This is a genomic window from Aquabacterium sp., assembly GCF_044226965.1.
GTDB lineage: Bacteria > Pseudomonadota > Gammaproteobacteria > Burkholderiales > Burkholderiaceae_C > Pseudaquabacterium.
The window spans coordinates 1-47,124 of the sequence record NZ_JBGAGA010000044.1 but is presented as its reverse complement, the minus strand read 5'-3'; the positions used below and the strand labels follow the sequence as shown (position 1 = coordinate 47,124).

The 47,124-nt window shown below is 73.0% G+C and carries 41 protein-coding genes; 25 read left to right on the top strand and 16 right to left on the bottom strand.

All coding sequences use genetic code 11. The features are described 5' to 3' along the window. Nucleotides 1-135: 135 nt before the first annotated feature. Together ACILR4_RS18855 and ACILR4_RS18850 are read right to left on the bottom strand one after the other, a co-directional pair. On the bottom strand, nt 136-1,341 hold the full coding sequence (locus tag ACILR4_RS18855; protein WP_395702411.1) for an acyl-CoA dehydrogenase family protein: 1,206 nt from the start codon (nt 1,339-1,341) through the stop codon (nt 136-138). A 29-nt stretch (nt 1,342-1,370) separates the two neighbouring features. Further along, nucleotides 1,371-3,011 carry a 3-(methylthio)propionyl-CoA ligase gene (locus ACILR4_RS18850; protein WP_395702410.1) on the bottom strand — a complete coding sequence of 547 codons (1,641 nt, stop codon included), beginning with the start codon at nt 3,009-3,011 and terminating at the stop codon, nt 1,371-1,373. Nucleotides 3,012-3,173: 162 nt separating this feature from the next. Here ACILR4_RS18850 and ACILR4_RS18845 point away from each other — a divergent pair, with 162 nt between their 5' ends. Beyond that, nucleotides 3,174-5,201 (top strand): response regulator, encoded by a 2,028-nt coding sequence (locus ACILR4_RS18845; protein WP_395702409.1) that lies wholly within the window; start codon nt 3,174-3,176, stop codon nt 5,199-5,201. A 25-nt stretch (nt 5,202-5,226) separates the two neighbouring features. Here ACILR4_RS18845 and ACILR4_RS18840 read toward each other — a convergent pair whose 3' ends face one another. The 3 genes from ACILR4_RS18840 to ACILR4_RS18830 are packed head-to-tail and all read right to left on the bottom strand — an operon-like array spanning nt 5,227 to nt 8,053. Next, nucleotides 5,227-6,027 carry an enoyl-CoA hydratase-related protein gene (locus ACILR4_RS18840; protein ID WP_395702408.1) on the bottom strand — a complete coding sequence of 267 codons (801 nt, stop codon included), beginning with the start codon at nt 6,025-6,027 and terminating at the stop codon, nt 5,227-5,229. Nucleotides 6,028-6,031: 4 nt separating this feature from the next. Next, a complete protein-coding gene (locus ACILR4_RS18835) occupies nt 6,032-7,234 on the bottom strand; it encodes an acetyl-CoA C-acetyltransferase (RefSeq protein WP_395702407.1) in 1,203 nt (400 codons plus the stop codon). A 36-nt stretch (nt 7,235-7,270) separates the two neighbouring features. Then, complete coding sequence (locus tag ACILR4_RS18830) at nt 7,271-8,053, bottom strand: SDR family NAD(P)-dependent oxidoreductase (protein WP_395702406.1); 783 nt, start codon at nt 8,051-8,053, stop codon at nt 7,271-7,273. A gap of 144 nt (nt 8,054-8,197) precedes the next feature. Between ACILR4_RS18830 and ACILR4_RS18825 the strand changes: the two genes are divergently transcribed. The 3 genes from ACILR4_RS18825 to ACILR4_RS18815 all read left to right on the top strand — a co-directional run bounded on the left by ACILR4_RS18825 (nt 8,198) and on the right by ACILR4_RS18815 (nt 12,498). Beyond that, the gene (locus ACILR4_RS18825; protein ID WP_395702405.1) at nt 8,198-10,939 is read left to right on the top strand and encodes a LuxR C-terminal-related transcriptional regulator; all 2,742 of its coding nucleotides are present in this window, start codon (nt 8,198-8,200) and stop codon (nt 10,937-10,939) included. A 222-nt stretch (nt 10,940-11,161) separates the two neighbouring features. Then, complete coding sequence (locus ACILR4_RS18820; protein WP_395702404.1) at nt 11,162-11,917, top strand: PEP-CTERM sorting domain-containing protein; 756 nt, start codon at nt 11,162-11,164, stop codon at nt 11,915-11,917. Between the two features lie 86 nt (nt 11,918-12,003). Then, nucleotides 12,004-12,498, top strand: coding sequence for a hypothetical protein (locus ACILR4_RS18815; RefSeq protein WP_395702403.1), 495 nt, complete (start codon nt 12,004-12,006; stop codon nt 12,496-12,498). Between the two features lies 1 nt (nt 12,499). Here ACILR4_RS18815 and ACILR4_RS18810 read toward each other — a convergent pair whose 3' ends face one another. Together ACILR4_RS18810 and ACILR4_RS18805 are read right to left on the bottom strand one after the other, a co-directional pair. After that, complete coding sequence (locus ACILR4_RS18810) at nt 12,500-13,369, bottom strand: GyrI-like domain-containing protein (RefSeq protein ID WP_395702402.1); 870 nt, start codon at nt 13,367-13,369, stop codon at nt 12,500-12,502. Next, entirely contained in the window at nt 13,366-13,842 is a 477-nt protein-coding gene (locus tag ACILR4_RS18805; protein WP_395702401.1) for a GyrI-like domain-containing protein, read from the bottom strand. Before ACILR4_RS18805 ends, ACILR4_RS18810 begins: the two co-directional genes overlap by 4 nt. Nucleotides 13,843-13,968: 126 nt before the next feature. Between ACILR4_RS18805 and ACILR4_RS18800 the strand changes: the two genes are divergently transcribed. The 3 genes from ACILR4_RS18800 to ACILR4_RS18790 are packed head-to-tail and all read left to right on the top strand — an operon-like array spanning nt 13,969 to nt 17,284. Beyond that, nucleotides 13,969-15,471, top strand: a complete 1,503-nt coding sequence (locus tag ACILR4_RS18800; RefSeq protein ID WP_395702400.1) for a flavin-containing monooxygenase — start codon at nt 13,969-13,971, stop codon at nt 15,469-15,471. Next, entirely contained in the window at nt 15,468-16,298 is an 831-nt protein-coding gene (locus tag ACILR4_RS18795) for an SDR family NAD(P)-dependent oxidoreductase (RefSeq protein ID WP_395702399.1), read from the top strand. The genes ACILR4_RS18800 and ACILR4_RS18795 overlap by 4 nt, the downstream gene beginning before the upstream one ends. A gap of 32 nt (nt 16,299-16,330) precedes the next feature. Then, a complete protein-coding gene (locus ACILR4_RS18790) occupies nt 16,331-17,284 on the top strand; it encodes a succinylglutamate desuccinylase/aspartoacylase family protein (RefSeq protein ID WP_395702398.1) in 954 nt (317 codons plus the stop codon). A 36-nt stretch (nt 17,285-17,320) separates the two neighbouring features. On the opposite strand, the gene ACILR4_RS18785 is transcribed toward ACILR4_RS18790, so the two are convergent. Both ACILR4_RS18785 and ACILR4_RS18780 read right to left on the bottom strand, forming a co-directional pair. Then, entirely contained in the window at nt 17,321-19,099 is a 1,779-nt protein-coding gene (locus tag ACILR4_RS18785) for an amidohydrolase family protein (RefSeq protein WP_395702397.1), read from the bottom strand. Further along, the gene (locus ACILR4_RS18780; RefSeq protein ID WP_395702396.1) at nt 19,080-19,955 is read right to left on the bottom strand and encodes a bile acid:sodium symporter family protein; all 876 of its coding nucleotides are present in this window, start codon (nt 19,953-19,955) and stop codon (nt 19,080-19,082) included. Before ACILR4_RS18780 ends, ACILR4_RS18785 begins: the two co-directional genes overlap by 20 nt. Nucleotides 19,956-20,167: 212 nt before the next feature. Between ACILR4_RS18780 and ACILR4_RS18775 the strand changes: the two genes are divergently transcribed. The 14 genes from ACILR4_RS18775 to ACILR4_RS18710 all read left to right on the top strand — a co-directional run bounded on the left by ACILR4_RS18775 (nt 20,168) and on the right by ACILR4_RS18710 (nt 32,746). Then, nucleotides 20,168-21,439: an efflux RND transporter periplasmic adaptor subunit gene (locus ACILR4_RS18775; RefSeq protein WP_395702395.1), complete on the top strand. Its 1,272-nt coding sequence runs from the start codon at nt 20,168-20,170 to the stop codon at nt 21,437-21,439. A gap of 17 nt (nt 21,440-21,456) precedes the next feature. Beyond that, nucleotides 21,457-22,176, top strand: a complete 720-nt coding sequence (locus ACILR4_RS18770) for an ABC transporter ATP-binding protein (protein WP_395702394.1) — start codon at nt 21,457-21,459, stop codon at nt 22,174-22,176. Between the two features lie 420 nt (nt 22,177-22,596). Further along, complete coding sequence (locus ACILR4_RS18765; protein ID WP_395702393.1) at nt 22,597-23,907, top strand: TolC family outer membrane protein; 1,311 nt, start codon at nt 22,597-22,599, stop codon at nt 23,905-23,907. 46 nt (nt 23,908-23,953) lie between these two features. Continuing rightward, nucleotides 23,954-25,258, top strand: a complete 1,305-nt coding sequence (locus ACILR4_RS18760; protein WP_395702392.1) for an ABC transporter permease — start codon at nt 23,954-23,956, stop codon at nt 25,256-25,258. A gap of 32 nt (nt 25,259-25,290) precedes the next feature. After that, the gene (locus ACILR4_RS18755) at nt 25,291-26,508 is read left to right on the top strand and encodes an ABC transporter permease (RefSeq protein ID WP_395702391.1); all 1,218 of its coding nucleotides are present in this window, start codon (nt 25,291-25,293) and stop codon (nt 26,506-26,508) included. 25 nt (nt 26,509-26,533) lie between these two features. Further along, the gene (locus ACILR4_RS18750; protein ID WP_395702390.1) at nt 26,534-27,919 is read left to right on the top strand and encodes a sigma-54-dependent transcriptional regulator; all 1,386 of its coding nucleotides are present in this window, start codon (nt 26,534-26,536) and stop codon (nt 27,917-27,919) included. Nucleotides 27,920-27,949: 30 nt separating this feature from the next. After that, nucleotides 27,950-29,320 (top strand): sensor histidine kinase, encoded by a 1,371-nt coding sequence (locus ACILR4_RS18745; protein WP_395702389.1) that lies wholly within the window; start codon nt 27,950-27,952, stop codon nt 29,318-29,320. Between the two features lie 71 nt (nt 29,321-29,391). Next, complete coding sequence (locus ACILR4_RS18740; protein ID WP_395702388.1) at nt 29,392-29,781, top strand: hypothetical protein; 390 nt, start codon at nt 29,392-29,394, stop codon at nt 29,779-29,781. 78 nt (nt 29,782-29,859) lie between these two features. Next, complete coding sequence (locus ACILR4_RS18735) at nt 29,860-30,447, top strand: hypothetical protein (protein WP_395702387.1); 588 nt, start codon at nt 29,860-29,862, stop codon at nt 30,445-30,447. 23 nt (nt 30,448-30,470) lie between these two features. After that, on the top strand, nt 30,471-31,118 hold the full coding sequence (locus ACILR4_RS18730) for a CPBP family intramembrane glutamic endopeptidase (RefSeq protein WP_395702386.1): 648 nt from the start codon (nt 30,471-30,473) through the stop codon (nt 31,116-31,118). 61 nt (nt 31,119-31,179) lie between these two features. Next, nucleotides 31,180-31,782 (top strand): DJ-1/PfpI family protein, encoded by a 603-nt coding sequence (locus ACILR4_RS18725; protein ID WP_395702385.1) that lies wholly within the window; start codon nt 31,180-31,182, stop codon nt 31,780-31,782. After that, the gene (locus tag ACILR4_RS18720) at nt 31,779-31,937 is read left to right on the top strand and encodes a hypothetical protein (protein ID WP_395702384.1); all 159 of its coding nucleotides are present in this window, start codon (nt 31,779-31,781) and stop codon (nt 31,935-31,937) included. The genes ACILR4_RS18725 and ACILR4_RS18720 overlap by 4 nt, the downstream gene beginning before the upstream one ends. Nucleotides 31,938-31,994: 57 nt before the next feature. After that, nucleotides 31,995-32,210, top strand: coding sequence for a dodecin (locus ACILR4_RS18715; RefSeq protein ID WP_395702383.1), 216 nt, complete (start codon nt 31,995-31,997; stop codon nt 32,208-32,210). Nucleotides 32,211-32,290: 80 nt separating this feature from the next. Beyond that, the gene (locus tag ACILR4_RS18710) at nt 32,291-32,746 is read left to right on the top strand and encodes a universal stress protein (protein ID WP_395702382.1); all 456 of its coding nucleotides are present in this window, start codon (nt 32,291-32,293) and stop codon (nt 32,744-32,746) included. A 28-nt stretch (nt 32,747-32,774) separates the two neighbouring features. Here ACILR4_RS18710 and ACILR4_RS18705 read toward each other — a convergent pair whose 3' ends face one another. Next, on the bottom strand, nt 32,775-34,127 hold the full coding sequence (locus ACILR4_RS18705; RefSeq protein WP_395702381.1) for a Kelch repeat-containing protein: 1,353 nt from the start codon (nt 34,125-34,127) through the stop codon (nt 32,775-32,777). Nucleotides 34,128-34,306: 179 nt separating this feature from the next. Between ACILR4_RS18705 and ACILR4_RS18700 the strand changes: the two genes are divergently transcribed. Together ACILR4_RS18700 and ACILR4_RS18695 are read left to right on the top strand one after the other, a co-directional pair. Then, nucleotides 34,307-37,675, top strand: coding sequence for an ATP-binding protein (locus tag ACILR4_RS18700; RefSeq protein ID WP_395702380.1), 3,369 nt, complete (start codon nt 34,307-34,309; stop codon nt 37,673-37,675). 16 nt (nt 37,676-37,691) lie between these two features. Beyond that, nucleotides 37,692-38,342, top strand: coding sequence for a hypothetical protein (locus ACILR4_RS18695; protein ID WP_395702379.1), 651 nt, complete (start codon nt 37,692-37,694; stop codon nt 38,340-38,342). Nucleotides 38,343-38,364: 22 nt separating this feature from the next. On the opposite strand, the gene ACILR4_RS18690 is transcribed toward ACILR4_RS18695, so the two are convergent. The 4 genes from ACILR4_RS18690 to ACILR4_RS18675 all read right to left on the bottom strand — a co-directional run bounded on the left by ACILR4_RS18690 (nt 38,365) and on the right by ACILR4_RS18675 (nt 42,176). After that, nucleotides 38,365-38,955, bottom strand: a complete 591-nt coding sequence (locus tag ACILR4_RS18690; RefSeq protein ID WP_395702378.1) for a DUF3237 domain-containing protein — start codon at nt 38,953-38,955, stop codon at nt 38,365-38,367. 39 nt (nt 38,956-38,994) lie between these two features. Beyond that, the gene (locus tag ACILR4_RS18685; protein WP_395702377.1) at nt 38,995-40,734 is read right to left on the bottom strand and encodes a tannase/feruloyl esterase family alpha/beta hydrolase; all 1,740 of its coding nucleotides are present in this window, start codon (nt 40,732-40,734) and stop codon (nt 38,995-38,997) included. A 114-nt stretch (nt 40,735-40,848) separates the two neighbouring features. Beyond that, a complete protein-coding gene (locus tag ACILR4_RS18680; protein ID WP_395702376.1) occupies nt 40,849-41,655 on the bottom strand; it encodes an MBL fold metallo-hydrolase in 807 nt (268 codons plus the stop codon). 20 nt (nt 41,656-41,675) lie between these two features. Next, nucleotides 41,676-42,176 (bottom strand): cupin domain-containing protein, encoded by a 501-nt coding sequence (locus ACILR4_RS18675; RefSeq protein ID WP_395702375.1) that lies wholly within the window; start codon nt 42,174-42,176, stop codon nt 41,676-41,678. Nucleotides 42,177-42,264: 88 nt separating this feature from the next. On the opposite strand from ACILR4_RS18675, the gene ACILR4_RS18670 reads away from it, so the two are divergent. Continuing rightward, the gene (locus tag ACILR4_RS18670) at nt 42,265-43,743 is read left to right on the top strand and encodes a PLP-dependent aminotransferase family protein (RefSeq protein ID WP_395702374.1); all 1,479 of its coding nucleotides are present in this window, start codon (nt 42,265-42,267) and stop codon (nt 43,741-43,743) included. Between the two features lie 24 nt (nt 43,744-43,767). Beyond that, on the top strand, nt 43,768-44,691 hold the full coding sequence (locus tag ACILR4_RS18665; protein WP_395702373.1) for a crotonase/enoyl-CoA hydratase family protein: 924 nt from the start codon (nt 43,768-43,770) through the stop codon (nt 44,689-44,691). 9 nt (nt 44,692-44,700) lie between these two features. Here ACILR4_RS18665 and ACILR4_RS18660 read toward each other — a convergent pair whose 3' ends face one another. Next, nucleotides 44,701-45,894, bottom strand: coding sequence for a diguanylate cyclase domain-containing protein (locus tag ACILR4_RS18660; protein ID WP_395702372.1), 1,194 nt, complete (start codon nt 45,892-45,894; stop codon nt 44,701-44,703). A 41-nt stretch (nt 45,895-45,935) separates the two neighbouring features. Further along, nucleotides 45,936-47,124: nitrogen regulation protein NR(II) (locus tag ACILR4_RS18655; RefSeq protein WP_395702371.1), on the bottom strand; the 1,189-nt coding region annotated here is incomplete at its 5' end.

Genomic DNA, 47,124 nt, shown 5'->3' with positions numbered 1-47,124 from the left:
GCAAGGCGGCGCCGAGCAGGCCGAGCTCGCGCGCCAGGCCGCGCCACAGGCGCGCCGGGTCGGCGGCACGGCCTTCGGCCAGGAAGCGCGCGAGGCTGTCGCGCAGCTGCGCGTCGGTGTCGGCGTCCCACATGGCTATCTCAGCAGGTGAGCGGCCACGAGGTTGCGCTGGACCTCGTTGGTGCCGGCGTAGATCGACGCGGCGCGGTCGTTGAAGTAGGCCGAGAGCGCGAACACCGCGTCCTCGTCGACCGGCAGCGCGTGCGCTTCGGCCTGGTCCAGCGGCGTGCGCGCCAGCGCGTCGGTGCCGGCCACCTGCAGGTGCAGTTCGGTCAGCGCCTGCTTGAGCTCCGTGGCCAGCAGCTTGCCGATGGAAGGCGACACGCCCACCGGCGCGCCGGCCGCCTGCGCGCGCAGCGTGCGCAGCTCCAGCGCCTGCAGCGCTTCGATGCGCACCCGCAGCGCCGCCAGCTGCAGCCGCAGGTCGGCCCGCTCGGCCTGCGCCGCCAGCGGGCCGGCGAAGGCCTGGTCCAGCGCTTCGCGCACGCGGCGCCAGCGCGCGTGCAGCAGCGGCGCCCAGGCGCCGCCGCGCTCGTGCTGCAGCAGGTACTTGGCAATGGCCCAGCCCTGGTTCTCTTCGCCGATCAGCGCGTCGGCCGGCACGCGCACGTCGTCGAAGAACACCTGGTTCAGCTCGTGGTCGCCGGAGATGCTGGGAATCGGCCGCACGGTGATGCCGGGCAGCTTGAAATCGAAGCACAGGAAGCTGATGCCCTGCTGCGCCTTGCCCTCGCGGCTGGTGCGCACCAGGCAGAACATGCGGTTGGCATGGTGGGCATGGGTGGTCCAGATCTTGGTGCCGTTGAGGATGAAGTGATCGCCCTGATCGTCCGACCCCCGGACGGCCTTGCATTGCAACGAGGCCAGGTCCGAGCCCGCGCCGGGTTCGGAGTAGCCCTGGCACCAGTAGTCGTCGCCCGCACGGATGCCCGGCAGCCAGCGCTGCTGCTGCGCCGGCGTGCCGAAGGCGATGAGCACCGGCGCCACCATCTGCGGGCCCATCGGCGCGCGCGGCGGCGCGTCGGCGGCAGCCAGCTCGCTGGCGAACAGGTAGTGCTGCAGCGGGGTCCAGCCGGTGCCGCCATGTTCGACCGGCCAATGCGGCACGCTCCAGCCGCGCCGCGCCAGGATGCGGTGCCAGTCGTTGCCGGCCGGGTACTCGGTGAAGATGCCGGAACAGCGGCGGCCGGCGGCGCGCAATTCGGGCGTCAGCGCCTCGTCGAGGAAGCGGCGCACCTCGTCGCGGAAGGCCTCTTCCTCGGGTGTCAGCGCAATCAGCATGCGGCGACGATACGCCCAAAGTGAGCGGGTCAGACCTCTGGCAAACGATAGTCCCGGAACTGCTCGCGCAGCTTGGTCTTCAGCAGCTTGCCGGTGGCGGTGTGCGGCAGCTCGGGCACGAACACCACGTCGTCGGGCAGCCACCACTTGGCGACGCGGGCGCCCAGGTAGTCGAGCATCGCGTCGCGGCTCAAGCCCTGGCCAGGCCGCAGCACCACCAGCAGCAGCGGCCGTTCCTGCCACTTCGGATGCGCCACGCCGATGATCGCGGCCTCGGCCACCGCCGGATGGCCCATCGCGGCGTTCTCCAGGTCGATCGACGAGATCCATTCGCCGCCGGACTTGATCACGTCCTTCGCGCGGTCCACCAGCTGCAGGTAGCCGTCGCCGTCGATCGTGGCCACGTCGCCGGTGGGGAAATAGCCCTCGGCATCGAGCACCGAGCCGCCCTCGCCCTTGAAGTAGCCGCTGGCGATCCAGGGCCCGCGCACCAGCAGGTGGCCGAAGGCCTGGCCGTCCCAGGGCAGGGCCTTGCCGGCCTCGTCGACGATCTTCAGGTCCACGCCCCAGACGCCGCGGCCCTGCTTGAGCTTGACCTTCACCAGTTCGTCCGGCGCCAGCTGGTCGTGCTTGGGCAGCAGCTTGCTGATGACGCCGATCGGGCTGGTCTCGGTCATGCCCCAGCCCTGCGTGACCTCGACGCCGAACTGGTTCTCGAAGCGCTCGAGCATCGCGCGCGAGACCGCCGCGCCGCCGATGCCCACGCACTTCATGCCCAGCTCGCGCGGGTTCAGCTGCGGGTTCGCGTCCAGGTACTGGAACAGCATCATCCACACCGTCGGCACGCCCTGCGAGAAGGTGACGCGCTCGTCGCGCATCAGCGCGTAGACGCTGGCGCCGTCCAGGTGCGGGCCGGGCAGCACCAGCTTGGCGCCGATCATCGCGGCCGCATACGGCGTGCCCCAGGCATTGGCGTGGAACATCGGCACCACCAGCAGCACGGTCTCGCGCGAGCTCAGGCCGAAGGTGTCCGGCGCCAGCTCCATCAGCGTGTGCAGCATCGTCGAGCGGTGCGAGTACAGCACGCCCTTGGGGTTGCCGGTGGTGCCCGAGGTGTAGCACAGCGACGAGGCGGTGCGCTCGTCGAACTCGGGCCAGCTGTAGTCGTCGCCCTGCGCGGTGAGCAGCTCGTCCATGCACAGCAGCGGCGCGGGCAGCGTGATCGCCGGCATGTGCGCGCGGTCGGTCATCGCGACGAAGGCCTTCACGCTCTTGAGCTTGGGCGCGAGCTTCTCGACCAGCGGCGCGAAGGTGGTGTCGAAGAACAGCAGCTGGTCTTCGGCATGGTTGACGATGTAGTCGATCTGCTCCGGGAACAGCCGCGGGTTCACCGTGTGCAGCACCGCGCCCGAGCCCGACACGCCGTAGTACAGCGCCAGGTGGCGGTAGCCGTTCCAGGCCAGCGTGCCGACACGCTCGCCCTGGCCGATGCCCAGCGACTTCAGCGCGTTGGCCACGCGCTTGGCGTCGCTGCGCAGGCTGCCCCAGGTGCCGCGATGCACCGTGCCCTCGGGCAGGCGCGAGACGATCTCGGTGTGCGGGTGGAAGGTGGCGGCATGCTCGATCAGCGACGAGATCAGCAGCGGCCGGTCCTGCATCAGTCCGAACATGGCGGGGTGTCTCCGGGTGGGGTGTGGGCGCGGTCCATCGTAGGCGGCCGGACCCGGGCGCTGCATCGTCGCTTCCGACGAATCCGGAGGGCGCGACGGGATACTGCCTGGGGTGGTAGAGTGGTTTGCACTCCCCGGCAAGCCTCACTCCCGCGGCCCGTCATGACCACCGCTGACCCCAGCCACCGGCTGCAGCAGCTGGAACGCGCACTGGCCGGCTCGCGCGACGGCCACTGGGAACGCGACCTGCTGAGCGGTGGCATCTGGTACTCGGAGAGCTTCTTCGAGCTGCTGGGCCTGAAACCCGACGACCTGCCGAACGTGCGCGGCGCCGCCACGGCCCGGGTGCACCTGGATGACCGCCGCCGCTTCCGCGAGGCCTACGACGATGCCATCCGCACGCTGGGCCGATTCGACTACGAGGTGCGCTACCTGCATGGCGATGGCAGCTGGCGCTGGATACGCGGCCGCGGCCGGGTCTGGCCGGGCCCGGATGGGCAGGCCCGCTTCATCACCGGCACGGTGTCCGACGTGCATGCCGAGAAGACCGCGCTGCTGGCGCTGGAGCAGCAGCGCCAGCAGCTCGAGGCCCTGGTGGCCGAGCGCACCGCCGGCCTGCAGGCCGCGCTGGCGCTGGCCGAGCAGCGGCAGCGCGAAGCCGAGATGGCCAATGCCGCGAAGTCGATCTTCCTGGCGCAGATGAGCCACGAGATCCGCACGCCACTGAACGGCGTGCTCGGGCTCACCGAGCTGGCGCTGCGCCAGGCCGAAGCGCCCTCGCAGCGGCGCTACCTGGAAACCTCGCAGCAATCGGGCCAGGCCCTGCTGCGGGTGATCAACGACGTGCTCGATTTCTCCCGCATCGAGGCCGGCGGCGTCGAGCTGCAGCCGCGCCCCTTCGACATGCCGCAGCTGCTGGCCGATGCGCTGCGCGGCGTGATGCCGCTGGTCACCGGCCGGCCGCTGGCGCTGCTGTACGACTGGCGCGGCGCGCACGAGCGCATGGTCGGCGACGGCCGCCTGGTGCAGCAGATCCTCAACAACCTGCTGGGCAACGCGATCAAGTTCACCGAGCAGGGCCACATCAGCGTCTGCGGCGAATCGCGCCTGGCGCCCGATGGCCGGCTGCAGGTGAGCGTGCGCATCGAGGACACCGGCCCCGGCATTGCGCCGGCGCAGCGCGAGCGGGTGTTCGAGGCCTTCGTGCAGGGCGACGAGCGCCTGTCGCGCGCGCACGGCGGCACCGGCCTGGGCCTGGCCATCGCGCGCCGGCTGGCGCGCGCGATGGGCGGCGAGCTGGCGCTGGACCCGCAGTACGAGAACGGCACCGCGATGCTGCTGACGCTCACTTTGCGCGCCAGCCTCGATCCCCCCGCACCGGCCGGCCTGCCCGGCGCGGGCTGCCACGTCTGGCTGGTCTACCCCAACGCCCTGGCCGCAGCCTGGACCGAGGCCCGCTTCGAGCGCCTGGGCGGCAGTGCCGAGACCGTGACGACGCTGGCCGCCGCGATCGAGGCCGCGCAGGCGCTGGCACGCGGCGAGCCCACGCCGCGGCGGGCGCCGCAGCTGGTGCTGGTGGCCGAGCAGGCACTGGGCCCCGAGTCCCGCCTGCAGCCGCTGCACGACGCGCTGCCGCAGGCCGCGCTGCACCTGGTGATCCGGCCCGACTGGTACCAGCCGGCGATCGAGGCCGAGTCACGCCTGCTGGGCATCGGCCACGAGCTGGTGCCGTTCACGCCGGCCACGCTGCGCGCGCTGGTGGCCGGGGCCGGCCAGCCCGTGCACCCGCAGGCACCGGCCCCGCTGCTGCGCCGCGACGCCGACGTGCTGCTGGTCGAAGACAACCCGGTGAACCAGCTGGTCGGCTCCGAGTTCCTGCGCGCGCTGGGCCTGCGCGTACGCATCGCCAACGAAGGCACCGAGGCGCTGCAGGCCTGCCAGGCCCAGCCGCCCGACCTGGTGCTGATGGACCTGCAGATGCCCGGCATGGACGGCCTGGAAGCCACGCGCCGCCTGCGCGCGATGCAGCAGCAGGCGCTGTGGCCCGGCGCCCCGATCGTCGCGCTGACCGCCCATGCGGGTGACGCCGACCGGCGGGCCTGTGCCGCGGTCGGCATGGACGCGGTGCTGACCAAGCCGCTGACGCTGGACACCCTCCAGCGCGAACTGGCGCGCTGGCTGGCCGCTTGAGCCTCTTCCCCCCGGCGCGCGGCGATCAGTCGAAGCGCGGCTCGCGCTTGGCCAGGAAGGCCTGCACGCCTTCGATGAAGCTGGGCTTGTCCAGCAGCTCGCGCTGGCGTTCGGCCTCGTAGGCCAGCTGCTGCGGCAAGGTGTTGATCGCCGCGGCGTCGTACGCGCGCCGCGCCTCCACCGCCGCGTGCGAGGGCAGCTTCGCCAGGCGATGGGCCAGCGCCAGCGCCTCGCTGCGCAGCGCCACGTCGTCGACCGCGGCCCAGGCCACGCCCCACTGCACCGCCTGCTCGGCCGCCAAGCGATCGCCCAGCAGCGACAGGCCCAGCGCGCGGCCGCGCCCGGCCAGGCGCTCGATGAACCAGGTCGTGCCCAGGTCCGGCACGATGCCCAGCTTGGGCAGGAAAGGCAGGTAGAAGTAGGCCGACTTCGCCGCCAGCACCACGTCCGCCGCCAGGGCGATGCCGACGCCCGCGCCGGCGCAGGCGCCGTTGACCGCGCTGAGCACCGGTACCGGCAGCTCGCGCAGGTCCAGGATCACGCGGTTGGACAGCGCATGCATCTGCTCGGCCACGCGCGGGCCCAGGCTGCGCGTGTCGCCGGGCGCGGGCTGGCCCAGCGACGACAGGTCCGCGCCGACGCAGAACGCGCGCCCCTCGCCGGTGAGCAGCAGCGCGCGCACGCTGCGGTCCTCGCGCACCTGCGCGCACACGCCGCGCAGTGCCTGCTGGAACTCGACGCTCAGCGGGTTGAGCCGCTCGGCACGGTCGAAGATCGCCAGCGCCACCGCGCCGTCGCGTTCATAACGGATGACTGGCGCGGCCATCGGGTCAGAGCCTCTCGACGATCGTCACGTTGGCCATGCCGCCGCCTTCGCACATGGTCTGCAGGCCGTAGCGGCCGCCGCGCTGCTGCAGCGCGTTCAGCAGCGTGGTCATCAGCTTGGTGCCCGAGGCGCCGAGCGGGTGGCCCAGCGAGATGGCGCCGCCGTTCACGTTCAGCCGGTCGATGCTGCCGCCGGTCACCTGGGCCCACGCCAGCGGCACCGGCGCGAAGGCCTCGTTCACCTCGTACAGGTCGATGTCCTCGATCTTCATGCCGGCCTTCTTCAGCGCGCGCTGCGTGGCCTCGATCGGCGCGTCGAGCATGATCACCGGGTCGCCGCCGATCACGCTGAGGTGGTGGATGCGCGCCAGCGGCTTGAGGCCCAGCGCCTTCAGCCCGCGCTCGTTGACCACCATCACGCCCGAGGCGCCGTCGCAGATCTGGCTGGCGTTGGCCGCGGTGATCGCGCCGCCTTCCTGCAGCAGCTTCACGCCGGCGATCGATTCGTAGGTGGCCTCGAAGCGGATGCCTTCGTCGGCGGTGTGCTGCTCGGCCGGGCCGTCCACGTCGACCCAGCCGTTGGCGCTGGCCTCGGCGCGGCGCACCGCCACCGGCACGATCTCGGCGGCGAAGCGACCCTCGCGCGTGGCGGCGATCGCGCGCTGGTGGCTCTGCAGCGAATAGCGGTCGAGCTGCTCGCGGTTCAGGCCGTACTTCCTGACCATCATCTCCGCGCCCATGAACTGGCTGAACTCGACGCCGGGGAAGCGCGCGCGCGTCTCCGGGCTCATGTAGAAGCCCAGGCCCGCCTTGCGCGCCAGGATCGCCGGCGTGCCCATCGGCACGCGTGTCATGCTCTCGACCCCGCCGGCGATCACGCAGTCCTGCGTGCCCGACATCACCGCCTGCGCCGCGAACTGCAGCGCCTGCTGCGACGAGCCGCACTGCCGGTCCAGCGAGGTGCCGGGCACCGACTGCGGCAGCTTCGAGGCCAGCACCGCATTGCGCGCGATGTTGTTCGACTGCTCGCCGGCCTGCATCACGCAGCCGAGGATCACGTCGTCGACCGCGGCCGGGTCGACCCCGCTGCGCTCGACCAGCGCGTTCAGCACCTGCGCGGCCAGGTCCACCGGATGCCAGCCCGAGAGCCGGCCGCCGCGGCGGCCCCCGGCGGTGCGTGCGGCGGCGACGATGAAGGCTTCAGCCATGGTCTTGCTCCTTGTTCGAAAGTCGAGGGCCCGTGCTCAGCGTGGGGCCATGCGGATGGCGCCGTCGAGACGGACCGATTCGCCGTTGAAGTAGCCGTTGGTGATCATCGTCTCGGCCAGGTGCGCGTATTCGTCGGGGTCGCCCAGGCGCTTGGGGAACGGCACCGAGGCGGCCAGCGCGGCCTTGACGTTCTCGGGCGCGCCACGCAGCAGCGGCGTGTCGAAGATGCCCGGCAGGATGGTATTGACGCGGATGCCCTCGCCCATCAGGTCGCGCGCGATCGGCAGCGTCATGCCGACGATGCCGGCCTTCGAGGCCGAGTACGAGGCCTGGCCGATCTGGCCGTCCTCGGCCGCCACCGACGCGGTGTTGACGATGGCGCCGCGCTCGCCGCCCTCCAGCGGCGGCAGGCTCAGCATGCCGGCGGCCGATTTCGCGATGCAGCGGAAGGTGCCGACCAGGTTGATCTGGATGATGCGGTCGAAGTTGGCGGTGGGAAAGGCCTTGATCTCGCCGCTGGTCTTGTCGCGGCTGGCGGTCTTCACCGCATTGCCGGTGCCGGCGCAGTTGACCAGGATGCGCTCCTGCCCGTGGGCCGCGCGCGCCTTCGCGAAGGCCGCGTCCACCTGCTCTTCGGAGGTGACGTCGACCTTGCAGAACACGCCGCCGAGCTCCTTGGCCAGCCCTTCGCCGGCCTCGGCGTTCAGGTCGAACAAGGCCACTTTCACGCCGCGGCTGGCCAGGCGGCGCGCGGTGGCGGCGCCCAGTCCGGAGGCGCCGCCGGTGATCACGGCGGAAATGGAGGCATCGAGCTTCATCGGCAGCAGTCCTGTCGGGGGAGGCCACGTGGGTCCGGAGCGCACACTCTAGACCTGCGGCCCGCGCGCGAAAATCGTCGAAAGCGACGGTTCACCGTGGGCCGCCGGCCGGCATGCTGCGCCGGCGCTGCCCGCAGCTTCTCCATGTCCGCCCTGCCCCCACCCGCCACCGCCCTGCCCTCGTCCAAGCTGCAGCCGCCGGCCCACCGCCCGGCGCAGGTGCCGCGCAGCGCGGTGGCCGAGCGCCTGCTGGCCGCCGCCAGCGTGAAGCTGGTGCTGGTGCGCGCACCGGCCGGCTTCGGCAAGACCACCGCGATGCTGCAGGCGCGCGAGCAGCTCGAAGCCGCCGGCACCACCACCGCCTGGCTGACGCTGGACCGCGCCGACAACGACGTGCCGCGCTTCCTGGCCGGCCTGGCCGCCGCCGCGCGCCAGCTCGGACTGGAGCCGCGCGCCACCGCGCGGGCACCGCTGGACGTGGTGGACGCGCTGGCACGCGACGAGGCGCCGTTCGCGCTGTTCCTCGACGACGCCGAGGCGCTGCAGTCCCCCGCCGTGCTGGGCCTGCTGCGCGAGCTGATCGAGCACCTGCCGCGGCGCGGACAGCTGGTGATCGGCTCGCGCAGCCTGCCCGACCTGGGCCTGGGCCGGCTGCGCGCGCGCGGCCAGCTGCTGGAGATCGACGCCGAGCTGCTGCGCTTCTCGCTGGCCGAGACCACCGAGTTCTTCCGGCTGCGCGGCGGCCCGGCACTGCCGGCGCAGGCGCTGCGCCAGCTGCACCGCAAGACCGAGGGCTGGATCACGGCCCTCTGGCTGGTGGGCATGGCCTTGGACCGGCGCGGCGCCGTGGCCGACTTTGTGCAGCGCTTCTCCGGCACCGAGCGCGCCGTGGCCGACTACCTGGCCGAGGACGTGCTGGCACAGCAGCCGCCGGACATCCGCGACTTCCTGCTGCGCACCGGCATCCTGCGCCAGCTCGATGCCGGCGTGTGCCAGGCGCTGCTGCCACGGCTGGACTGCGCCGCCATCCTGCAGCGGCTGGAAGCCGCGAACCTGTTTGTCACGCCGGTGGGTGGCGAGTCGGCCGATGGCGGGCCCAGCTACCGTTACCACAGCCTCTTTGCCGAGTTCCTGCGCGGGCAGCTGGCGCGCGAGCATCCGCATGACGTGGCGCGGCTGCACCTGGCGGCCTCGGGCTGGTACGAAGCCCAGGGCCGGCCGGTGCCGGCGATCGACCATGCCATCGAAGGCGGCGACCATCCGCATGCGCTGCACCTGCTGGGCCAGCATGCCGAGACCTTCCTCGAACAGGGCCGCATGCGCCTGCTCGACCGCTGGTTCGCCGCGCTGCCGGCCGAACCGCTGCGCGCCTGGCCGCGGCTGCAGGTGGTGGCGGTGTGGGCGCGCTGCCTGACGCACGGCCCCTGGGAGGCGATGCAGCTGCTCGAAGCCTCCGGCTGCCTGGCCAGCGAGGACCCGGCGGTGCAGGCCCATGTCAACGCGCAGCGGCCGATGCTGCTGGCGATGATGGACCGCCACGAAGAGGCCTGCGCCGCCGGCCGCGACAGCCTGGCGCGCCTGCCCACCTGCCGACCCTTCGCCGACGGCGCGCTGTGCAACGCGATGGCGCATGCGTTCTCGGTGATGGGCGAGCAGCACGAGGCGCAGCGCCTGCTCGACGCGGCGCGCCGCGCCCAGGCGGCGGGTCCCCCCGGCAGCAGCTTCAACCGCATGTACACCGAGTCGCTCGAAGGCGTGCTCGACCTGAAGGAAGGCCGGTTGCGCCAGGCCACCGCGCGCCTGCGCATCGCGGTGAGCGCCACGCCGCATGCGGCCTCGCCCTATGCCTACACCTACAGCAACGGCAATGCCTGGGCCGGCGTGCTGTACGCCGGCGTGGTGTACGAGGCCAACGAGCTGGCCGCGGCCGAGCACCTGCTGAACGTCTACCTGCCGCTGGCGCGCGACGTGGGCCTGCCCGACCACATGATCGCCAGCCACCGCATGCGCACGCGCATCGCGTTCGAGCGCGGCGATGTCGACGCCGGCTTCGAGCTGCTGACCGAGCTGGAATACCTGGGCCACCAGCGCCAGCTGCCGCGCGTGGTGGCCAGCGCCAAGCTCGAGCGCGCGCGCCTGCTGCTGCTGCAGGGCCACGCCGCCGCGGCACGCCAGGAACTCGACCGCGCCGACGACCCGGCCGTGTGGCAGCGCCCGCGCGTCGAGTACCTGCAGGCCCATGGCGTGGACGACCTGCTGATCGGGCGGCTGCGCTGGGACATCCATTTCGGCGATGCCCGCGCGGCGGCCGCGCGCGCCGAACAGGCCCTGGCCGATGCGCTGGCCGACCACCGCCACCACCGCGCGCTGAAGCTGCGGGCGCTGCTCGCGCTGGCCCAGCACCGCAGCGGCAACCCGGCGGCCGCCGCCGCGGTGATGCAGGCCTTGCTGCAGCACGCCAGCCGCGAAGGCTTCGTGCGGCTGATCCTGGACGAAGGTCCGGCGCTGGCGCCGCTGCTGCAGCGCGCACGCGCCGCAGCCCAGGACCCGCGCCGGCCCGACGACCCGATCCAGGCCGAGTTCGTGCAACGCCTGCTCGAGCTGTACGGCAGCGCCGCGCTCGGCGCCGAACCGGAGGCCGCCGAAGCCGCGGCCGCGGCCGCACCAACGCCCGCCGCCGGCCCGGCCGCCGAGCCGCTCACGCACAAGGAGCTGCGGGTGCTGCAGCTGCTGGCCGAGGGCTATTCCAACAGCGCGATGGCCGAGAAGCTCTTCGTCTCGGACAGCACCGTGCGCACGCACTTGCGCAACATCAACCTGAAGCTCGGCGCGCACAGCCGCACGCAGGCGGTGGCGCTGGCGAGGAAGCTGCGCGTGATTGCCTGATGCCGCGCACGCTGCGCGTCGTCGCCTGCCCCTTACGGGCCGACCCCGTGTCGGGCCGCTTGACGCCGCAGCCCCGCCGCGTCGGGGCAGCGTGAGCCAAGTGCTTGATTCCGTGGACGATTTGACGGCTTTTTGACAGACGGCCCGGACATTGCTTTGCCTGCCGGTCGCGTGCACGGCCCTCGGCCGCGCGACGCCAACCCACCCCACGGAGGAAGACACATGCACGGTATCCCACGACATATCCGATCGTTCGCGGCAGCGCTGGGGCTGTGCGTCACGCTGGGCGCGGCCCATGGCGCACTGCTGGTCGACCGGGGCCTACCGATCGACAACTTGAACAACGCCGCCGGCGCCGACCGGTCGAACGTGGCCTGGGCCTTCTCGGCCTACACGTCCAACGACTACTGGATGGTCGGCGATACCTTCACGAACACCAGCGCGCAGGACTGGGTGATCACCTCGATCCGCCTGTGGACCGTGGGCACCACCGATTCGGCCGTGCTGCGCGGCGGCCTGGCGGGCGACGCCATCGGCGTCATTTCCGACACGACCTACGGCGACCCGTTCAACAGCATCTACCAGGGCAGTTCGGGCTCGATGATCGCGATGCACCAGGTCGACTTCGCGGTCAACATCGTGCTGAACGCGGGCCAGACCTTCGAGTTCTTCCTGGACGGCAGCGGCTCGGCCGGATCGGGCCAGGGCACCTCGATCCCGTTCGTGCACGCCTCGAACGCGGCGCGCAGCGGCTCGCCGCAGCAGGGGGCAGACGACAAGATGCTATACGCCAATGTCCTCGGCGGCGTGGTCGACACCGGCAGCGTCGGCGAATGGACCTCGCTGGGCGATGGCTGGGACAAGGCGTCCGACGTCAACGTGCAGGTGTTCGGCAACGCCGTGCCGGAGCCCGCGAGCCTGGCCCTGGTCGGCATCGCCCTGATGGGCGCGGGCTGGAGCCGTCGCCGCCGCAGCTGAGGCCGCACCCGGGGATGGCGGCTTGCGTTGACCGGCCGGCGATCGGCGCCCTCAAGCTCCGGCGCCGATCGCCGAAACAACAGGGCATGTCCTCGCCACTTCCCGTCACCATCAGCTTCCTGGACGACCATCGCGGTACGCGGCAGCACCGCTTCATGGAGTCGGCCGATCTCAACGCCGCTTTCCGTGAATTGTTCAAGGCCTTGCGCCAGAGCATCCGCCGCGGCATCACCGATGAAGGCCAGGTCTACGCGATCGAGGTCGACACCTGCATCCCTGGCGCGCTGCTGGCCATCGAGTGGGTGTCGCTGGCTTCGCGCGGCATCGTCGAGCCGGCGCTGCTGGCGCACCCGCGGCGCCGCCGCACATTGTTCGACGAGCTGCTGGCCGAGCAGCGGCCGGAGGCGATGTTCGCCTACGTCTGCGAGAACCTGCAGCACGGCCAGCCTGTGCTGAGCCTGGAGATCGTCTCCGCCGACGGCTGGTATGCCGCCGACTACCCGATCCGCGCCAGCGAGCGCTACCGGCGCGAGCTGGTGCGCGTGCCGCACCACCGCGTGAACCCGATCACGACGGCCTGACTCAAGATGCCGGCGCCGCAGCCAGCGGCAGGAAGATGTCGGTCAGCAGGTCCGCCGGCGCCGTGTGGCGCGGGTGGTTGAGGTATTCCTCGAACACCGGCAGGTCCGCGGCCTCGCAGCCGGACGCCACCAGCCAGTGGCCGTACAGCCACTGGTAGGCCGCTCGCATCGTGGCATAGGGGCCGCGGTGGCGCAGCACCGCGCAGCGCTGGCCGCCGAGCGTGAAGCACTGCAGCGGCGGGGCCGGCGCGGCATGGCCCGGCGCCAGCGACAGGCCGGCGCGCGAGGCCAGCTGCGCTTCCGGCACCGCGAACGGATCGTCCAGGTACACCGCCAGCCAGCGCGCATCGGGCCGCAGCAGGCCTTGCGCGGCCAGCGCGCCCTGCGCGGCTTCGAAGGCCTTGCCGATCAGCATGTACGAACCGCGGTGGTTCACGCCGGCCATGGCAATGGCCGGCACCTCGCGCACCGTCACCTCGTAGCCGGCCGCGGCGACGGCGGCTGCACCGGCCTGGAACGCCACATGGCTGCCGCGCGCGCGGTAGTCCAGCGGCGTCATGCCGTAGGCCTGGCGAAACGCGCGCGCGAAGGACTGCGGGCTCGGGTAGCCGCAGCGCCGGGCGATCTGCGCCACCGGCAGCGGGGTGGTGGCCAGGTAGCCCGAGCCGCGGTGCAGCCGCAGCCGGCGCAAGGTGGCCGCGATCGTCTCGCCCTGCAGCGCGTGGTACACGCGGTGCCAGTGGAAGGCCGACAGGTGCGCCACCTCCGCCAAGCGCGCCAGGTTCAGGTCCTCGGCCAGGTGGTCGTGCAGGTAGGCGGTGACCCGCGCCATGCGCTGGTGGTAGTCCACCCAGCCGTGCGCGCGGTTCATGCTGCCGGCGTCACCGGCCGCGCTTCAGGCGCCAGGCCGATGCTGATCTCGATGCGGCCGTCCGGCCCGTAGCGCTCGTACTCGGCGATGAAGGTCTTGGCCAGGTCGCCACGCTGCCAGATGCGCTGCCAGGCTTCGCCGACCCGGTCGAAGCGTCCGCGCTCGACCTCGAACACCGCGCGCCGCGAGGCCGGCACCACCGCACGCGCCAGCCCGGCCGGCAGCGCCGTGTCGGGTGCCACCGCGGCGCCGATGACCAGCGAGTACACGCCCTGGTTGTCGACGCCGGCATGCGCGAAGTGCGTGTAGACCGCGTAGACCTCGTCGCTCAGGCGGCCGGCCACCTGCGCCGGCCCGCCCTGCTGGCTGAAGCGCTGCCAGAACGCGGGAATGGTGCGAAAGGCCTCTTCGTTCGAGGTGCGCAGTTCGATGCCGATCACATGCAGGGCCTGGGGTTGGTGCTCGATTCTCATCGTGTCGCTCGCGCGGGGGTGGGACAGGCCTGCGATGGTGGCGAAACCGGCTGCACATGGCTTGCGGACTTGCGTCCCGCGGCGGCGGCCTATAGTCGGCCGCACCTTGTTGTCCGGCCGCCCGCCATGAACGACGCTCCCGCTGTTGTTGCATCGCCCCCCGAAGCCCCGCTGGACGTGCTGATCGTCGGCGCCGGCCTGTCCGGCATCGGCGCGGCCTGGCAGCTGCAGCGTCGCTGCCCGGGCAAGCGCTACGCCATCGTCGAGGCACGGCAGGCGATCGGCGGCACCTGGGACCTGTTCCGCTACCCCGGCATCCGCTCCGATTCGGACATGCACACGATGGGCTACGCCTTCAAGCCCTGGCAGGACGCGAAGGCGATTGCCGACGGCCCGTCGATCCTGCGCTACATCCGCGAGACGGCCGACGAAGCCGGCATCACGCCGCACATCCGCTTCGGCCACAAGCTCGTCGGCGCCGACTGGTCCAGCGCCGAGGCCTGCTGGACCGTGCGGCTCGAGCACCAGGGCCAGCCGCTCACGCTGCGCACGCGCTTCCTGTACCTGTGCAGCGGCTACTACAGCTACCGCGAGGGCTACCGCCCCCGCTTCGAAGGCGAGGCGGATTTCAAGGGCCCCGTGGTGCACCCGCAGTTCTGGCCCGAAGACCTCGACTACGCCGGCAGGCGCGTGGTCGTGATCGGCAGCGGCGCCACCGCGGTGACCTTGGTGCCGACGATGGCGGCCACGGCCGCGCAGGTCACGATGCTGCAGCGCTCGCCCACCTACATCGTCACCCGCCCGGCCGAGGACGCGCTGGCCGCACGCCTGCAACGCTGGCTGCCGGCCAAGCTGGCCTACGGGATCACGCGCTGGAAGAACGTGCTGCGCGGCGCCTTCTACTTCCAGGTGGCGCGGCGCTACCCCGAGCAGTTCAAGCAGCGGCTGATCGAGTTCGCCCGCCTGCAGCTGAAGCCCGGCTACGACGTGCAGACGCACTTCACGCCGCGCTACAAGCCCTGGGACCAGCGCATGTGCCTGGTGCCCGACGGGGACCTGTTCCGCGCGCTGCGCGAAGGGCGGGCCGAGATCGTCACCGACACCATCGACCGCTTCACGCCCGGCGGCATCCGCCTGGCGTCGGGCCGCGAACTGCCGGCGGACGTCATCGTCACCGCCACCGGGCTGAAGCTGGTGCCGCTGGGCGAGGCCACGCTCACGGTGGACGGCCGTCCGGTCGTGCCCGCCGAGGTGATGACCTACAAGGGCATGATGCTCGGCGACGTGCCGAACCTGGTGCAGACCTTCGGCTACACCAATGCCTCGTGGACGCTGAAGGCCGACCTGACGGCCGAGTACGTGTGCCGGCTGCTGAACCACATGGACCGCCATGGCGCCGCGGTGGCGGTGCCGCGGCGCGACCCGGCGGTGCAGGCCGAGCCCTTCCTCAGCTTCAGCTCCGGCTACGTGCAGCGCGCCCTGGCGCAGCTGCCCAAGCAGGGCTCGCGGCCGCCTTGGCGGCTCTACCAGAACTACTTCCTCGACATGCTGACCATCCGCTTCGGCCGCATCGCCGATGGCGTGCTGCAGTTCCGCAAGGCCGGCGAAGCAGGAGCGGCCCGCGCATGAAGCTGCACGACCGCACCGCCCTGGTCACCGGTGCCGGCAGCGGCATCGGCCGCGCCATCGCCCACTCGCTGGCGCAGCGCGGCTGCCACCTGGCATTGGCCGACGTCAACGCCGCCGGCCTGGCCGACACCGTGGCGCAGCTGCAGCCCACGGCAAGCGCGCGCGGCCTGCGCCTCAGCCGGCACGCCCTCGACGTGGCCGACCGCGCGGCAGTGGCGGCGCTACCCGATGAAGTGCTCGGCCACCATCCCGGCCTGCAGCTGCTGGTCAACAATGCCGGCGTGGCGGTGGGCGGGACCTTCGAGCAGGTCACCGAGGCCGATTTCGACTGGCTGTTCGAGATCAACTTCCATGCCGTGGTGCGCCTGACGCGCGCCTGCCTGCCGCTGCTGCAACGCGCCGACCAGGCCCGCATCGTCAACCTCTCCAGCGTCTACGGCCTGATCTCGCCGCCGGGGCAGACCGCCTACTCGGCCAGCAAGTTCGCGGTGCGGGGCTTCTCGAATGCGTTGCGCCACGAGCTGGCGGGCTCGACGGTCGGCGTCACGGTCGTGCACCCGGGCGGCGTCGCGACGCAGATCGCGCGCAGCGCACGCAAGCCGGCCGCGGTGCCGGCGGCCGAGATCGAGCAGCGCATCGCCGAGGCCGAGAAGAAGCTGCGCATGCCGCCGGCACGCGCCGGCGAGATCATCGTGCGCGGCATGGAGCGCGACAAGGCCCGCGTGCTGGTCGGCGGCGACGCGGTGGTCATCGCCTGGCTCGAACGCCTGGCCCCGGTGAGCTACTGGCGCTGGCTGGGCCCGCTGGTGATGAAAACCACCCGTTGATGGTGGCGCAAGCCCGGGCGTAAAGTTGCCGGATGCGTCCGCTCCAAGCCATCCACTACGCCACGCCGAACCCAGGCCCGAAGCTGATCGTCACCGGCGCGGTGCATGGCAACGAGACCTGCGGCACCCGGGCCATCGAGCGCGTGCTGGCCGAGATCGACAACGGCCAGCTCGTGCTGGCCCGCGGCGAAGTCAGCTTCGTGCCGGTGTGCAACCCCAAGGCCTACGAACTGAAGCGCCGCCAGGGCGACCGCAACCTCAACCGCAAGCTCAGCCCCACGACCGAGATCCGCGAATACGAAGACCATGTGGCCAACTGGCTGTGCCCGCTGCTCGCGCGCCACGAGGTGCTGCTGGACCTGCACTCGTTCCACACCGGCGGCGAACCCTTCGCGATGGTCGGGCCCGAGAACAACGACGGCCCGCTGGAGCCCTTCCGCCATGCCGAGCGCGAAGCCGCGCTGGTGCTGCGCCTGGGCGTGAGGCGCATCGTCGACGGCTGGCTGTCCACCTATGCCGGCGGCGTGGCGCGGCGGCGCCAGCGCGCCGAACTCACCGGCCAGCACGGGCTGGAGACCGACCCCGACTTCGGCGTCGGCACCACCGAGTACATGCGCCGCGTCGGCGGCTGGGGCTTCACGCTCGAATGCGGCCAGCACGAAGACCCGGCCGCACCCGAGGTGGCCTACACCGCGATCCTGAACACGCTGGCGCACCTGAAGATCATCGACGCGCCCGATCCCGCGCCGGTGGCCGCGCCGCAGGCCCTGAGCCTGTACAAGGTGGTCGACAAGATCGATGCGGACGACCACTTTGCGCGTCATTGGCAAAGCTTCGATGCCGTGCCCGCCGGCACGCTGATCGGCACCCGCGCCGACGGCACGCCGGTGCATGCCGACGAAGACAGCGCCATCGTGTTCCCGAACCCGGCGGCCGGCGCCGGCCAGGAGTGGTTCTACCTGGCGCGGGGCAACAAGCGGTTCTGAGGCGGTTCCGAGCCGGCGCCGCGCGGCGCGGGGCTTTCAGCCGCCGCGCCCCAGCCGCACCAGGCGGCCCGGCCGCTCGTCCGTCAGGCCCTGCTCGTTGCGCACGCAGCGACCCGCCACCCAGGTGCCCAGGTAGCCTTCGCCGCGCTGCAGGAAGCGGCGGCCGCCGGCCGGCAGGTCGCGCACCAGCTGCGGCGTGCCAACGCCCAAGCGCTGCGGGTCGATCAGGTTCAGGTCGGCGCGCTGGCCCGGCGCGATGGTGCCGCGGTCGGCCAGGCCGAGATAACGCGCATTGCGCGCGGCCAGCATTTCCACCGCACGCTCCAGCGGCAGCCGGTCCTTCTCGCGCCGCTGCACCCAGTGCGTCAGCAGGAAGCTCGGGAAGCTGGCGTCGCAGATGGTGCCCACGTGGGCGCCGGCGTCGCTCAGGCCCGCCAGCGCGCGCGGGTGGCGCAGCATCTGGCCCACCACGTCGAGCGAGCCCTCGTTGTAGTTGAAGATAGGGAAGTAGATCAGCTGCCGGCCGTCGCCCTCGGCCAGGTGGTCGTACAGCGCGGCCAGCGCGCTGCAGCCGCGCTGCCTGGCGCGCACCAGGAAACTCTGCATCACGGTGGGCTCGTAGTCCGGCGCCGGGTTCTGCGCGTCGCCCAGCGGGAACATGCGCCCGGCGATCAGCTCGATGCGGGCGAGCAGGATGTCCACCAGCGGCGGGATCGGCGTGCCGTCGCCGGCCATGCGCTCGGAGGGCTCGGCCAGCACGCGCGCGCGGCGTGCGGGGTCGCGCATCGCCGCGGCGCGCTCGGGCAGCGGCAGGTGCGCGATCTCCTTGAACGACGGGAAGCCGGCGAAGGGGTGGAAGCTGGCATCGAGCCCGAGGATCACGCCGATGCCGCGCGCGGCCGCCTGCAGGTACAGCGGCAGGCCGGCAGCCACCGCGGCGTCGACGCGCTCGCGCATCGCCAGCCACTGCGCGCCGCCGGGGTCGCGCTGCAGCCAGGTCATCGACAGCGGCCGGCCCGCAGCCCGCGCCAGCTGCTCGACCAGCGCCCATTCGGCGTCGAAGCGGTCCGGCCCGCGCAGCACGTCGAAGTCGCTGACCAGCTGCACCACGCCGTGGTCCAGGCCCGCGAACGCACCGGCAATGCCGCACAGCTCGGCCGCGTCGGCCTCGGCCGCCGGCGTCTCCTTGCCTTCGGCGGTGCGGTGGTTGTCGCTGCGGCCGGTGCTGAAGCCGGCGGCACCGGCCTGCAGCGCCTCGCGCAGCAGCGTGCGCATCGCGGCGATGTCCTCCGCGCCGGCCACGCGTTGGCTGAACGCGCGTTCGCCCATCACCGCCATGCGCAGCGGGTCGTGCGGCACCTGCAGCAGGAAGTCCAGGCTGTGCGGCATCGCATCGAGCGCGTCCATGTACTCGGGAAAGCTCTGCCAGCCCCAGCGGATGCCCTCGGCCAGCGCGCTGCCGGGAATGTCCTCCACGCCTTCCATCAGCTTGATCAGCTCGGCCTCGCGACCTTTCACGACCGGCGCGAAACCGACGCCGCAGTTGCCCATCACCACGGTCGTCGTGCCATGCCAGATGCTGGGCGAGAAGGTCTCGTCCCAGGTGGCCTGGCCGTCGTAGTGGGTGTGGATGTCGACGAAGCCCGGCGTCAGCCAGGCGCCGTGCGCGGCGATGCGCTGGCGCGCCGGTGCGGTGATGCGCGCGTCGCGCGACACCTCGGCAATGCGGCCGTCGCGCACCGCCACGTCCGCCGTGTACGGCGCGGCGCCCGTGCCATCGACGACGGTGGCGCCTTCAAGCAGCCAGTCGAACATCCTTCCACCTCCACCACTGCGCCAGCGTCAGGCCCGACACGATGTGCCAGATGCCCCACAGGCTGGCGATGATCACCATGCCGAGGTCGGCATGGAACTGCACCGCGATGATGCCCAGCGCCAGCCCCGAGTTCTGCATGCCGCCTTCGATGACGATGGCGCGCCGGTCGCGCTCGGTCACGCGGAACGCGGTGGCGCACAGCCAGCCCAGCAGCAGCCCGCCGGCGTTGTGCAGCACCACGATCAGCAGCTGCGGCAGGATCTGCGCGTTCAGCAGCGCGCGCTGGCTGACCAGCCCGCCGACGATGAAGGCCAGCAGCGCCAGCAGGCTGAAGTTGCCCAGCGGCACGCGGATGCGCGCGGTGAAGCGCGGCGCGTGGTGGCCCAGCAGCAGGCCGGCGGCCATCGGCAGCGCCAGCAGCGCCAGCAGGCTCCACCAGATGTCCGAGGCGTCGAGCTGCAGCGCGCGCATCCAGGCCGCGGTGGCCGGGTTGGTGGCCATCATCCACGCGAAGTTGAACGGCGTGAGGAACAGCGCCATCACCGCCGCCACCGCCGAGATGCTGACCGACAGCGCGGTGTTGCCGCGCCCGCGGTGCGTCACCACGTTGCTGAGCGAGCCGCCCGGGCAGGCCGCCACCAGGATCATCGCGGCCTCGGTGTTGGCCGGCAGGTCGAGTACCAGGGTCGCCAGCCAGGTGCCCACCGGCAGCAGCACGAACTGCGGGATCAGTCCGCACACCACCGCGCGCGGCAGCTTCGCGACGCGGGTGAAGTCGTCGACCTTGAGCTCCAGCGCGACCGAGAACACCAGGGTCGCGAGCACCAGGCTCAGGATCAGCTGCTGCGTCGTCATCGCCGGGAGTCTCGCAGCGGGCCCGCCGCTTGCGGCTCGGGGCTTTCCCACGCCACGCCGCCTGCGATCCTGACCGTCCGGACAAGTTGTCCGGCTGTCCGAAGAACTGTCCGCGGACACTCGTGGCGCACTGCCCGATCGCGCCAAGTGCTTGATGCACAAGGACTTTCTTTCCAGACGAAGGCTGGCCCGCGGCTTGCACAAGCCAGCCCATGATCCGCGACACCTCTGCCCAGGACACCGTGCTGGCCCCCACGCCGCCGTGGCGCCGCACCGGCTGGCGTTGGCTGGCGCTGGCCCTCCTCTTCGCGCTGCTGGCCTGGGGCGCGCCGAGGATGTGGTCGGCGCTGGCCGTCGGCCAATCGATCAGCCTCGGCCGCCTGGCCGTGGCCACGGTCGAAGTCGGACCGCTGACGCGCGACATCACCGGCGAAGGCAAGGTGGTGGCCGCCGTCAGCCCGACGCTCTATGCCGGCAATGCCGGCAGCGTGAGCCTGCTGGTGCAGGCGGGCGACGCGGTGCAGCGCGGCCAGGTGCTGGCGCGCATCGACAGCCCCGAGCTGAAGGCGCGGCTGGCGCAGGAGCGCTCGAATGCCGACGCGCTGGAAAGCGAGGCGCTGCGCGCCGAGGCCGATGCACGGCAGCAGCGCGCGCAGGCGCAGAGCCAGCTCGAGATCGCGACCATCAGCTACAAGACCGCGCAGAACGACCTGCAGCGCCAGACCCAGGCCTTCGAGGCCGGCGCCACCGCCGGCATGCAGGTCGACCAGGCGCGCGACGCGGTGGCGCGCGCCCAGGTGGCGCTGGACCAGGCAAAGGCGCTGCTGAGCCTGAAGGACGATGCCACCCGCTTCGAGCTGCGTGCCAAGCGCCAGGCGGTGGAGCGCCAGCGCCTGCAGGTGGCCGACATCGAGCGCCAGGCCGAGGAACTGGCGGTGCGCTCGCCGGTGCAGGGCCAGGTCGGCCAGCTGTTCGTCAACGACCGCATGACCGTGGCCAAGGACGCCAAGCTGGCCACGGTGGTCGACCTGTCGCAGCTGGAAGTGCAGATGCAGGTGGCCGAGAGCTTCGCGCGCGAGCTGCAGCCGGGCATGGCCGGCGAGATCAGCGGCAACGGGCAGCGCTGGGCCGGCAAGCTGAGCTCGGTGTCGCCCGAGGTCGTCAACGGCGAGGTGTCGGCCCGGCTGCGCTTCGACGGCCCCACGCCGCCGCAGCTGCGCCAGAACCAGCGCCTGTCGGTGCGCGTGCTGCTGGACCACCGCGAGCAGGTGCTCACCGTGGCGCGCGGCAGTTTCGTCGACGACGGCGGCGGCCGCGTGGCCTACGTGCTGCAGGACGGCGAGGCGCGCCGCCGCGCGATCCGCCTGGGCGCGCAGAGCCTGGCCAAGGTCGAGGTGCTCGAAGGCCTGAAGCCGGGCGAGCGCGTCGTGATCTCCGGCACCGAGAACTTCCGTGGCGCCGAGCGCGTCATGGTCGGACCCTAACTTTCCAAGGACGCGTCATGCTGAAGATGCAATCGTTGTGCAAGGTGTACCGCACCGAGATGGTCGAGACCTATGCGCTGCGCAACTTCGACCTCGAAGTGCGCGAAGGCGAATTCGTCGCCGTCACCGGCCCGTCGGGCTCGGGCAAGACCACCTTCCTGACCATCGCCGGGCTGCTGGAGGCCTTCACCTCGGGCCGCTACGAGCTGGATGGCGTGGACGTCAGCGCGATGGGCGACGACCAGCGTTCGCGCATCCGCAACCAGAAGGTCGGCTTCATCTTCCAGGCCTTCAACCTGATCCCGGACCTGAACGTGATCGACAACATCGAGGTGCCGCTGCGCTACCGCGGCCTGGCCACGGCCGAGCGCAAGCGGCGCGCCGCCGACGCGCTGGCCCGCGTGGGCCTGGCCGCCCGCGCGAAGCACTACCCGAACGAGCTCTCCGGCGGCCAGCAGCAGCGCGTGGCCATCGCCCGCGCGCTGGCCGGCAGCCCGCGCCTGCTGCTGGCCGACGAGCCCACCGGCAACCTCGACAGCCAGATGGCGCGCAGCGTGATGGACCTGCTCGAAGGCCTGCACCGCGAAGGCACGACCATCGTGATGGTCACCCACGACCCGCAGCTCGCCGCCCGCGCGCAGCGCAACGTGCACGTCATCGACGGCCAGGTGGTCGACATCGCCGCCGAGCTGCACCTCGACCCGGCGCTGCTGCGCCCTGCGAGGGTGGCATCGTGAGCCTGGCGGGGAGCCCGTTGTGATGAGACCGCATCGGCTCGTCCACCGGCCTGTGCGGCTTGTGCCCGCCATCGGCTCGATGCGGTCGTTCGCATGCTGCAGTCGGAGCGCGATCAGGCCGCCGGGGCGCTCCACTCCGCTCATGTCCCCCGGGGCGGGCTGCGCCCACCCCTCCTCCTTTACTTCGCTCCGTGAAGCGCCCCACCGTCCTGATCCGAACCACTGTTGGCATGCGCCTGCCAGAGCGCTGCGCGAGCCAAGGGCGTCGGGTGTCCGGTGGAGCGAAGTAAAGGAGGAGGTCCAGGCGCAGCCTGGACCGGGGGACATGAGCGGAACCGGACACCCGGCGGCCTTGGCCTGCTCGGTACCAGCCAGCAGGGACCGCAGCGGCCCACCTCCCGTCTCAGCCGGCTGACAGACATGCCTTCTACATTGATCCGCTTCAGCCTGCTCGTTGCCACCCTGTGGCTCCCCTCGTGGAGCCACGCCGAAGACCTGCTCGAGGTCCTGGCCCAGGCGCGCGCGGCCGATCCGCTGCTGGCCAGCGCGCAGGCCGCGCGCGGCATCCAGCAGGAAGTGGCCACGCAGGCGCGCGCGCCGCTGCTGCCGCAGTGGCAATTGAGCGCCAGCGCGCAACGCACGCAAGACGGCGGCAGCCGCAGCCAGCAGCTGGACAGCAGCCTGAGCCAGGTGCTGCTGGACCTGGGCCGGCTGCGCACGCTGGACGCCGAGCGCACGCTGCTGTCGGCGCAGGACGCGCGGCTGCGCGCGGCCGAGCAGGACCTGTGCGGCCGCGTCGCGCGGGCCTACTTCGGCGTGCTGTCGGCCGAGGCCGCGCTGGCCGCGGCGCAGGCCAACGAGCAGGCGCTGGCACAGCAGGTGCAGCAGGCCGGCAGCCGCTTCGCCGCCGGGCTGGCGGCGCAGGTGGATGTCGAACAGGCCCGCGCCTACCACGCGCTGTCGCGCAGCGGCACGGTGCAGGCGCAGCAGGCGCTGGCCGATGCCCGCGAGGCGCTGGCGCAGATCACCGGCCATGCGCCCGGCGCGCTGAAACCACTGGCCGCCGATCTGCCCGCGCTGCCGCCCGAGCCCGCCAGCGCGAGCGCCTGGGTGGCGCAGGCGCTGCAGGCGCACCCGCTGCTGCAGGCCCAGGCGCTGGGGCTGCAGGCCAGCCAGCAGCGCATCGCCGCGGCCGGGGCCGGGCACCTGCCCACCCTCAGCCTGGGGCTGGACAGCGAGCGCCGCGGCGGCCCCGCCATCGCCGACGGCAGCCGCGGCCGCGCCGACAGCACGCTGTCGCTGCGCGTCACGCTGCCGCTGTTCGCCGGCGGCGCGGTCGAATCGCAGCAGCGCCAGGCCGCCTACCAGCGCGATGCGCAGCGCGCCGCGCTCGAATCGGACCGCCGCGCGCTGGTGCGCGAGACCCAGGCCCAGTACGAAGCGGTGCTGGCCGGCGTCGCGACGATGCAGAGCACCCGCGCCGCGGTCGACGCGGCCAACCTGGCGCTGGCCTCCACCCGCGCCGGCCAGGCGCTGGGCACGCGCACGATGACCGACCTGCTGCTGGCCATCCAGACCCAGACCGCGGCGCAGAACGCCTTCGACCAGGCGCGCCACGGCTACGTGCTGGCGCGGCTGCTGCTGCAGCAGGCGGTGGGCAGCCTCGGCGAAGGCGAACTCGGCGCGGTGAACCGGCTGCTCGAGGATCGTCGGCCCGCCCAGGCAGGTTGACCTCGCACCAAGACGCTCATATCAGACGATAGAAGGAGCCACCCCCATGATCGCCTACTACCTGCAGCTCGCGCTGCGCAGCTTCCGCAACGCGCCCGTGCTGACCGCGCTGATGGTGCTGGCCATGGGCCTGGGCATCGGCGCGTGCATGACCACGCTGACGGTCTACCACGCGCTGGCCGGCGACCCGATCCCGGGCAAGAGCGCGCGGCTGTTCGATGTGCAGATCGATGCCGCCAACATGATCGGCTACAAGGCGGGCGACGAGCCGACCTTCCAGCTCACGCGCTTCGATGCCGAGGCCCTGCTGCGCGCGAAGCGGGCCCAGCGCCAGGTGATGATGAGCGGCGCCGACATCCCGGTGCAGCCCGCCGACCCGGCGATCAAGCCCTTCTTCGCCTCGGCGCGCTACACCAGCGCCGACTTCTTCGCGATGTTCGAGGCGCCGTTCCGCTACGGCAGCGGCTGGGACGCGCAGGCCGACGCGGCGCAGGCGCGCGTGGTGGTGCTGTCGAAGTCGCTGAACGACCGGCTCTTCGGCGGCGAGAACAGCGTCGGCCGCGAGCTGGTGGTGCGGCGCGAATCGATGCGCGTGATCGGCGTGCTCGACAGCTGGCGCCCGGTGCCGCACTACTTCGACCTGACGCGCGGCGCCTACCTCGACGCCGAGGACCTGTACCTGCCGATCGCCACCGCGCTGCAGCTGAAGTTCGGCACCTCGGGCAACACCAACTGCTGGGGCGACTACGGTGCCCGCGGCCCGCGCGACCTGAGCTCGCCCTGCGCCTGGGCGCAGTACTGGGTGGAGCTCGCATCGCCCGCCGATGCGCCGGCCTTCCGCGACTACCTGGTGCAGTACTCCGAGGAACAACGCCGCGCCGGCCGCTTCGAGCGCCCGGCCAATGTGCGGCTGCGCAACGTCACCGATCACCTGGTGTTCCACCAGGTGCTGCCGGGTGACGTGCGGCTGCAGGTGTGGCTGGCGTTCGGCTTCCTGCTGGTGTGCCTGACCAACACGGTGGGCCTGCTGCTGGCCAAGTGCCTGCGCCGCTCGGGCGAGATCGGCGTGCGCCGCGCGCTGGGCGCCACGCGCGGCGCGATCTTCGCGCAGTTCCTCGTCGAGGCCGGCACCCTGGGCCTGGCCGGCGCTGCGGTGGGCCTGCTGCTGGCCGGCGCCGGCCTGTGGCTGGTGCGCCAGAGCCCGGCCGACTACGCGCCGCTGGCGCAGCTCGATGGCCCGATGCTGGCGCTGACCCTCGCGCTGGCGTTCGGCGCCAGCCTGCTGGCCGGGCTGCTGCCGGCCTGGCGCGCCGCCGGGGTCACGCCCGCGCGCCAGCTCAAAGCCCAGTGATGCCCTGCAGTGATGCCCTGAAAGGACTCCCCATGGACCTGTTGCCCATCCTGTCCACGCTGCGCCGCCACAAGACCGCGGCCTGCCTGATCGTGCTGGAGATCGCGCTCACCAGCACCATCGTCTGCAATGCGCTGCACCTGATCAGCACCCGGCTGGACGTGCTGAACCACGACAGCGGCCTGCCCGAAGCCGAGCTGGTGGTGGTGAACGCGCGCCCCACCGGCACCGGCGGCGACCCCGAGGAGCTGACCGCGCGCGACCTGCAGGCGCTGCGCAGCCTGCCGGGCGTGAAGAACGTGGCGCTGGTGAACCAGATCGTCTATGGCGGCAGCAGCAACAACAGCGGCGCCGCCACCGAGCGGGGCCCGCAGGCCAGGCGCCTGGTGGCCGCGCACTACGCGGGGGGCGAAGACACGCTGGCCACGCTGGGCCTGAAGCTGGTGGCCGGGCGCGACTTCAAGCCCGAGGAATACCTCAGCGGCCTGCGCGTGGGCGAGCAGGACAACCCGGTGGTCGGCCAGGCCATCATCAACCGCGCGCTGGCCGAGAAGCTGTTCCCCGGCCGCAGCGCGGTCGGCCAGGCCATCTACGTCTATGGCGAATCACCCTCCCAGGTGATCGGCGTGGTCGAGCAGCTGCCGCACCCCGCCCCCGGCAAGGCCGCGTTCGACGAAGGCAATGCCATGCTGTTCCCGCTGCGGCCCACCTACCGCGGCGGCAGCTACGTGCTGCGCACCACGCCGCAGCAGCGCGACGCGGTGCTCAAGGCGGCCAGCGCGGCGCTGGAGCGCAACGATGCCAGCCGCATCATCAACCGCGCGCAGACGGTGCTGGAAATGCGCGCTGCCTACTACGCGCAGGACCGCGCGATGGCCTGGCTGCTCGGTGGCGTGTGCATCGCGCTGCTGGTGGTCACCGCCTTCGGCATCGTCGGCCTGGCCAGCTTCTGGGTGCAGCAGCGCACCCGCATGATCGGCACGCGCCGCGCCCTGGGCGCCACGCGCGGGCAGATCCTGCGCTACTTCCAGGCAGAAAACTTCCTGCTGGCCAGCGCCGGCATCGTGCTGGGCATGGTCGGCGCGCTGGCCTTGAGCCTGCTGCTGATGAAGCAGTACGAGATGCCGCGCCTGCCGCTGGCCTACCTGCCGATCGGCGCGCTGGTGCTGTGGGCGCTGGGCCAGCTGGCCGTGTGGGCGCCGGCGCGGCGCGCGGCGGCCTTGCCGCCCGTTGCAGCGCTGCGCAGCTGAGTCCGCTTGCTATGCTCGCCGCGCCATGCTGAACGTGCTGATCATCGACGACAAGCCCGGCGTCGGCGAAGCGCTGACGCTGCTGCTGTCGCTGCGTGACATCCCGGCGCTGTACGCCGCCACGCCGGCCGAGGGCCTGGCGCTGCTGGCGCGGCACGAGGTCGGCCTGGTGATCCAGGACATGAACTTCAGCGCCGACACCACCTCGGGCGAAGAAGGCGTGGCGCTGTTCCGCGCCATCCGCGAACGCAACCCCGACCTGCCGGTGATCCTGCTCACCGCCTGGACCCGGCTCGAAGCCGCGGTGGAACTGGTGAAGGCCGGCGCCGCCGACTACCTGGCCAAGCCCTGGGACGACGCCAAGCTGCTGGCCACGGTGCAGAACCTGCTGGAGCTGGCCGAATCCAACCGCGCGCTGCAGCAGGCGCGGCAGGAGCGCCGCGCACGCCAGGGCGCGCTGCAGCAGCGGCTGGACCTGCAGGGGCTGGTCTACCGGTCCGACGCGATGCTGGCGCTGCTGGAGCTGGCCGCGCAGGTGGCGCGCACCGACCTGCCGGTGCTCGTCACCGGGCCCAACGGCAGCGGCAAGGAACGCATCGCGGCCATCGTGCATGCCAACTCGGCGCGCCGCCACAAGCCCTTCGTCGCGCTGAACTGCGGCGCGCTGCCGGCCGAGCTGGTGGAGGCCGAGCTGTTCGGCGTCGATGCCGGCGCCTACACCGGCGCGATGCGCCCGCGCGAAGGCCGCTTCGAGGCCGCCGACGGCGGCACGCTGTTCCTCGACGAGATCGGCAACCTGCCGCTGGCCGGCCAGGTGAAGCTGCTGCGCGTGCTGGAGACCGGCCGCTACGAGCGCGTGGGCTCCAGCCGCACGCGCACATCGAACGTTAGGGTTATCAGCGCCACCAATGCCGACCTGAAGGCGATGGTGGCCGCCGGCAGCTTCCGCGAAGACCTGTACTACCGGCTCAACGTGTTCGAGCTGCGCCTGCCGGCGCTGGCCGAGCGGCGCGACGACGTGCTGCCGCTGGCCGAGCACTTCATCGCCCAGCAGGCGCAGGCCGGCGCCGCGCCCCGCCTGAGCGAGGCCGCGCGCGAGCTGCTGCTGGCCCACCCCTGGCCCGGCAACGTGCGCGAGCTGAAGAACGTGATGGCCCGCGCCGCGCTGCTGGCCGCCGACGGGCTGGTGCAGCCGCAGCACCTGGGCCTGGGCGCGGCGGCGCTGCCGTCGCCGGCCGCCGCGCGCAACCTCGACGAACCCAGCCGCGAAGCGGTGCTGGCCGCGCTGGCCGAGGCGCGCGGCGTCGTCAGCCGCGCGGCGCAGGCGCTGGGCCTGTCGCGCCAGGCGCTGTACCGCCGCATGGAACGCTACGGCCTGGCCACCGACGCGCCGCCGGGCCCGCCGCGTTGAAGCTGCCGCGTTGATCGCCACAATCGGCCGGTGCCCAGCCTGCCCGCCCGCCTGACCCTGCTGCTGCTGCTGGCCGCCGCGCTGGCCGCGCTGCTGCACGCCGGCCTGGTGCTGTGGCCGCTGCCGCAGCTGTTGCAGGGCGTCAACCGCGTCTTCGGCAGCACGCTGGCCGCGCCGGCGCCGGGCAGCGCGGGGGCCCTCGGGCTGACCTTCGCGCTGCTGCTGCCGATCTGCCATGCGCTGGCGCTGGCGCTCACCGCGCCGCTGCGCAAGCTGCTGCGCGCGCTGCAGGGCGCGGTGCTGAGCTACCGCGACGGCGACTTCAGCGTCTCGATCCGCGCGCCGCAGGGCCGCGAGGCCCGCGGCGAATTCGGCCAGCTGCTGCAGCTGCACAACGAACTCGGCGCCGCGCTGCGTGAGCAGCGACAGCAGCTGGCCCAGCGCGAGCTGCTGCTGGACACCGTGGTGCAGCACACGCCGCTGGCGCTGCTGCTGTGCGCGGCCGATGGCCGGGTGGTCTACGCCAACATCGCCGCGCGCCAGCTGCTGGCGCAGGGCCGCAGCCTGGCCGGCATGCCGCTGCCCGCGGTGCTGGCCGACGCGCCGGCCGGCTTCGCCGCCGCGCTGGCCAACGGCCAGGACCAGCTGTTCTCGATCGACGACCACGGCAGCGAAGCGCACTACCACCTGTCGCAGCGCGAGCTGCGGCTGCAGGGCACGCCGCACCGGCTGATCCTGCTGCGCCACATGACGCGCGAGCTGGCGCGCGAGGAAGTGGCCAGCTGGAAGCGCGTGATCCGCGTCATCAGCCACGAGCTGAACAACTCGCTGGCGCCGATCTCCTCGCTGGCGCATTCCGGCGCCGAGCTGGCGCGCCGCGGCCAGGCCGACAAGCTGCCGCGCGTGTTCGACAGCATCGGCGAACGCGCCGCCCACCTGCACGCGTTCCTGGCGAGCTACGCCACCTTCGCCAAGCTGCCGCAGCCGCGCCTGGCGGCGGTGGACTGGGCCGGCTTCCTCGACAGCCTGGCCGTGCACTGCCGTTTCCGGCTCGAGGGCAGCACACCGTCGCAGCCCGGGCAGTTCGATGCCGGCCAGATCGAGCAGGCGCTGATCAACCTGATCCGCAACGCACACGAATCCGGCAGCGCGCCCGACGATGTCAGCCTGGCCATCACGGCCGGCCCGGGCGAGCTGCGGCTGCAGGTTGCCGACCGCGGCCCCGGCATGAGCGACACGGTGCTGGCGCAGGCGCTGCTGCCGTTCTATTCCACCAAGCGCAGCGGCACCGGCCTCGGGCTGGCGCTGGCGCGCGAGATCGCCGAAGCGCACGGCGGCCGCCTGCTGCTGGCCAACCGCGCCGGCGGCGGCTTGACGGTGACGCTGGTATTGCCGGGCTGAACGCCCGCGCTGGCGGGCCGGCGCTACAGTGGCAGCGATCGCGCGCGCATCCGCAGCGCCGGAGTCCTTCGATGGCCCCCATCCAGCTCGTGCTCCTGCTGTCCCTCGGCTCGTTCCAGGCCAGCATCCCCGGCGTGACGAAAGAGCCCTCGCCGGTGTTCGAAGATTCGGCCAAGGGCCTGCAGGCCTTCACGAACTGGGCCGTGGCCACGCTGGGCGAACCGAAGTTCAACCAGCCGCCCTACCAGCTGTGCGTGGTCGGCGCGCAGCCCTTCGTCGACAAGGGGCCCTACGTCGCCGAGCAGATCGCGCGGTCCAGGCCGCCGGTGCGCAGCCTGGAGCCCTATTCCGCCACCTTCCACTACGTCGAGCCGCCGGCCCGCGGCGCGCCTGCGCCCAAGCCGCGCACGCTGAAGCAGGCGATCGAGCTCTGCGCCAAGGCCGCTCCGGTCACTCGTTAGCATCTGGCGGCAGGCCCCGTCGCTAGAATCGGTCCGCCCCGCTCCAACGCGGAGGCCAAGAGACCAGGGAGGACCGAAGTGCATCCAATTCGACGTTGGGCGCTGAGCGCCGTCGTGCCGGCCGTGGCCGGGCTCGCGAGCTGTGCCACGCCGCTGCCGGAGCCGATCGCCGGCTACACCTGCTGCAACCTGCGGTCCACGCAGGGCTGGATCTCCAGCAACAACATCCAGGGCGGCGACCTCGTGCCGGCCGGCACGCCCATCACCATCGAGACCCTCAAGCGCCAGTTCTACGCCTACGCCCGGCTCGCCGGTGCCGAATTCGGGCTGCGCGACGACACCGCCAAGACCAGCGAGGACACGATGCGCTGGCTCAAGCGCGTGGTGGTGGTCGAGAACCCGGCCGCGCAGATCGCCTCTTGGCCTGGCGAAGTCCGTTCTGCGATTGGCGCCGCGCGGGTGTTCGTCGGCATGACACGCGCGCAGGTGGCGGTATCGCTGGGCTACCCGTCGGCGGCCGACACGCCGGACCTGACCGCAGCCATCTGGCGCTACTGGACGCCGGTGGAAGACCTGCCGGTCGACCTGAAATTCGACGCCGAAGGCCGGCTCGCATCGCTCGCCGGCAAGGCCTCGGCGGTGCGCACGCTCGAGCTTCAGCGCTGACGTTCCTGAGGCGCGGCCGGGCCGTGACCCCTCTGAAGACGGGCAAGTCCACCCTGACGGTGGGCGAGGCGGCGATCGTGGCGACGATCTGCTTCGGCCTGTTCGTGCTCTGGTCGGTGCAGGCCGTGATCGCCGGCTTCCCCGACCCGGAGATGACGGACGCCGGTAACGGCTGGCTGATCGGCCTCGAACTGGTGCTGGGGGCGAGCGCCCTGCTGTACCTGCGGGCCCGGGGCTTCGACATCGCCTCGCTGTACCCGCACCCGACCCTGCGCGGAACCCTGCTGGGCGTGGCACTGTTCGGCCTGTGCTGGCTGTTCGGCGTCATCGCGATGAATGCCGTGCACACCCCGGGACGGCACGAGGTCGTGGCGTTCTCGTACAGCCGGATGTCGCTCGCCTCGACGATTGCGTTGGCGCTCGTCAACGGCAGCTTCGAGGAAGTGTTCCTGCTGGGCGTGCTGGTGCGCGGTCTGCGTGGCTTCGGCCTGTCGGTCGCGCTGGGGCTGCCGCTGCTGGTGCGCCTGCTGTACCACCTGTACCAGGGGCCGCTCGGCGTGGTGTGGGTCGGCACGATCGGCATCACGCTGAGCATGGCCTACGTCGCCGGACGCCAGCTTTGGCCCGCGGTGTTCGCCCATGTGCTGTGGGACATCGTGCCGACGCTGTGAGTGCGGTCCCACCCGGTGCCCTTGGCCAGTCACCGTCGCGCCATCTTCGACAATCCACCGCATGCACATCGCCATCCTCACCTTCCCCGGCTTCAATGAGCTCGATTCGCTGATCGCGCTGGGCATCCTGAACCGCATCAAGCAGCCGGGCTGGCGCGTGTCGCTGGCCTGCCCCGCGCCCGAGGTCAGCTCGATGAACGGTGTCACGCTGCGCGCGCAGGCGACGCTGGCCGAGGCCGCCGCGGCCGACGCGGTGATCGTCGGCAGCGGCCTGCAGACCCGCGCGGTGGTGGCCGACGCCGCGCTGATGGCGCAGTTGCCGCTGGACCCGCAGCGCCAGCTGATCGGCGCGCAATGCTCGGGCACGCTGGTGCTGGCAAAGCTGGGCCTGCTGGACCAGGTGCCGGCCTGCACCGACCTCACCACCAAGCCCTGGGTGCAGGAGGCCGGTGTCGAAGTGCTGAACCAGCCCTTCTTCGCGCGCGGCAACGTCGCCACCGCCGGCGGCTGCCTGGCCTCGCAGTACCTGGCGGCCTGGGTCATCGCCCGCAGCGTGGGGCTGGACGCCGCCGCCGCGGCGATGCACTACGTGGCACCGGTGGGCGAGAAGGACGCCTACGTCGAGCGCGCGCTGGCCAACATCGGCCCCTATCTTCCGAAGTGAGCGGTTATCCGGTGCTGTACGCATCGCTGGGCTGGCACCTGGACACGGTGTTCCTGGCCTGCAACCGCGTGCTGCCGCCCGCGCCATCGCGCCAGCCTGGAGCATGGCCAGCTGCTGTTCGCCACGCCGCACCGCCGGACGACGCGCGGGCTTGACGCCGGCCGCCGCGAGGCGCCGAATCGGGGCCTTCTTCCTCTCCCCCAGGAGCCGCGATGGGCAACCATGTCTACAAGTACGTCGAGCTGGTCGGGTCCTCCACCACCGGCAGCGACGACGCGATCCGCAACGCCATTGCCACGGCCTCGAAGACGCTGCGCCACCTCGACTGGTTCGAGGTCAAGGAGACCCGCGGCCACCTGGTCAATGGCCAGGTGGCGCACTGGCAGGTGACGCTGAAGGTGGCCTTCCGGCTCGAAGTCACGCCTTGACGATGCGCAAGCGGCACCGGCCGGCCGGTGCGAGACTGCGCTGACCCGGCCGCCGGTGGCGCGGCCTGCAGGAGAGTTCCGTGTACCAACGCATCCTCGTTCCCGTCGACGGCAGTCCCACCTCCGAGCGCGGGCTGGCCGAAGCCATTCGCCTGGCCCGCTCCGGCGGCGGCCAGATCCGGCTGATGCACGTGGTCGACGAGTTGGCCTACGCGCTGGGCACGGCCGGCTCGTTCGGCGGCGGCTCGGCCGACCTGTTCACGCTGCTGCGCGAAGCGGGCCAGGCCATCCTGGACAAGGCGCGCGCCACCGTCGTGGCCGAGCAGGTGGCGGTGGACACGGTGCTGGCCGACACCTTTGCCGGCCGCCTGTGCGACCAGGTGGTGGCGCAGGCCAAGTCCTGGCCGGCCGACCTGATCGTCATCGGCACGCATGGCCGGCGCGGGGTCGGGCGGCTGGTGCTGGGCAGCGACGCCGAGCAGATCCTGCGGCTGGCGCCGGTGCCGGTGCTGCTGGTGCGCGCGGCCGAAGGCTGAGCCCGGCCCGCGGCGCGCGGCGCACGCGTCACTCGTACACCAGCAGGCTGCTGCGGAAGGCGCCGCCCCAGGCCTCGCCGCCGGCCAGCAGCACGCGGCCATCGGCCAGGCGCGTGGCGCTGTGCAGCGCACGCTCGCCGTCCAGCGCGGCGATCAGTTGGCCGCCGCTGGCCGGGTCGTAGCGCTCGGCGCTGGCGCTGTAGCGCGGCATCGCCTGCTGGCCGCCGAACAGCAGCAGCGCGCCCGAAGGCGGCGGCACGCCGGCAGCCCAGGTGCGCGGCACGGCCAGCGGCTTCACGGTCTCGAAGCGGCCGCTGGCCGGGTCGAAGCGCAGCACGCTGGCCAGCGGCAGGATCGCATCGCCGCCGGCGGGCACCGTCTCGCCGCCCAGGATCAGCACGCGGCCATCGGCCTGGCGCTGCGCGACATGGTTGGCGCGCAATGCCTGCGCGTCGGCCACCGGCGTGAAGCGCTCGTCGCGCGGGTCGAAGATCTCGGCAAAGCGGTAGTCGGCCGCGGCGCTGTAGCCGCCGACGATCAGCACCCGGCCGTCGGCCAGCAGCGTCATCGTGTGCGCGGCGCGGCCGACGCTCATGCGCTGCGCCAGCCGACGGAACTGGCGCGTCGCCGGGTCCCACAGCTCGGCCGAATCGCTGATGCCCAGCGGCGCGCGCTCGCCGGTGGCATAGCCGCCGCTGACCAGGACGCGGCCGTCGGGCAGCAGCAGCGCAGCATGGTCCACCCGCGCCACGCTCATCGTGCCGGCCGGGCTGCTCTGGCCGCTGCGCTCATCCACCAGCTCGGCGCGGCGCCATTGGGTGTCGCTGAACAGGCCGCCGGTCAGCAGGATCTGGCCGTCGTCCAGGCGCGTGGCCTTGTGCGCGGCGCGGCCGGCCGCCAGCGTGCCGATGCGCTGCACGCGGCCGGTGGCGGGGTCGAAGCGGTCGACCGCATCGGACAGCGTGCCTTCGCCGCGCGAGCCGCCGATCAGCAGCACGCTGCCATCGGCGGCCGCCACCGCGCTGTGCTGCGAGGCGGCAAAGCTGCTGCCGGTGGCCGCGTAACGATCGCGGTAGGACACGGCCACCGCCAGGCTGTGGCGCTGCACCGGCCGGCCCGGCGCCTCGACCACCAGCTCGAACACCGTGTCGCGATCGAGCACCGGGCTGCGCAGCGGCACCCCGCTGGCCACCGCGCCCAGGCCGGGCTCGATGCGCGCCTGGCCGGCGCGGAAGCTGGCGGTCAGCAGCACCTGGTCGCCCACATGCACGGCGGTGCGGTCGGCGGCCAGGCGCGGGCTGTCGGCCGGCGGCTCGGCCTCGGAGCCGCCGCCGCCGCAGGCCGCCAGCCACAGGCTGCCGGCCACGGACAGCCAGGCCATACGCCGGGAAACAAAGGGAAATCGCGCGGGCATTGCAAAAGCCTCCAGTCACAATGGGATGCAGCACGGTAGACAGCCCGGCGTGACCGGGGCGTGACCGGCGGGCCCGACACCGCCCGCCGGCGGCCACGCTCCAGCGCGCTGACGCCGCCGCCGCCGATGCCGCCGACCCTGCCGCCATGTCCGCCACGCTGCCGCCCTTGAGCACCACCGGCCCGCCTGCCGCCACCGCGCTGCAGCTGCAGGGCCCGGCGCGCGTGCTGCTGGCCGACCGGCCGGCGCTGGTGCTGGCCCCGCGCGAAGCGGCCCTGCTGGCCTGGCTGCAGCTGGAAGGCCCGGTGGCGCGGGCCCGCATCGCCGGCCTGCTGTGGCCCGGCGGCACCGAGGCCCAGGCGCGCGCCAACCTGCGCCAGCTGCTGTCGCGCCTGCGCCGCGCGGCCGGCGAGCTGGTGCAGGAGGACGACGGCCTGCTGCAGCTGGCCGCCGGCCTGCCGCCGCAGCCCGACGACCCGCGCCCGCTGCTCGAAGGCCTGGCATTCGACGACGCGCCCGAGCTCGCCGCCTGGCTGGCCGCGCAGCGCGAGCAGGCGCTGCGCCGCCGCCAGCGCCTGCAGCTGCAGGTCGGCCATGCCGCGCTGGCAGCCGGCCAGCTGGATGCCGCGCTGGAAGCCGCCGATTCGCTGCTGGCCGCACAGCCCGAGAACGAGGAAGCCTGGCGCCTGCGCATGCAGACGCTGGCCCAGCGTGGCGACCGCGCGCAGGCGCTGCAGGCCTGGGACGACTGCCGCCATGCGCTGCGCGCCGCCTTCGGCGTGCCGCCCTCGGCCGCGACGCAGGCGCTGGGCGAACGCCTGCTCGCCGACAGTGCCGCGCCGCTGCCACGGCTGGCGCTGCCCGAGAGCCTGCGCCGCCCGCCGCAGCTGGTGGGCCGTGAAGCCGAGTTGCAGGCCGTGCTGCGCAACCTGGCGCTGGGCCATGGCGTGGTGGTGCTGGGGCCGGCAGGCATTGGCAAGTCGCGCCTGCTGGCCGATGCGGCCGAGCGCTTCGCCCCGGTGCTGGCGGTGGCCGCACGGCCGGGCGACGCGGTGAGCCCGGGCACGCTGCTGGCGCGCCTGTTGGCCGCGGCGCTGCAGCGCTTCGAGCCCGCGCTGGCCGCGGACACGCGGCGCGACGTCGAACGCCTGCTGCCGCCGCGCGCCGGCGACGGCGGTGAGCCGCCGGCCGCGCTGAGGTCCGCGCTCGAACACCGCCGCGTGCTGGCCTCGGCCGCGCGCTGCCTGGCCGCCTGCCATGCCCGCGGCCTGCGCGCGCTGGTGCTCGACGACCTGCAGTTCGCCGACGACGCCAGCCTGGCCGCGCTGCAGGTCATCGCCGGCCAGGGCCTGGTCGCCGCCCCCGACGAAGCGGCACCGCTGCTGCTGGCCGCGCGCCACGACGAACTGCCGCCAGCCGCAAGCGCGTTGATCGCGCTGCTGTCGCAAAGCGGCCGCGCCGCGCGCGTCGACCTGCGCCCGCTCGATGCCGCGCAGCTGCGCGAACTGCTGCGCGGGCTGGCGCTGCCCGGTGCCGAGGGGCTGGACCGCGACGCGCTGGCCGCCGCGCTGCATGCGCGCGTCGGCGGCCTGCCGGCCTTCGTGCTCGAGAGCCTGCGCAGCCTGTGGCTCGAGCGGCTGCAGACCGGCGAAGACTGGCCCGCCGCGCCCGCGGTGCCGGTGCCGCCCACGCTGCGCGAAGCGGTGCGCCGCCGGCTCGACCGGCTCTCGCCCGAAGCCCTGCAGCTGGCGCAGCTGGCCGCGGTGGCCGGTGGTGACTTCAGCATCGGGCTGGCCACCGTCGCCACGGGCCGCACCACGCTGGCCCTCGCGCCGCCGCTGACCGAGCTGGCCTCGGCCCAGGTGTTCGACGGCCAGCGCTTCGGCCATGACCTGGTGGCCGAGGCGGTGGCCGCCTCGGTGCCCGGCGCGCTGGCGCGGGCGCTGCATGCCCAGGTGGCCGCTTACCTGATGGGTTGGCGCGACAGCGCGGCACGCGTGGCCTTCCACCTCGACCGGGCCGGCCAGCCACGCCAGGCCGCCCCCTGGCACCTGCAGGCCGCGCAGGCCATGCGCGCGCGCTGGCAGATGCACGAGGCGGCGCGCGCCTTCGAAACCGCGGCCGCCGCGCTGGACCCCGTGGCCGACCGCGAACAGGTCACCACCGCCTGGCGCGAGGCCGCGCGCTGCTGGCTGCTGCTGAGCCGCGATGCCGAGGCCGAGCGCGCACTCGACCGGGCCGAGCCGCTGGCGCGCGGCGCGCGCGAACGCGTGCTGCTGCGCTCGATCCGCGCGACGGTGCAGTTCAACGCCAGCCGCTACGGCGCCGCCGCGGACAGCGCGCAGGCGGTGGCCGCCGAGCTGCCCGCCACGCAGGCGCTGCTGGACGCCGAAGAGCTGGCCCAGGTGCTGCTGAGCGCGGCGCTGGCCGCGCCCTACATCGCCGATGCCGAGCCGCTGCTGCAGGCCTGCGAGGCGGTGCGCCCGCGTGGCGCGGAGCGGCCGATGCTGGCCGCGCGGGTGGACTTTGCCGCCGGCATGACGCTGGGCTGGCTGGGCCGCCCGCTGCAGGCGCACGAGGCACTGGAACGCGGCTGGGCCACGGCCCAGGCACATGACCTGCGCGGCGAGTGCGTGAACCTGGGCAACCAGCTCATCCGCTGCGCCGAGCTGCGCGGCGAACTCGACGACGCGCTGCAGGCCTGCGAACGCACGCGCAGCGCCATCGAGCACATCGGTGCCGGCGCCGGCTTCGAGGCCGACCTGCTGAGCTACCGCGCGCTGCTGCTGGTCAGCGCCGGCCGGCCCGGCGAGGCGCTGGCCGCGGTGCAGCAGCTGCTGCGGCTGCGCGGTGCCGCGGCGCTGTCGGCCTACGAGGCCTTGCGCCTGGCGCTGCTGCAGCTGCCCTGCGGCCGGCCCGAGGCCGCCGCGGCCGCGCTGCAGCAATGCCCGGCACCGGCCACCGGCCCGTCCCCGCTGGCCGCCCACCGCGCCTGGGCCCTGGCGCGCTGCGAACACGCCGCCGGCCGCGACCCGGCCGCGGCACTGGCCCAGGCGGCGTCAGCCTGCCCGGCGCCGCACAGCCAGATGGGCTGGCGAGGCCAGGTGCTGCAGGCGCTGGTCGGCCGACCCGCCGCGCAGCCGCTGGCCGAGATCGAAGCGCTGCTGCCAACGCTCGAACAGCGCGGCCTGCGCGCGCTGCAGCGCAGCGCCGCCATGGCCGCCGCGCGCCAGGCGCTGCACGAAGACCGGCCGCAGCGCGCGCGCCAGCATGCCGAGACCGCGCTGGCGCTGGCCCGCTGCGTCGACCCCTGGTGCGACGAGCCGGCCAGCGTCTGGCGCGAAGCCGCCGAGGTGTTCGACGCGCTGGACCTGGCCGCGGCCGCCGCGCAGGCCCGCCGCGCCGGCGCGCAATGGGTGCGCGATGCCGCCGCCACGCTGCCGCACGCCGCCGACCGCGACGCCTGGTGCGAAGGCAACCCGGTGCACCGCGCGCTGCTGCGCGGCCCGCGCTGAAGGCCGGCCCGCCGCGATGCGCCGCACGCCCTGGCGCCTGTCCGCCGCGCTGCTGGCACCGCTGCTCGGTGCCGGCGCGCAGTCGGCCACCGTGGCGGTCGACTTCCGCCTGACGGCGCTGGAGAGCAGCACGCCGGTCGCCGGTGCCGCGGTGCTGCTGCTGCTGGGCGACGCGGCCGAGGCGCGCCAGGCCGGCGCCGGCCAGCGCTTCGTCACCGATGGCGAGGGCCGTGCCCGGCTCACGCTGCCCGCGGTGCAGATCGAACGGCGCTGGATCAGCGTGCCGCTGGCGCAGACCGGCATCAGCCTGCCGCGGCGGGTGGACCACCTGCCGGTCGCGCTGGTGCTGGACCAGGCGCTGCCGCAGGCCGATGGCCGCGTGCTGCATCAGCCCTGGCTGCACCGGCTGGACATCGACTGCCTGGACGCCGACACCTGCAGCACCAGCGACATCACCGCCGCCTGGGCGCCCGATGCCGGCGGCGACTGGACGCGGCCGGTGCGCTATGGCCAGCCCAGCCCGCAGCTGCCGGAGCTGGGCGGCCTGGTGCTCAGCACCCCGGCCTACCGCTGCGCGGACTTCCTGCTCACGCCGCTGTCGGCCGACCGCAGCCGCTGGTCGCTGCGGCTGTGGCTGCAACGGCGGCCGCTGCCGGTGCGGCGCTGACCGGGCTTCGCGGCCTGGCCGCTCATATCACACGGTAGACCCGGATCACCACCGCGGCGCGCGCCGGGCGCAGGCTGTTCAGCGTGCCGACGTAGACGAAGTCGTTGAGCCAGCCGTAGGGCCCGTCCGGCGCGGTGATCTCCAGCGTCGAGAAGGCATAGCGGCCCGAGCCCGCCTCGCCGCTCTTCAGCGGCCGCGTCAGCACCCGGTTGCGCACCGAGATCACCGCGCCGTCGTGCGTCTGCAGCTCGTAGATCGCGTCCAGTGCGGTGGCGCCGTCGCGGCGCACCAGCTGGCGGTCGGCGCCGCCCGGCATCACGCGGCCCTTCAGCCCCGGGCCCTCGAACGTGCCACCGATGATCGGCACCATGCGGCGCTCGCCGAAGGGCGAGTTGCCCAGTTGCAGCGTCGGCTCCAGGTCGGCAATGGCCTCGTAGACGAACTCGGTGCGCGGCAGCAGCATCGGGATCTTGTCGGTGGTGGGCGTGCTCGGCAGCGCCGGCGTGGCCTGGGCCTGGGCTTCGGCCCGAGCTTCGGCCATCACCGAGGCGGCGGTGGCGGCCAGGCCGCCGACCAGCAGGCTGCGGCGCAGCGGGCGTTCGGGGGTGTTCATCGACAGCGCTCCTTCAGTGGGGTCGGGTGCGGCGCCGCTTCAGCGCACGCACTGGAAGCTGGCGGCCTGCTCCGGATCGCCCTGGCCGCGGTAACGCGCCACGCTGGGCCAGGGGCACAGCAGCCGGGTGCGGGTGGGCGACCAGTCGGCCGGCACCTCGGGGTTCGGCGTCGCGTTGCCGGGGCCGCGCACGCTGGCCACGACCTGCTCGGGCGCCTGCCCCCGCTCGACCCAGGCCACCAGCGCATCGACCATGTCGAACTGGTCGGGCGCCGGGCCGCCGGACGAGTGGTTCATGCCCGGCACGACGAACAGGCGCGCGCTGTCGGCCGCGCGCTCGCCATGCACGCGCTGGAAGCCCTCGTACCAGCGGATCGTGTCCAGCACCGAGAACACCGGGTCGGCGCTGCCATGCGCCACCAGCAGCTTGCCGCCGCGCTGCACGAAGCTGCGCAGTTCGGTCGGCTCGGGCGGGGTCATGAAGTCCATCGCGCTCTGCGTGTAGACGCTGTCGCGCGCATGGACCTTGGCGCCGTCGCGCTGCACGTCGAACCGCAGCGCGTAGTCCGGCACCGTGGTGCCGGCGCCGCTGATCACCTCGGGCGACATCGGCGGCGTGGTGAACACGAAGGCCAGGGCGATGGCATCGCGCGGGCCGATGCTGTTGGTGAACTTCCATTCGCGCCAGTTGCGGCCGGCCAGGCCCGGGTCCCAGGCCAGGCCGCTGTAGAGACTCGGACCGCGCAGCACGGTGGCCAGTGCGTCGCGCCGCGCGGCCGCCAGGCAGTCGGCGCCCTCGGTCGCCGGGGCCGGGCACAGCGGCAGGTCACGCTGCGGATCGAAGGCCTTCTGGCAGGCGGCCAGGTCCTGCACCAGGCCGTCGCGCAGGCCGTCCAGCGCGTCGCAGCGGGCCAGCACGGCACGCGCCACCGTCGCCATCTCGGCCGGCGTCAGGCTGGTCTCCAGGTCGGGCACGCCGTCGGCGCGCTTCGTGCGCGCGACGGCCGCGAACTGCTGCGCGCCCCACACCTGCGCGATGGCCGCCAGCGGCAGCCGGTAGCCCGGCGTGGTGGCCAGGATGCCGTCGTAGCCGCCGCTGTCGCGCGCCGCGGCCACCAGGCCATGGCGACCGCCGTTCGAGGTGCCGACCAGGTAGGCCTTGTCCGGACCGCGGCCGTAGTGCGCGGCGATCAGCGCACGCGCCATCGGCGTCAGCTGCGCGACCGCGTTGTAGCCATAGTCCAGCCGCGCCTGCGGATCGCGGCCGAACACCGCGGCGCCGATCACCGGGTTGCTGCGCTCGAAGGCGTGGCCGGCGTCGGAGCTCAGCACCGCAAAGCCCTTCAGCAGGCCGTTGCTCAGCGGCCCGCCGCCGAGGATGTTGCCGTAGGCCGGCGTGACGAAGCCGTCGAGCCCGCCGTTGGCCTGGTAGAAGAAGCGGCCGTTCCACTGCGCGGGCAGGCGCATCTCGAAGCCGATGGCGTAGTCCTTGCCGTCGACCGGGCTGCGCCGCTCGTTCAGCCGGCCCTTGACGACGCAGTGCGCGGGCATCGGGCTGGCGATGCCGGGCAGCTTCAGGCTGCCCGCGGCCACCGCCTCGACCGCGGTGATGCGCAGGCCGGGATAGCCGACCGACTGCAGCGCGGCACAGTCCGCGGTGGCGACGCCAGGGCGTGCCGGCGTCGGGGCCGACGCCGGGGCCGACGCTGGGGGTGGTGCCGAGGCACAGCCGGCCAGACCGACGAGCAGGGCGGGCAAGGTCCATTGAAACAGCCGCATGGGAGTCCCCGGGAAGCCTGAATTTTGTTAATGTAGTGAATTACATCGAAGGCAGCGCTACGGGGAAATACGCATGCGGCTCGGGCCGTCTTCAATTCAATCTGTGAATCTTGTTCAGCGCCCTATGGCCTGCCGGTAGCGTGCGAACGAACGGTCCACCGCGGCCCGCCCGTCGCCCAGGATGTTCAGGCCCCAGGTGAAGCCGTAGAGGTCGTCGATGGCCAGGCCGGCCAGCCGGGCCTGCGTCTGCGCCACGTCGTCCGGATGCGCCGGCACATGGTTGGGCACGCTGTAGCAGAAGCTGACATGGCGGCGGTCCTGCGCCACATGCAGCGCGTCGCCGGCCAGCAGCCGGTGGCGGCCGCCGGGGCCGTCGCGCCAGTGCAGCACGGTGCTGCCCGGAAAGTGCCCGGGGCAGCGGTACAGCGTGAGTTGCCCGGACAGCGCCAGCACATCGCCGGACCAGAACTTCAGCTGCGGTGCCGGCCGCTGCACCCAGGCCTTGTCCGCCTCGTGCAGCCACACCGGCACGCCGCCCAGCGCGTCGCTCCACTCGACCATCGCGGCGTAGAAGTGCGGATGCGAGATCGCGATCGCATCGACCCCGCCGGCCTCGCGCAGCGCGGCCACTGCCTCGGGCGTCACCAGGCTCGTGCATTCCCACAGCAGACGCAGGCCCGGCGCCGGCACATGCAGCGCGCGCTGCGGAATGCCGAAGGCCGGCGTGATGCCGATGCCCAGCAGGTCGCCGTCGCGCTCGATGCGCGCGCGGTGGCGCGCGGCCAGTTCGTCGTGCGTGGTCCAGGCCTGGCCCTGCCAGCCGACGTACTGGCGCTCGTCGCTGCAGACGGCGCAGGCTTCAGGTGTCGTGGCGCTGTCGGCGTACTGGGTGCCGCAGGTGCGGCAGATGAAGGCGGGCATCGTGGCGTTCCTGGGTCGGGTCAGCAGGCGCCGAGGTCGCGCGACGGCAGCCCCTGTTCGCGGCAGAAGCGCTCGTAGTCGGCCATGCGGCTGAGCGTGTCGATGCGCTGCAGCACGCGGCCGTCGTCGGCCAGGTACTCGACCTCGCCACGCACCACCACCTGCACGATCAACATCTCCTCGCCCACCGCCTGCCAGTGGTCGACATTGCCGGCGGGCTCGAACACGTAGTCGCCGGGGAACACCAGGCGCCCGTCGCTCAGGTGGCGCAAGCCCTGCAGGTTCACCGCATGCACCTCGCCGCTGTGGCGATGGCGCGGAACCCGCGTGCCCGGCGCCAGCCGCATCAGTTCGACCCAGCCCGCGCCCTCGGGCAGGAACTGCAGCGGCAGCGACCACTTGCCCGGGCCCTCGGGCATCCAGCCCGGCAGGCCGGCGCGGCGCAGCGCGGCGGTCACATGGGTGGCCACGCCAGGGGCCAGGGGCTGCGCCGCGGGCAGCGCGATGTCGGGGGTGTCCATCGTCGGTTCTCCTCGCCGGAAGCGGCGTCATGGGCAGCAGGATGCCCTGGCCGATGGATCTGTTGAAGATCCATAATCCATCAAGTTGATGGAGCCAAACTTCGCGCTGAACCTGCCCGCGGCCGAGCCTGGTTCGCGGCGCCTGCTCGCCAGCCTGCATGGCGCGCTGCACGAGGCCATCGTCAACGGCCGGCTCGCGCCGGGCCAGCGCCTGCCATCCACGCGCGACCTGGCCCGGCTGGCCGGCGTCTCGCGCAACACCGCGATCGCGGCCTACGAGCGGCTGGCCAGCGAAGGTTATGTCGAGGCCGCCGGCAGCGCCGGCACGCGGGTGGCGCCGCACGCCGGCCGCGCCGCACCCGCGGCCGCGCGCACGGCCAGCGCGGTGCAGGCGCCGTGGCGCGCGAACCCCTGGTTCGCGGCCGGCGCCGAGGTGTGGCCTGCGCAGGCGGCCCGACGGGCCGCGCCCGCCCTGCTGGCGCTGCGCACCGGCGTGCCCTCGGTGCAGCAGTTCCCGTTCGCGGTGTACCGGCGGCTCGTCGCCCGCGTGCTGCGCCAGCAGGCGCGCGAACCCGCCGCCTATGCCGACGCCCAGGGCCAGCCGGCGCTGCGCCACGCCATCGCCGCGCATGTCAGCGCCGCGCGCGCGGTGGCCTGCGGGGCCGACGACGTGATCGTCACCGCCGGCGCGCAGCAGGCCTTCGACCTGCTGGCCCGCGTGCTGGTGACGCCGCGGCAGACCCCCGTGGCGATGGAAGACCCCGGCTACCCGCCCTTGCGCGCGGCGTTGGCCGCGGCCGGCGCCAGGCTGGTGCCGGTGCCGGTGGATGACGAAGGCCTGCGCGTCGACCGCCTGCCGCGCGCCTGCCGCGTGATCTGCGTGACGCCTTCGCACCAGTTCCCGCTGGGCATGGCGATGTCGGCCGCGCGCCGCCGCGCGCTGCTGGCCGCGGCGGCGCAGCGCGGCGCGGTGGTGATCGAGGACGACTACGACGGCGAGTACCGCTTCACCGGCCGCCCGCTCGACGCGCTGAAGACGCTGGACGAGGACGGCCGCGTGTTCTACGTCGGCACCTTCTCGAAGACGATGTTCCCCGACCTGCGGTTGGGCTACATCGTCGCGCCGGCCTGGGCACGCGACGCGCTGCTGCGCGCCAAGCGCATCGCCGACAGCGGCCAGTGCCGCCACACGCAGGACGCGGTGGCCGCCTTCATCGCCGAAGGCCACCTGCTGCGCCATGTGCGGCGCATGACCCGCGTCTATGCCGAACGCCGCCAGTGCCTGGTCGACGAACTGCAGCGCCAGTTCGGCCCACAGGCGCGGGTGCTGCCCGCGCTGGCCGGCCTGAACCTGGCGGTGCTACTGCCCGAAGTGAGCGACACCGAGCCGCTGGCGCGCGAGGCGGCCGCGCTCGGCGTCGGCATCGAGCCGCTGTCGCGCTACACCGCGCGCGGACGCGATCCGGCCTGCGGGCCCGGCCTGGTGCTGGGCTACGGCGGCATCGAGACCCGGCACATCGCCGAAGCGGTGCGCCGGCTGCGGCGGGCCTGCCGCCGCGTCACCTGACCCCCTTCCTGCCGAGGAGCCCCCATGCCCGAGTTCTCCACGCTGCGCATTGCCCCCGACCCGGCGCAGCCACGCATCGCCCGCCTGCTGCTGAACCGGCCCGAGCGGCTCAACGCGATCAACGAGGCCATGCCGGCCGAGATCCGCGCCGCGGTGGAATGGGCGCAGCGCGAGGACACGGTGCACGTCATCGTCGTCGAAGGGGCCGGCAAGGGCTTCTGCGGCGGCTACGACCTGGCCGCCTTCGCCGAGCAGGACATCGAGCACCCCTGCCAGCAGGAAAGCCAGCCCTGGGACCCGATGCTCGACTACGCGGTGATGAAGCGCTTCACCGAGGACTTCATGAGCCTGTGGCGCTGCAGCAAGCCCACCATCGCCAAGGTGCACGGCGCCGCGGTGGCCGGCGGCAGCGACATCGCGCTGTGCTGCGACCTGCTGGTGATGGCCGAGGACGCCCGCATCGGCTACATGCCCACCCGCGTGTGGGGCTGCCCGACCACCGCGATGTGGGCCTACCGGCTGGGCCCGATGCGCGCCAAGCAGCTGATGTTCACCGGCGACGTGATCGACGGCCGCACCGCCGCCGACTGGGGCCTGGCCACCGCCGCGGTGCCGGCCGCCGCGCTGGAGGCCCGCACGCTGCAGCTGGCACAGCGCATCGCCGGCGTGCCGCGCAGCCACCTGGCGATGCACAAGCTGGTGGTCAACCAGGTGATGCTGACGGCCGGCCTGGAGCAGACGCAGATGCTGGCCACGGTGTTCGACGGCATCACCCGCCACAACCCGGAAGGGCTGTGGTTCCGCCGCCAGGCGCAGCACGAAGGCTTCAAGTCCGCGGTGGCCTGGCGTGACAGCGGCCGGCCGATTCCCGAAGGCGACGAGGCGCGCGCGCTGATCCGCGCGATGGACGCGCAGCGGCGCGGCGCGGCCGGCGACGACGCGGACTGAGCCGGCGCCCTAGCCTCGGCGCGCCCGCTTGGCCTCGTACATCCGCCGGTCCGCCAGCTCGAGGACCTGCAGCGTGCCCTGCCCCGCGTGCTCGGGCGTCGCGGCGCCGATGCTGACCCGGGCGCCGAGCTGCACGTCGCCGATGCACAGCGGCTGCGCCACCGCCGCGGCCACGCGGCGGCCGATGGCCTGGGCCGCGGCCAGGCTGCTGACGCCGTGCAGCACGACGATGAACTCGTCGCCGGCCAGCCGCGCGACGAAGTCCTGCTCGCACACGGCCCCGCGCAGGCGCCGCGCGATGGCCTTGAGCACCTCGTCGCCGACATGGTGGCCATGCGTGTCGTTGACGGCCTTGAAACCGTCGACGTCGCAGAACAGCACGCTGTACGGCTCGCCGCCCTCGGCCCAGCGCCGCGCCGAGCGCGCCAGGGCCTCGGTCACGTAGGCGCGGTTGGGCAGGCCGGTCAGCGAGTCGTGGCGCACCAGCTGCTGCAGCTCGTCGCGCTGCTGTGCCAGCGACAGGTCGCGGATCACGCCGACGAAGCGGGTGACGTTGCCGTCGCTGATGTCGGCCACCGTCAGCTGCATCGGGAAGCGGCTGCCGTCCTTGCGCAGCGCCTGCTCGACGCGGCCGATGCCGATGATGCGCGCCTCGGCGGTGTGGCGATAACGCTCGATGTACTGGTCATGGTGCGCGCGGTGACCCTCGGGCACCAGCAGGCTGACGTTGCGGCCGATCACCTCGGGCGCCCGCCACTGGAACAGGCCCTCGGCCGCGCCATTGAACGAGCGGATGCGGCCGCGCTCATCGATCACGATCACCGCTTCGGACACGCGATCGAGTGCGCTGCGGCTCACGCGGCGCAGCGTGACGGTGCGACGCAGCGCCGCCTGGTGCTCGGCCAGCGCGGCTTCGCCCAGCGGCTTGGCCAGCCGGTAGTCCACCGCGCCGGGCAGCACCTGCGCCAGCCGGCGGTGCAGTGCGGCGTTGCCGCCCAGCAGCAGCACCGGGCTCCAGTCGTTGCACAGGGTCTCGCGCACCAGGCGCAGCGCCCGCAAGGTGGCGGCCGCGCCGAGGTCGGCATCGATCACCAGCACGTCGGGCCGGCTCTCGGCGCAGCGGTGGCGCAGCTCGGCTGCGGTGCTGCAGTGGCGCAGCGACAGTTGCTGGCGTTCGGCCAGCGCTTCGAACAAGCGGAGCACGGCGGCATCGGCACTCAAGACCAGCACGGCATACGGAGACGTCATGGCGGTGCGTCCCCCACCGGCAGCAGCAGCTCGAAGCAGGTGCCCTCGCCGGGCCGGCTGTGCAGCAGCACATGGCCGCCGGCCTGGTGCAGCAGGCTGTGCACGCTGGCCAGCCCGAGGCCGGTGCCCTTGCCGACGTCCTTGGTGGTGAAGAAGGGATCGAACACGCGCGGCTGCGCCTCGGCCGCGATGCCGTGGCCATCGTCGAGCACCGCCAGCCGCAGGTAGGCGCCGTGCAGGTGCTGGCCGCAGCTGCTGCACTCAGCCCCCTGCAGCTGCGCCGCCTGCAGCAGCACCTGCACGCGGCCGCTGCCGGCGATCGCATCGCAGGCATTGAGCACCAGGTTGCTGAGCATCTGGTGCACATCGCCTTCCACGTGCCGCACCGGCGGCAGGCCGGGTTCGCACTGCAGCTGCAGGTCGATGCGCTCGGGCACCGCCGGGCGCAGCATGCGCAGCACCTCCTCGACGATGGGCGCCAGCGGCCGCAGCACCGGCGCGCTGCGCCGCTCGGGATGGGCGAAGCTCATCAGCCGCGCGATCAGGTCGCGGCCGCGCTCGCTGACGCGGGTGATCTCGCGCAGGTAGCTCGCCAGCTTGCCCTGCGGGTCGTCGACATGGCGCTCCAGCGCCAGCGTCGACAGGCCCAGGATGCCGGTGAGCATGTTGTTGAAGTCGTGCGCGATGCCGCCGGTGAACTGGCCCAGCGCCTGCATCTTCTGCGCCTGCAGCAGCTGGCGCTGCAGCCGCAGGTGCTCGGCCTCGGCGCGCTTGCGCTCGCTCATGTCGCGCAGGAAGCCGACGAAGGCGCGGCCGCCGCGGAACGGCATCTCGCCCACGCGCACGTGCACCGTGACCAGGCTGCCGTCGCGGCGCCGGGCCTGCACCTCGCGGCCGTCGGCCGTCATGCCGCGGCGGCCGGTCTCGTAACCCGCCATGTACGCGTCATGGCGCGCCGCGTCGTGCGCGCCCATCAGCAGCGCCAGCGGCCGCCCCAGCAGCTCGTCGGGCGCGTAGCCCAGCAGCGCCTGCACCTGCGGGTTGGCCTGCTGGATGCGGCCGCGCTCGTCGGCGACGACGATGGCGTCGGGCGCGCAGGCCACCAGCCGGCGCAGCGATTCCTCGCTGCGCCGCAGAGTCTGCTGCGACTGACGCAGCGTCTGCTGCAGCACGCCGCGGTACAGC

Bases quoted from the DNA above. Each gene is read 5' to 3' on its own strand.
- ACILR4_RS18685 (WP_395702377.1), bottom strand. From the start codon at position 40,734: ATGCGGCTGTTTCAATGGACCTTGCCCGCCCTGCTCGTCGGTCTGGCC.
- ACILR4_RS18820 (WP_395702404.1), top strand. From the start codon at position 11,162: ATGCACGGTATCCCACGACATATCCGATCGTTCGCGGCAGCGCTGGGG.
- ACILR4_RS18755 (WP_395702391.1), top strand. From the start codon at position 25,291: ATGGACCTGTTGCCCATCCTGTCCACGCTGCGCCGCCACAAGACCGCG.
- ACILR4_RS18835 (WP_395702407.1), bottom strand. From the start codon at position 7,234: ATGGCTGAAGCCTTCATCGTCGCCGCCGCACGCACCGCCGGGGGCCGC.
- ACILR4_RS18770 (WP_395702394.1), top strand. From the start codon at position 21,457: ATGCTGAAGATGCAATCGTTGTGCAAGGTGTACCGCACCGAGATGGTC.
- ACILR4_RS18850 (WP_395702410.1), bottom strand. From the start codon at position 3,011: ATGTTCGGACTGATGCAGGACCGGCCGCTGCTGATCTCGTCGCTGATC.
- ACILR4_RS18800 (WP_395702400.1), top strand. From the start codon at position 13,969: ATGAACGACGCTCCCGCTGTTGTTGCATCGCCCCCCGAAGCCCCGCTG.
- ACILR4_RS18765 (WP_395702393.1), top strand. From the start codon at position 22,597: ATGCCTTCTACATTGATCCGCTTCAGCCTGCTCGTTGCCACCCTGTGG.
- ACILR4_RS18795 (WP_395702399.1), top strand. From the start codon at position 15,468: ATGAAGCTGCACGACCGCACCGCCCTGGTCACCGGTGCCGGCAGCGGC.
- ACILR4_RS18700 (WP_395702380.1), top strand. From the start codon at position 34,307: ATGTCCGCCACGCTGCCGCCCTTGAGCACCACCGGCCCGCCTGCCGCC.
- ACILR4_RS18725 (WP_395702385.1), top strand. From the start codon at position 31,180: ATGCACATCGCCATCCTCACCTTCCCCGGCTTCAATGAGCTCGATTCG.
- ACILR4_RS18810 (WP_395702402.1), bottom strand. From the start codon at position 13,369: ATGAACCGCGCGCACGGCTGGGTGGACTACCACCAGCGCATGGCGCGG.
- ACILR4_RS18715 (WP_395702383.1), top strand. From the start codon at position 31,995: ATGGGCAACCATGTCTACAAGTACGTCGAGCTGGTCGGGTCCTCCACC.
- ACILR4_RS18790 (WP_395702398.1), top strand. From the start codon at position 16,331: ATGCGTCCGCTCCAAGCCATCCACTACGCCACGCCGAACCCAGGCCCG.
- ACILR4_RS18845 (WP_395702409.1), top strand. From the start codon at position 3,174: ATGACCACCGCTGACCCCAGCCACCGGCTGCAGCAGCTGGAACGCGCA.
- ACILR4_RS18775 (WP_395702395.1), top strand. From the start codon at position 20,168: ATGATCCGCGACACCTCTGCCCAGGACACCGTGCTGGCCCCCACGCCG.
- ACILR4_RS18705 (WP_395702381.1), bottom strand. From the start codon at position 34,127: ATGGCCTGGCTGTCCGTGGCCGGCAGCCTGTGGCTGGCGGCCTGCGGC.
- ACILR4_RS18740 (WP_395702388.1), top strand. From the start codon at position 29,392: ATGGCCCCCATCCAGCTCGTGCTCCTGCTGTCCCTCGGCTCGTTCCAG.
- ACILR4_RS18785 (WP_395702397.1), bottom strand. From the start codon at position 19,099: ATGTTCGACTGGCTGCTTGAAGGCGCCACCGTCGTCGATGGCACGGGC.
- ACILR4_RS18680 (WP_395702376.1), bottom strand. From the start codon at position 41,655: ATGCCCGCCTTCATCTGCCGCACCTGCGGCACCCAGTACGCCGACAGC.
- ACILR4_RS18760 (WP_395702392.1), top strand. From the start codon at position 23,954: ATGATCGCCTACTACCTGCAGCTCGCGCTGCGCAGCTTCCGCAACGCG.
- ACILR4_RS18855 (WP_395702411.1), bottom strand. From the start codon at position 1,341: ATGCTGATTGCGCTGACACCCGAGGAAGAGGCCTTCCGCGACGAGGTG.
- ACILR4_RS18815 (WP_395702403.1), top strand. From the start codon at position 12,004: ATGTCCTCGCCACTTCCCGTCACCATCAGCTTCCTGGACGACCATCGC.
- ACILR4_RS18825 (WP_395702405.1), top strand. From the start codon at position 8,198: ATGTCCGCCCTGCCCCCACCCGCCACCGCCCTGCCCTCGTCCAAGCTG.
- ACILR4_RS18780 (WP_395702396.1), bottom strand. From the start codon at position 19,955: ATGACGACGCAGCAGCTGATCCTGAGCCTGGTGCTCGCGACCCTGGTG.
- ACILR4_RS18675 (WP_395702375.1), bottom strand. From the start codon at position 42,176: ATGGACACCCCCGACATCGCGCTGCCCGCGGCGCAGCCCCTGGCCCCT.
- ACILR4_RS18665 (WP_395702373.1), top strand. From the start codon at position 43,768: ATGCCCGAGTTCTCCACGCTGCGCATTGCCCCCGACCCGGCGCAGCCA.
- ACILR4_RS18690 (WP_395702378.1), bottom strand. From the start codon at position 38,955: ATGAACACCCCCGAACGCCCGCTGCGCCGCAGCCTGCTGGTCGGCGGC.
- ACILR4_RS18830 (WP_395702406.1), bottom strand. From the start codon at position 8,053: ATGAAGCTCGATGCCTCCATTTCCGCCGTGATCACCGGCGGCGCCTCC.
- ACILR4_RS18840 (WP_395702408.1), bottom strand. From the start codon at position 6,027: ATGGCCGCGCCAGTCATCCGTTATGAACGCGACGGCGCGGTGGCGCTG.
- ACILR4_RS18695 (WP_395702379.1), top strand. From the start codon at position 37,692: ATGCGCCGCACGCCCTGGCGCCTGTCCGCCGCGCTGCTGGCACCGCTG.
- ACILR4_RS18750 (WP_395702390.1), top strand. From the start codon at position 26,534: ATGCTGAACGTGCTGATCATCGACGACAAGCCCGGCGTCGGCGAAGCG.
- ACILR4_RS18805 (WP_395702401.1), bottom strand. From the start codon at position 13,842: ATGAGAATCGAGCACCAACCCCAGGCCCTGCATGTGATCGGCATCGAA.
- ACILR4_RS18670 (WP_395702374.1), top strand. From the start codon at position 42,265: ATGGAGCCAAACTTCGCGCTGAACCTGCCCGCGGCCGAGCCTGGTTCG.